Annotated in this window: 31 protein-coding genes; 17 read left to right on the forward strand and 14 right to left on the reverse strand. The window is 49.8% G+C overall.

What is annotated here, in order from left to right:
• A partial coding sequence (gene alaS, locus MA2_RS08090; RefSeq protein ID WP_067058702.1) for an alanine--tRNA ligase occupies positions 1-2460 on the reverse strand: 2460 nt, incomplete at its 3' end.
• A 543-nt stretch (positions 2461-3003) separates the two neighbouring features.
• Between alaS and MA2_RS08095 the strand changes: the two genes are divergently transcribed.
• The 9 genes from MA2_RS08095 (at position 3004) to gdhA (ending at position 13989) form a co-directional block, all read left to right on the forward strand.
• Positions 3004-3234 (forward strand): hypothetical protein, encoded by a 231-nt coding sequence (locus MA2_RS08095; RefSeq protein ID WP_067058704.1) that lies wholly within the window; start codon positions 3004-3006, stop codon positions 3232-3234.
• Between the two features lie 461 nt (positions 3235-3695).
• Positions 3696-4754 carry a 50S ribosomal protein L3 N(5)-glutamine methyltransferase gene (gene prmB / locus MA2_RS08100; RefSeq protein WP_245945373.1) on the forward strand — a complete coding sequence of 353 codons (1059 nt, stop codon included), beginning with the start codon at positions 3696-3698 and terminating at the stop codon, positions 4752-4754.
• Between the two features lie 188 nt (positions 4755-4942).
• Entirely contained in the window at positions 4943-6064 is a 1122-nt protein-coding gene (gene aroC / locus MA2_RS08105) for a chorismate synthase (protein WP_067058708.1), read from the forward strand.
• Positions 6065-6083: 19 nt separating this feature from the next.
• Entirely contained in the window at positions 6084-6929 is an 846-nt protein-coding gene (locus MA2_RS08110) for a hypothetical protein (protein ID WP_079352203.1), read from the forward strand.
• Between the two features lie 182 nt (positions 6930-7111).
• Positions 7112-8221 carry a 3-phosphoserine/phosphohydroxythreonine transaminase gene (gene serC, locus MA2_RS08115; protein ID WP_067058712.1) on the forward strand — a complete coding sequence of 370 codons (1110 nt, stop codon included), beginning with the start codon at positions 7112-7114 and terminating at the stop codon, positions 8219-8221.
• A 37-nt stretch (positions 8222-8258) separates the two neighbouring features.
• Positions 8259-10127: an extracellular solute-binding protein gene (locus tag MA2_RS08120; protein WP_067058714.1), complete on the forward strand. Its 1869-nt coding sequence runs from the start codon at positions 8259-8261 to the stop codon at positions 10125-10127.
• 151 nt (positions 10128-10278) lie between these two features.
• Positions 10279-10965: a lipoyl(octanoyl) transferase LipB gene (gene lipB / locus MA2_RS08125; protein ID WP_067058748.1), complete on the forward strand. Its 687-nt coding sequence runs from the start codon at positions 10279-10281 to the stop codon at positions 10963-10965.
• Positions 10966-11192: 227 nt separating this feature from the next.
• Positions 11193-12266, forward strand: a complete 1074-nt coding sequence (locus MA2_RS08130) for a DUF805 domain-containing protein (RefSeq protein WP_158080608.1) — start codon at positions 11193-11195, stop codon at positions 12264-12266.
• A 391-nt stretch (positions 12267-12657) separates the two neighbouring features.
• Entirely contained in the window at positions 12658-13989 is a 1332-nt protein-coding gene (gdhA, locus tag MA2_RS08135) for an NADP-specific glutamate dehydrogenase (protein WP_067058717.1), read from the forward strand.
• A 143-nt stretch (positions 13990-14132) separates the two neighbouring features.
• Here gdhA and purH read toward each other — a convergent pair whose 3' ends face one another.
• The 6 genes from purH to MA2_RS08165 form a co-directional block, all read right to left on the reverse strand.
• On the reverse strand, positions 14133-15704 hold the full coding sequence (gene purH, locus MA2_RS08140) for a bifunctional phosphoribosylaminoimidazolecarboxamide formyltransferase/IMP cyclohydrolase (RefSeq protein WP_067058719.1): 1572 nt from the start codon (positions 15702-15704) through the stop codon (positions 14133-14135).
• Between the two features lie 172 nt (positions 15705-15876).
• Positions 15877-16203, reverse strand: coding sequence for a helix-turn-helix domain-containing protein (locus MA2_RS10910; protein WP_079352207.1), 327 nt, complete (start codon positions 16201-16203; stop codon positions 15877-15879).
• Positions 16204-16309: 106 nt separating this feature from the next.
• Complete coding sequence (locus tag MA2_RS08150) at positions 16310-17281, reverse strand: MJ0042-type zinc finger domain-containing protein (protein ID WP_067058721.1); 972 nt, start codon at positions 17279-17281, stop codon at positions 16310-16312.
• Positions 17282-17482: 201 nt separating this feature from the next.
• Positions 17483-18406 carry a 50S ribosomal protein L11 methyltransferase gene (gene prmA, locus MA2_RS08155; RefSeq protein WP_067058724.1) on the reverse strand — a complete coding sequence of 308 codons (924 nt, stop codon included), beginning with the start codon at positions 18404-18406 and terminating at the stop codon, positions 17483-17485.
• A gap of 51 nt (positions 18407-18457) precedes the next feature.
• Positions 18458-21388 carry a penicillin-binding protein 1B gene (gene mrcB / locus MA2_RS08160; protein ID WP_245945316.1) on the reverse strand — a complete coding sequence of 977 codons (2931 nt, stop codon included), beginning with the start codon at positions 21386-21388 and terminating at the stop codon, positions 18458-18460.
• Positions 21389-21533: 145 nt separating this feature from the next.
• Positions 21534-22745, reverse strand: coding sequence for a lipase family protein (locus MA2_RS08165; RefSeq protein WP_067058726.1), 1212 nt, complete (start codon positions 22743-22745; stop codon positions 21534-21536).
• A 343-nt stretch (positions 22746-23088) separates the two neighbouring features.
• On the opposite strand from MA2_RS08165, the gene MA2_RS08170 reads away from it, so the two are divergent.
• Complete coding sequence (locus MA2_RS08170) at positions 23089-25644, forward strand: heavy metal translocating P-type ATPase (protein ID WP_245945375.1); 2556 nt, start codon at positions 23089-23091, stop codon at positions 25642-25644.
• Between the two features lie 111 nt (positions 25645-25755).
• Positions 25756-27195 (forward strand): alanine/glycine:cation symporter family protein, encoded by a 1440-nt coding sequence (locus MA2_RS08175; protein ID WP_067058752.1) that lies wholly within the window; start codon positions 25756-25758, stop codon positions 27193-27195.
• Between the two features lie 134 nt (positions 27196-27329).
• Here the strand turns inward: MA2_RS08175 and corA are convergent, their stop codons facing one another.
• Together corA and MA2_RS08185 are read right to left on the reverse strand one after the other, a co-directional pair.
• Entirely contained in the window at positions 27330-28385 is a 1056-nt protein-coding gene (gene corA, locus MA2_RS08180; protein WP_067058753.1) for a magnesium/cobalt transporter CorA, read from the reverse strand.
• A gap of 446 nt (positions 28386-28831) precedes the next feature.
• Positions 28832-29215: a DUF2237 family protein gene (locus MA2_RS08185; protein ID WP_067058730.1), complete on the reverse strand. Its 384-nt coding sequence runs from the start codon at positions 29213-29215 to the stop codon at positions 28832-28834.
• A 373-nt stretch (positions 29216-29588) separates the two neighbouring features.
• Between MA2_RS08185 and MA2_RS08190 the strand changes: the two genes are divergently transcribed.
• The 4 genes from MA2_RS08190 to MA2_RS08205 all read left to right on the forward strand — a co-directional run bounded on the left by MA2_RS08190 (position 29589) and on the right by MA2_RS08205 (position 34752).
• Complete coding sequence (locus MA2_RS08190; RefSeq protein WP_067058732.1) at positions 29589-30872, forward strand: ATP phosphoribosyltransferase regulatory subunit; 1284 nt, start codon at positions 29589-29591, stop codon at positions 30870-30872.
• Positions 30873-30943: 71 nt separating this feature from the next.
• Complete coding sequence (locus MA2_RS08195; RefSeq protein ID WP_067058755.1) at positions 30944-32248, forward strand: adenylosuccinate synthase; 1305 nt, start codon at positions 30944-30946, stop codon at positions 32246-32248.
• A 305-nt stretch (positions 32249-32553) separates the two neighbouring features.
• Positions 32554-33990 (forward strand): Na+/H+ antiporter family protein, encoded by a 1437-nt coding sequence (locus MA2_RS08200; protein WP_067058734.1) that lies wholly within the window; start codon positions 32554-32556, stop codon positions 33988-33990.
• A gap of 15 nt (positions 33991-34005) precedes the next feature.
• Positions 34006-34752 (forward strand): sulfite exporter TauE/SafE family protein, encoded by a 747-nt coding sequence (locus MA2_RS08205; protein WP_067058737.1) that lies wholly within the window; start codon positions 34006-34008, stop codon positions 34750-34752.
• Between the two features lie 45 nt (positions 34753-34797).
• Here MA2_RS08205 and MA2_RS08210 read toward each other — a convergent pair whose 3' ends face one another.
• The 3 genes from MA2_RS08210 to ccoS form a co-directional block, all read right to left on the reverse strand.
• The gene (locus MA2_RS08210) at positions 34798-35364 is read right to left on the reverse strand and encodes a cob(I)yrinic acid a,c-diamide adenosyltransferase (RefSeq protein ID WP_067058739.1); all 567 of its coding nucleotides are present in this window, start codon (positions 35362-35364) and stop codon (positions 34798-34800) included.
• Positions 35365-35894: 530 nt separating this feature from the next.
• Positions 35895-36746 carry a sulfite exporter TauE/SafE family protein gene (locus MA2_RS08215; RefSeq protein WP_067058741.1) on the reverse strand — a complete coding sequence of 284 codons (852 nt, stop codon included), beginning with the start codon at positions 36744-36746 and terminating at the stop codon, positions 35895-35897.
• A complete protein-coding gene (gene ccoS / locus MA2_RS08220) occupies positions 36739-36999 on the reverse strand; it encodes a cbb3-type cytochrome oxidase assembly protein CcoS (protein WP_067058743.1) in 261 nt (86 codons plus the stop codon). Before ccoS ends, MA2_RS08215 begins: the two co-directional genes overlap by 8 nt.
• A 243-nt stretch (positions 37000-37242) precedes the next feature.
• On the opposite strand from ccoS, the gene MA2_RS08225 reads away from it, so the two are divergent.
• Positions 37243-37578, forward strand: coding sequence for a rhodanese-like domain-containing protein (locus tag MA2_RS08225; protein WP_067058745.1), 336 nt, complete (start codon positions 37243-37245; stop codon positions 37576-37578).
• A 58-nt stretch (positions 37579-37636) separates the two neighbouring features.
• On the opposite strand, the gene murB is transcribed toward MA2_RS08225, so the two are convergent.
• The gene (murB, locus tag MA2_RS08230; protein WP_067058747.1) at positions 37637-38728 is read right to left on the reverse strand and encodes a UDP-N-acetylmuramate dehydrogenase; all 1092 of its coding nucleotides are present in this window, start codon (positions 38726-38728) and stop codon (positions 37637-37639) included.
• Positions 38729-38801: 73 nt separating this feature from the next.
• Positions 38802-39245, reverse strand: coding sequence for an RNA-binding S4 domain-containing protein (locus tag MA2_RS08235; RefSeq protein ID WP_067058758.1), 444 nt, complete (start codon positions 39243-39245; stop codon positions 38802-38804).
• Positions 39246-39896: 651 nt separating this feature from the next.
• Here MA2_RS08235 and MA2_RS08240 point away from each other — a divergent pair.
• Positions 39897-42090, forward strand: a 2194-nt coding sequence (locus tag MA2_RS08240) for an ESPR-type extended signal peptide-containing protein (protein ID WP_303621077.1), incomplete at its 3' end; no start/stop codon positions are given.

Raw genomic sequence — 42090 nt, forward strand, 5'->3', positions numbered from 1 at the left:
ATCATCGTGCACACTTGATAGCACGATAACGGCATGGGGAAGGCGTGATTTGACATCATCGGACAACGTACGCAATGCCCTACCGTCCATGTCACTGACTTGCGCCACCAACACGGTGTGACCGTTGAGCGTTTGTACATCATCTAGCAAGGTTTTGGCTTGCGCGCTTGCCAATTTTTGTTGTAAGCGTTCTAGCTGTTTTTCCAAATCACGTGTTTTATCGGCAAGTTGGCTGACACGCTCGGCGATTTCGGGGCGTTTGGCTTTTAGCTGGCTGGCAAGCTCGGACAGCTGCTGTTCACCTTGTTGGACGTACTTGACCGCGCCCATACCTGTCATCGCCTCGATACGGCGCACGCCTGCTGCAATGCCTTGCTCGCTGATGATTTTAAATAAGCCGATATCGCCCGTGCGCTGCACATGCAAACCACCGCACAGTTCAATCGAAAAAGGTCGCCCCTCGCTGTCGGTCGTACCCATGCTCAGCACACGCACGGTATCGCCGTATTTTTCACCAAACAATGCCATCGCGCCTTTGGCTTTGGCTTCATCCATCGTCAAAAGCTCAACCTTGGCTGGCTGATTGGCAAGGATTTGCTGATTGACCATGTTTTCAATCGTCATCAAGTCTTGCGCGCTCAACGGTTTGTCATACGAAAAATCAAAACGCAACAACTCGCTATTGACCAATGAGCCTTTTTGGGTCACATCATCGCCCAAATACTGGCGCAGTGCCGCGTGCAGCAGGTGGGTTGCTGAGTGGTTTTTGGCACTGGCAGCCCGAAGTTGGGTGGCTACAGCAGCGTGGCTGGGCTGGTTGACATCAATATGTCCCATCTTGACCACACCGTGATGGATGATGGCTTGCCCCGATTTTTTGGTATCCTGCACGGCAAACACGCCCGACGCGGTAGTAATGTCGCCCAATTCACCTGCTTGCCCACCACCTTCGGCATAAAATGGCGTTTTGGTCAGCACAATCACGCCTTCTTCGCCTTCGTTTAGGCGTTCGGTGGCTTTGCCATCGTGATACAACTGGCTGATTGTATCCTCGTCGCTGTTGGTGTCATAGCCCAAAAACTCAGTCGCGCTGTCCACTTGGATCAGCTGACTATAATCCATAGCAAATTTGCCAGCATCACGCGCGCGGTTGCGTTGCTCTTGCATGTGGGAGTCAAAACCTGCTTCATCAATCCCAATGCCTTTTTCACGCACAATATCAGCGGTCAAATCCGCAGGAAAGCCGTAGGTATCATACAGTTTAAACACCGTCTCGCCTGCAAGCGTCGCCCCCTCACCAAGCCCATCTAACGCCTGCTCAAGCAAACGCAAGCCTTGCGACAAGGTTTTGGCAAACTGCTGTTCTTCTTTTAAAATCGTTTGGCTGATATGCTCGCGGCGTTCGCGCAGCTCAGGATAAGCGTCGCCCATCACCTCGATCAGCGCAGGCAGCATCTGATAAAAAAACGCGTCCTGTGCACCCAGTTTATTACCATGGCGTACCGCACGGCGAATAATGCGCCGCAACACGTAGCCACGTCCCTCATTGCTTGGCATCACGCCATCAGCAATCAAAAACGCCACGGCACGAATATGGTCGGCAATCACCTTTAACGATGCTTGCTCCTCGTTGGCAATGCCTAAAATTTGTGCCGCTGCGTTCATCAAATGCACAAAAATGTCAATCTCATAATTGCTGTGCACGCCTTGCAAAATCGCGCTGATACGCTCAAGCCCCATGCCCGTATCGACACTTGGACGCGGTAGCGGCTGCATTGTGCCGTCTTTTTGGCGGTTGTACTGCATAAAGACGACGTTCCAAATCTCAATAAAACGATCGCCGTCCTCTTCAGGTGTACCTGGTAAGCCACCCCAAATGTGCTCGCCGTGGTCATAAAAAACCTCGGTACAAGGCCCACAAGGCCCTGTGTCGCCCATCATCCAAAAGTTATCGGATGCAAATGGTGCACCTTTGTTATCACCAATGCGGATAATGCGTTCAGGCGCAAGCCCAACCACGTTATGCCAAATATCAAACGCCTCATCATCGGTATGATAAATCGTGACATATAGCTTATCTTCGGGCAAATTCAGCCACTTAGGCGACGTCAAAAACTCCCACGCAAACGGAATAGCTTGCGCTTTAAAATAATCACCAAACGAAAAATTGCCCAACATCTCAAAAAACGTGTGGTGGCGTGCCGTGTAGCCAACGTTGTCCAAATCGTTGTGTTTACCACCTGCCCGCACGCATTTTTGCGCCGTCACCGCGCGTGTATAGTCGCGTTTTTCAAGCCCCAAAAACACATCTTTAAACTGGTTCATACCTGCATTGGTAAATAGCAGCGTTGGGTCATTGTGTGGCACCAAACTTGATGACGCGACATGCGTGTGCCCATGCTCAACAAAAAAATCAATATAGGCTTGACGAATTTGGGCGGAACTAAACGGCTGACTCATGGGTGCTCCCTGTTGCCTGTGTTGTGCCAAATTTTGCCCAAATCTGACCAACAATGCAGGTGATGTGTTACAACTTAATAAAAATTAAACAAAAACTGGCTAGTTCGAGGCTAAAAACTGGCTGATACAAGAGAATCAATAGGTCGATTTTGCTGGCTTACTGTCCTGTTAGGATCGTCTGTGGTATATGGCTTAGCTAAAGCGCGGCACGATTAATAATTTTAGCATAAAACTGTCGTCGGCTAGCAAGAATTTTGTGGACACTATCAATTAAAAATAATCCTTGCTATCGGTATGGAATTAGCGTATAACGTAGTTAAATAAATCAATAAAGCCAGTATGGTTTTAAGATTAATTTAACACATTATCTGTCATATAAATTGAGTAAAGTAAGCGCGATGCAGATAATGTGGTGGGCACTGACAGTAACTGATTTTCAATCAACCATCATTTTTCAATCAACCATCATTAAGCATGGTTAAAACAGCGTGGTTCAAAACGGATGGCTTAAACAGCCGTGGCAATAAACATAGGAGATAAGCTATGAACTGGCCGCTATTTGGTTTTGTATTTGGCATTGCAGCAACTGTGGTGATGGGTGTGTTGCTCACCGCTGCATTGGTACTTGGGTTTGATGCGGTTGCCCATGTGGTGGGGATGGTTTTAGTGGGCTTGGCGGCGTCATTGCCGATTAGCTATATCATCACCAAGCGTGTGGATGCCAAATGGCAACGGTTAGAAGCGTCTAAAACCGCGCCTTCTGGGCAAATCTAAAGCCGTTTTTGCTAGATTTACTAAAAAAGGCAAGCGCCATACTAGCTGGTGCTTGCTATCTGTTTCATTGGGCAAGTTTTTTGATGACGCCATGTAATCAACCATAACAACAAAAACTGCAACAACAACAAAAACCGCGACCAAAAACCATAACAAGGATGTTTTCAAAAGCGGTTTGTATTATAATCTGCCTAATTTATCTGATTTGACGCCCATTGATTTTAATAAACGTTTGTTTGCTAAATATGTGAGCCGCAGCCGAGTGCGCCACTTTTTTGCCTGATCCTTGCTCGCTCGATGAAAAGCTAAATATCATGAAAAGCCAAATATCAAAGGCTAACCATGACCTAGCAAAACCGCCGCTATCATAACCACAGGATATTTGTACGATGACCAGCCAACCAAATACGCAGATCAACTTACCCGCTGATTTTAGCGTCGAATACGCCGAAGATGAGCAAATGGCGGCGATGCAGCAGGCGTTTGCCGAGGCGCAAGTACAGCTACGCACGATTCGTGATTTTATCCGTTTTTGTGTCAGTCAGCTGCGCGCGCACGACGTGGTGGTGGCGCAAGGTACCAATGATGTGTTTGCTGAGGCTGCCGCGATTGTGCTACAAACGCTGTCGTTGGATTGGTCAGCCGATGAGCAGATTTTGGATTGTCGTTTGACCGATGGCGAAAAGGCAGAGATTTTAACCTTGCTCCAACGTCGTATCGTTGAGCGTAAGCCATTGAGTTACTTGATTAATTTGGCATACTTTTGTGATTTGCCGTTTTATGTCGATGAGCGTGTGTTGATTCCGCGCTCACCCATGGCAGAGCTGATTCGACAAGAGTTTTATCCGTACTTTGAAAGCAACGAATTGGTTGAGCGGCTGGCAGGCGAGCGTGTGCATACGGATTTGGCACACGATAGCGGCACAGAATTTTTTGAGCACGGGCTGTATGATAAGCATTTGGCGCAGCCTGAGCGTATGTTGGATTTGTGCACGGGGTCAGGCTGTATCGCTATTGCGCTGGCAAGCCGTTTTCCCGATGCTATGATTGACGCAAGCGACATTGATAAAGATGCGTTAGCGGTGGCGGCGGTAAACGTTGAGCATCATGACATTGCACACCAAGTGCAGCTGATTGAGTCAAATTTGTTTGCTAAAATCCCTGCTGAGCAGCAGTACGATTTGATCATCAGTAATCCGCCATATGTTGATGCCGCAACGATGGCAGACTTACCGCCCGAGTTTTTACATGAGCCAGACCACGCGCTGGCAGCAGGGCAAGATGGTTTGGATTTGGTGCACCAAATTTTGTACCACGCGCCCGACTACTTAAGCCGCGATGGTTTATTGGTCTGCGAGGTCGGCGATAGTGAATGGGCGTTGCGCCAAGCGTATCCTGATATTCAGTTTGATTGGCTGACTTTTGCTCACGGCGGGCATGGTGTGTTTGCGATTGACCGTGAAGAGCTTGTTGAATATCGTGAGTTGTTTGCTGAGTTTGTGCAGGATCTAAACGGCTAATTTTTAGTTTTTAGTGCTTGGGAATAATTTACAAACCTAGAAACCTAGAAACCTAGAAACCTAGAAACCTAGCCAAACAAAAAGCAAAATCTCATGCCGTTGTGTTTTGAACCTGACGGCATTTTTATCTATATTAAAGATGAGCTTTTGGGTTGTCCGTGGTTCAAAAATAAGTAGGAGAGGGGTACATGGCAGGTAACAGCATTGGACAATTATTTCGCGTGACAACCTGTGGCGAATCACATGGCGCAGCATTGCTGGCGATTGTCGATGGCGTGCCACCCGATTTAGCACTGACCGAAGCCGATTTACAACACGAACTTGACCGCCGCAAACCTGGTACGTCACGCTATACAACACAGCGCAAAGAAGCGGATGAGGTTGAGATTGTCTCAGGCGTGTTTGAGGGCAAAACCACAGGCACGCCGATTGGGCTGATCATCCGCAACACTGACCAAAAATCCAAAGATTACAGCGCGATTAAAGACACATTTCGCCCCAACCACGCCGATTATACGTATACGATGAAGTACGGCACGCGAGACTACCGCGGCGGTGGGCGATCATCGGCGCGAGAAACTGCCATGCGCGTGGCAGCAGGCGCGATTGCCAAAAAATATTTGCGCGAACGCTTGGGTATTGAGGTGCGCGGCTATGTCAGCCAAATTGGTGGCGTGGTAGCAGCATCAATGGATGAAAGCCAGATTGATTGGGCATTTGTCAATAGCAACGCGTTTTTTTGTGCCGATCCCAATGCTGTGCCCGAATTTGAGGCGTTGATTGATGAATGTCGCCGTCAAGGCACCAGTGTGGGCGCAAAAATCACCGTGCTTGCCACAGGCGTGCCCGTTGGCTTGGGCGAGCCTGTGTTTGATCGCTTGGATGCAGATATTGCCCATGCCATGATGGGTATTAACGCTGTCAAAGGTGTGGAAATTGGCGATGGCATGGCAGTTGCCGAGCAGTTTGGGCATTCATCGCGCGATGAGCTGACCCCACAAGGTTTTCGTGCCAATCATGCAGGCGGCATTTTGGGCGGTATATCATCGGGGCAAACCATTCGCGTGCAGATCGCGCTTAAACCAACCGCCAGTATCACCAATGCAGGGCGCAGCATTGATGTGCACGGACAAGCGGTTGATATGCTGACCAAAGGTCGCCATGACCCGTGCGTAGGCGTGCGCGCCACACCAATTGCTGAGTCAATGTTGGCGATCGTGCTGCTTGACCATTATTTGCGCCAACGTGGGCAAAACGCCGATATCACGCCGCCTCTTGCGCCGATTGCAGGCAGTATTGTTGCTGAGTAAACGGACGTAGGCAGACATCGTGGGAGTATTAAAAGCTTTGGTGGCAGAACCGCCCAATAATGACACTAACCAGATCTATCGCGTGTGGCAGCAAATGCTGTTGGCGCAGATGGGGGTTGGCGGCGGCATTGGCGGTTGGGTGGCGCAGCAGGCTGATGTGGTAGCGGTTGATTTGGCAGGACATTTTGCCGAGCCAAATCCACCGCTGATGGCTCAATCCAGCGCGGTCGGTGATGCGCCAGTCAGTAACGCGCTGAATAATACGCCGCCCGCTGCACCAGCCAATGACGCGCTAATTGCTTTGGCAACGCCCAACGCGCCTGATTTTGCGTTGCCGTCGGTTGTGCCAAACGGTGTGCCAAATTCTTTGCCGCACGCATCGTCTGTTCCTGCTGATAAGCCTGTTTTGGCAGCAGCGGCGTTATCCGCGCCTGCGTCAAGTTTAGCCCAACCTAAGCAAGCTGTTCTGCGTTTTAATCTACGAATCATCGCTTATCAGGGCTGGTGTATTGTTGCCGATGATGCCATTTTATGCCAAGACAGCCGCCAAGCCGAGCTGTGGGGCAAAATTGCCACAGGCTTGCATAGCCAGTCGCACTTATACACGTTTCCGTTGATAGATAACTTTGGTGATTTTCCGCCATCGTACGTGACGCGGATGTTATCGCAGCGCAACGCAATCGCATGTTTTAACGGATTTTGTCAATCTTTGCTGATGCGTACGCCGCGTTTGGGTGCACTGACTGCCTTGCCACCGTGTTTTGCGCATGAGCCGATCGAGCGTTTGCCGCAGCTGAGTCAGATGCTACAAAGCACCGATGCCAAGCGCGCGTTGTGGAACACATTAAACGAGACAGCCCAGTAAATGGTAAAAACGCATGTATGAAAATAAGCGTTTAAAATCAGCTAATTAATAGGCTGTTAAGCAATCGTCAAACCAATTTAGCCAATCTTTTGGCATGGCTTAGTCGGGCATAAGCATGGAATTTGCGCCACAAGTCTGCTATGCTTTAGCTTTATGTATCTTAGCCAATATGGGGAATTACCATGCCAACCTTTGACCAACGCGTTGCCAATTTTTGTGCAGGGCCTGCCAGTATGCCAAATGCCGTCATCGCGCGCGCGCAAGCCGAGCTGTCCAACTGGCACGGGTCGGGAATGTCGGTGATGGAGATGAGCCACCGTAGCGGCGCGTTCATTGAAATTGCGCGTCACGCCGAAGCAAGCCTGCGTCAGCTGATGGGGATTCCTGAAAATTATCGTGTGCTGTTCTTGCAAGGTGGCGGCAGCATGCAGTTTTCGGCCGTGCCATTGAATTTGTTGCATGGTCAAGCAGACTATCTGGATACGGGTATTTGGTCAGCAAAAGCCCTCAAAGAAGCCCAGCGTTATGCCGCAGCAGGGCTTGGTAACATCAACGTTGTCGCCTCAGGCAAGGCCAACGGCTACACGCGTGTGCCCGATCGTGCCGAGTGGCAGCTGTCGGACAATGCCAGTTATTTTCACTATTGCCCGAACGAAACCATCAACGGTGTCGCGCTGTATGGCGTGCCAGATGTACCAAGTGATGTGCCACTGGTCGCTGATATGTCATCATGTATTTTGTCTGAGCCGATCGATGTCAGCCGCTTTGGCGTGATTTATGCAGGTGCACAAAAAAACATCGGGCCATCGGGTTTGACGTTGGTCATCGTGCGTGAGGATTTGCTAGGACGTGCGCATGCGGTTTGTCCATCAGTGGTGAATTATAAGCAGCAAGCGGCAAATAATTCTATGCTCAACACACCACCAACGTTTGCATGGTATTTGGCAGGGCTGGTGTTTGATTGGTTGCTTGAGCAAGGTGGTGTTGAGGTGATTTATCAGCAGAACCTACAAAAAGCGCGGACGTTGTATGACTTCATCGACAGCAGTGACTTTTATCACAATGGCGTGGACAAAGACAATCGCTCGATCATGAATATTCCATTTACCCTTGCCGATTCTGAGCTTGATAAAGCATTTTTGCAAGCGGCAGATGCGGCAGGCTTTTTAAACCTCAAAGGTCATCGCACAGTCGGCGGTATGCGCGCCAGTATTTACAATGCCATCGACTTGCCAACCGTGCAGCGACTGGTTGAGTTTATGGCACAATTTGCCCAGCAGCACAGCAAATAGCGGTTGCTAACTTCGCTAACATTGGTCGTTTGTTGCCATGCCAAAGTTTGCTAGACAGGTCGTGGGTCTCAGCGTATTGGGATTGATAGGCGTGGCAGCGTTATACGCGCCATTGTCTGCCAAATCTGTGCAAGCCACCCCCATCACCGTCATGGCACTGGCACACAACAGCCAAGCTGATTTTAGCCATGCCGCGCATTTGCCATATGCCAACCCAAACGCGCCCAAAGGCGGTGTGCTGACCCAAGCGGCGATTGGTACGTTTGACAGCATGCAAAAATGGATTGATGTTGGCACGCCTGCGGCAGGTACGGATTATTTGTACGATACGTTGATGACAAGTTCGTTGTTTGAAGCGTTTGTCATGTACCCACAGCTTGCTGATAAAATCACCTATGACCCCGATGATGCCAGCTGGATTATTTACCACATCAATCCGCACGCCAAGTTTTGGGATGGCTCACCCGTCACCGCGCAGGATGTCAAAGCCAGTCTTGAGGCGGTCAGTCAGCGCGGTATCATGGCAATGCGTAGCTATTTGGCGGATATTGATCATATACAAGTGATTGATGACAAAACCGTTAAGTTTTATTTTAAAACCAAAGACAACCGTGAAATCGGGGTGTTGGTTGGGCAAATGCCGATTTGGCAAAAAGCGTCGATTGATGCCAGTTTTGACAAGGTGAGTTTAACGCCGCTGATGGGTAGCGGTGCGTATCGCTTGGGTAAAATCGAGCCTGGGCGCAGTGTGACCTATGTACGCGACCCAAACTATTGGGGCGCAAAACCTGAAGCAGGCGTGATGGCAAATGTCGGGCGTTACAACTTTGACACCATTAAGTTTGTGTATTACCAAAATCCTGAAGTTGCGTTTGAGGGTTTTAAGGCAGGGCAATACCAGTTTCGCACCGAAAACAAGGCGCGAACATGGGCAACGGGCTATGACTTTCCTGCTGTCAAGGCAGGCTTGGTGATCAAAGAAGCCGCTGAAAATTACAACCCTGTGCCGATGCAAGGCATCGTCATGAACTTGCGCCGTCCGCTGTTTGCTGATATCCGCGTGCGTGAGGCGCTGACCTTGGCGTATGATTTTGAATGGCTCAATAAAACCATGTTTTATGGGCAATACGAACGCCTACAAAGCTATTTTCATCACTCCGAGCTTGCAGCCACAGGCACCCCGAGCGCGGCAGAGCTTGCGGTGTTGCAGCCTTGGCTGGCAAGTTTTGACCCGATATATCGTCAAGCCGTGCTTGCCGATTGGCGCGCGCCTGTATCAGACGGTGGTGGCTTTAACCGCGCCAATCTACTCAAAGCGCGTCAGTTGCTGCTAGATGCAGGCTTTTTTTATCGCGATATGCACTTATACCAACCCAATGGGCAGCCTGCACAGGTTGAGTTTTTAAGCGCGGATGAAAAAAACGCACGAGTGATTTTGCCATTTTTGCGTAACCTTGAGCGGCTTGGCTTTACCACCACCTTGCGCCAAGTTGATATGCCGCAGTATCTTGAGCGTAAGCGCAAGTTTGATTATGATTTGATTGTGGATGTTTTTGGGCAAAGTTTATCACCTGGTGCCGAGCAGGTGTATATGTGGGGCAGCCAAGCGGCAGATGAAATCGGCAACCAAAACACAGCAGGCATCAAAAACCCTGCAATCGATGCGGTGATTGACAAGCTTATTCGCGCCGATAACCGTGATGATATTGTGCTATATACCCACGTGCTTGATCGTCTGCTACGCGCAGGTTACTACATTGTGCCCATGTATGGCAAACGCGCAGATAACTTGGCGTATTGGCAGCAATATCAACACGCAGCGTTGCCAAGCAATGGTGTTTCGCTGGATTATTGGTGGGTTGATCAAGCCAAACAAACCACCGTGCAGCAATATTTGGCGCGTTGATTGTTGTCGGTAAGTTGTGTGACAAGGACAAAAAACCGTATATTGTGCGCCTTATTGCTCAATCACCAAGCAAAGGTTTTAACAGACGGATAAATCGGTTAAAATTTTGTATCTAGCACAATGTTTATTCAAGATCATCAACGCTGATACCATGACAACCACACAATCTACCCAAAATACCGTTGCTTTAACCATCAAATATCTCACCGCTGCCGATTACCAAACTACCCATGACGCGATGCTTGCACGCACCCTAGCGCGTATCGCTGCCAAAGCCGACGGACAACTCACACCCGATGAATTGTGGATCGTTGAGCACAACGACGTGTACACGCTTGGGCAAGGGGGCAAAGAAGAGCACATTTTACAGCACAGTGACACGCCGATTATCCGTACCGATCGCGGCGGACAGGTGACATGGCATGGGCGTGGGCAGCTGGTCGGTTACTTTTTGTTTGACCTAAACCGCCTTGGCTGGAAGGTGCGAGATTTGGTTGATATTGCCGAACAGGTGTTGGTCGATACCGTCACGCCGTACCTTGCGCCCGACTATTACGCCAAACCGCGTGCCGATGCGCCAGGCGTGTACGTGTATCATACCGATGGGCACGAACTGGGCAAAATCGCCTCGCTGGGCTTTAAAATCAAGCACGGTTTTAGTTATCACGGTATTGGGCTGAATGTCAGTAATGATTTAACGCCGTTTAACCTTATCAACCCATGCGGCTATGCAGGCATGACTATGCTGCGTGTGGTGGATTTTGCCCCAACAAACCTTGAGCAAGTCGCACAGGATTTTATCACACAGGTGCAGCGTCGCCACATTTGCTATCAGTAATTAGCATTGAGTTTGTTTAAACTTCAAAATACGCTAAAATACCCAACGCAAACGAGAAATATTTTTTACAAAAATCTATCATCCAGTAAGATTGGCACAAAATTTGCAAAATAATTGAGTATTGATTAAGCCACCGCTGATTGTCTATTAGGTGGCGCTCATCGCAAAATTTTGCCAATCATCTGTGTGATGGCGCACAAAAAATGCTTGTTGACACTGGGTATGCTATGGCACTTCGACTACCTTCTAAAAAGATCACGGCGGCAACTGCACCACGAACCAAACCAGCGGCAGATCCAAGCCTGACCCAATCTAGCCAAACGCTGATTGATACCCAAGCAAGTTTGGCGGTACGTGGGTACGCGTCAAGCCGATTTTGGGCACTTGATGGGCGCATTGGGCGCGTGCATTATATTTTGGCAGCGTTTGCGATCAGCTTTGGTGTCGGGGTGGTGTGGTCTGTGCTGATTTGGGCGTTAGGTATCACTAGCCTGACGTGGATACTGTGCGCGGTGGCGGCTTTGTTGGCAGCGGCATTGACGATTGTCTATAACATGCGCCGTCTGCAGGATATCAACCAAAATAAATGGTTGGCGTTTTTGCTGTTTGTGCCCGTGTTAAATATGTTGTTGGTGTTGGTTTTGCTTGTCCTGCCAGGCACGCGAGGTGAAAACCGCTATGGCCTACCACCTGCACCGCCAAGTTTGGGTATGCAGATTGCAGCGGCGGCAATGGTTACTTTGGTGTTAGCGCAAGGCATATTGGGGGCGATTTTTCAGCAGCAAGTCATCAATGACATTGTAGCGCAAAATACAGTAGCGCAAAACACAGTGGCAGAAACCGCTGTCGCGCACACTGATTCAACACCCACGCCACCTGCTGACAATAAAAACGCGCCAACAGCAGAAGCGGCCTTAGCACCTGCTGATGAGCATTTAAACACCCAAACCATCGTCATCACAGGCGATCAACTGGCGAACAATGCCGCGCAAGCTGTAGCATCAGTACCTACACCTATCGAGGCAGACCTTGCACCGCCACCAACACAAAACCCTATGCAAGACAGCATTCAAAACAACTTACAAGATAACACGCAAACCGCGGCATCAGCGAGCATGTCGCAAGTGCGTGCCGCAAATGACCCTGCACCTGCGATTCAAGAGCCGCGCTTGATGCATCCGCCGACGCAAACACCGAGTACAGCGCCCAAGCCCAATGACGCGCAAAACAGCATGTCTTATGCCGATTTTGTACGCACCTCTGAAACGCCTGTATTTAGTGAGCCTGGGCAAAAGCGTTGAGTGGTATAACGATGATTTTTATTGGGGTATTTTGCTGGTTTATCATCGTTATTGTCAGATGAAATAAAATAATAATTACAAACACTATACCTTTTGTCAGCCAAAATTTCACAGCAAAAAAGCGATTTACCTACCAAAAAATTAGCTTTTGGCTGACAATTTTTGTACGTTTTAACTGACAAATTAAGTAGTTTTTGGCTGACAAAAAGCTTTGGTTATTGGCTTGCCAAAAAAAATATTTTGACTTTTGCCGACAAATCGCTATGATGAAAAGGCAGCCAGTTAGTTAAACCCTGTTAGCAAAACATTGTTAATACAACATCGTTAGCAAAACCCGAGTGCCAACCAACCCTGCAAGCGTGATGATTAACCAGTCAAAAGGAACAAACGGATGGATAGCCAATCTGTACTTGCAACGTTACAACAACGTTATGCCAATGAGCCTGAATTCGTACAGGCGGTCGAAGAGTTTTTGTTGGACGTCGCGCCTGTATATGACGAAAACGCCACTTACCAAGCGTTGTCATTGCTTGAGCGCATGACCGAGCCTGACCGTATTTTTCAATTCCGCATCAACTGGGAAGATGACCAAGGCAATGTGCAAGTCAATCGCGGTTGGCGCGTGCAATTTAACAATGCCATTGGCCCATACAAAGGCGGCTTGCGTTTTCACCCAAGCGTGAGCGTATCGGTATTAAAATTCTTGGGCTTTGAGCAAATCTTTAAAAACGCCTTGACAGGCCTGCCCATGGGCGGCGGTAAAGGTGGTTCAGACTTTGACCCTAAAGGCAAATCTGACGCAGAGATCCGCCGTTTTTGCTATGCTTTTATGCGTGAACTGGGGCATCATATCGGCGCAGACGTGGACGTGCCAGCTGGCGACATTGGTGTCGGCGGACGCGAAGTCAATTACATGTTTGCCATGTACAAAAACATGACGCGTGAATTTACAGGCGTATTGACAGGTAAAGGCGTGGGACACGGCGGTAGCTTGATCCGCACTGAGGCGACAGGCTTTGGTTTGGTATACTTTTTAGAACGTATGCTAGAAGCCAACAACGACAGTATGCAAGGCAAAAAAGTGCTGATTTCAGGCTCAGGCAACGTGGCGCAATACGCGGCAGAAAAAGTCATTGAATTGGGCGGTGTGGTCTTGACTTTATCGGATTCAAAAGGCACGCTACACATCAAAGACGGCCTAACTCAAGAGCAGCTTGAATGGGTCAAACTGCAAAAACTTGACCGCAAACCACTCAGTGACTTTACCGCAAAATTTGGCGGTGAATGGTTGGACGGACAACGCCCATGGCACATTGCTGCCGATATCGCCTTGCCTTGTGCAACGCAAAATGAAATCAACGGCGACGACGCGAAAAATCTAGTTAAAAATGGTGTCAAATACGTGGCTGAAGGCGCGAATATGCCAAGCGACATGGATGCCATCAACGTATTCCAAGACAATCAAGTGCGCTATGCCCCTGGTAAAGCAGCCAATGCAGGTGGGGTCGCGGTATCAGGGCTTGAGATGTCACAAAACTCGCTGCGCCAGTATCATACCTTTGAAACGCTAGACCAACAGCTTAAGCAAATCATGACCAATATTCATGACACGTGCGTGCAGTATGGCAAGCAAGACGATGGCTTCATCGATTACAAAAAAGGCGCTAACGTGGCAGGCTTCACCATCGTTGCCAATGCTATGGTAAATTACGGTACGTTGTAATGCGCTCGTAGACCATCTACAAACGTAAACAAACAAAAAAACGGCTACTTTTAGGGTAGCCGTTTTTTCATGGCAAAATAAATAATTGTACGAAAAAAGCCTTGAATTTCTACAAGGCTTTTGATTGATCAAAGGTATTAAAATTAATGACGGAAATGGCGCATACCTGTAAATACCATGGCGATACCGTGCTCATCAGCGGCGGCGATGGTTTCATCATCGCGCATAGAGCCACCTGGTTGGATAATCGCCTTGATACCCACGGCGGCGGCGTTGTCGATGCCATCGCGGAATGGGAAAAATGCATCCGATGCCATCACCGCACCGACTGGTGACAAGCCTGCGTGTTTCGCTTTAATGGCGGCAATGCGTGCCGAATTCACGCGGCTCATTTGTCCTGCGCCGATACCAATCGTGCGTCCATCTTTGGCATACACGATAGCATTGGATTTGACGTATTTTGCCACTTGCCATGTGAACAGCAAATCCGCCAGTTGTTCAGCGGTAGGCTGCACTTGGGTGACAACGTTTAGGTCAGCCAAATCCACGCGTCCCAAGTCTTGCACTTGCACCAATAAACCGCCTGTCACGCGTTTGTAGTCCAGCTGTTCATGGCGGGCATGAGGTGTAGGCAGCGCGCCGCAGACCAACACGCGCACGTTTTTCTTGCTTGCAGTGATGTCGAGCACGCCATCTGCCACGCTTGGCGCGATGATGACTTCAACAAACTGCTGGTCGATGATGGCTTTGGCGGTCGCGATGTCAAGTTCACGGTTAAATGCGATGATACCGCCAAACGCAGATTCGGGATCAGTAGCGAAGGCTTTTTGGTACGCGGCGGTCAAATTGCTATCCACCGCAACACCGCAAGGATTGGCGTGTTTGACAATCACGCAAGCAGGTGCATCAAAGCACTTGACGCATTCAAGCGCGGCATCTGTATCGGCGATGTTATTATAAGACAGTTCTTTGCCTTGTAGTTGGCGCGCGGTTGAGATGCTGGCTTCAGGCGCGGTATTGGCTTCGATATAGAACGCTGCGGTTTGGTGTGGATTTTCGCCGTAGCGCAGGTCTTGCTGTTTGTTGAATTGCAAATTGAGCGTGCGTGGGTAAGTGGTCGGCGCATCAAAACCTTGTAAACGGTTGCCCAAAAAGTTGGCAATCATACCGTCATATTGCGCGGTATGTTCAAAAGCTTTAACCGCCAAATCAAAACGTGTTGCATCGCTTAGTTGTCCGTGCTCGCGGATTTCTGCCAACACCGTGTCATAATCGGCAGGGTTGGTGACGATACCAACATGCGCGTGGTTTTTGGCGGCAGCGCGTACCATGCTTGGACCACCGATGTCGATGTTTTCAATCGCATCGGCTTTGCTGACATCGGGACGCGCCACAGTTTGGGCAAATGGGTACAGATTGACAACGACCAAATCAATACGTGCGATCCCATGCTGCGCCATTACGTCATCATCCACACCGCGCCGACCCAAAATGCCGCCGTGAATCTTCGGGTGTAAAGTCTTAACGCGCCCGTCCATCATCTCGGCAAAGCCTGTGTAATCGGCAACTTCGGTTACAGGCACGTGATGTTGTGCCAGTAGTTTGTAAGTACCGCCCGTTGAGAGCAGCGCGTAGCCTTGTGTGACCAGCCCTTGCGCCAGCTCAACAATGCCCGTTTTATCCGATACCGACAACAGCGCGTGCGGTTGGCTCATGATATCCCCCTTGGTTGTTTGGTGAATGATTTTTGGCTAAACCGTTTTTTAATGCGATGGTTTTTGGGTTCGGCGATATATTGGCAACATGAAAAACACTTACCCGATCAGCAAAACGCCAAAATTTGCGTTATTGTAGCATATTGCACACCAAAAACGCTTGACGACGCGTTTATTTTAGCAGCCCATACATTTTGAGTTTTTTGCGCAAAGTGCCGCGATTTATACCAAGCATGGCAGCAACTTGGCTTTGGTTGCCGCGCGTGTGGGCAAGCAGCACTTGCAACAGCGGCTGCTCAAGCTGGCTAAGCATCAGCGCGTAGAGGTCACTGGCTGGCTCATCGCCCAACGTGTCCAAATACTGCTGCACGACGATGGCGACGTGTTCGCTAAGACTGGGTAAATCAGCGTGAAAGGCATGATGGGCGGACGCTGGGTTTGGTGCAGCAGTGGTTTGGGTGACAGCGGTTGGGTCAGCGTTAGCAGGGGTGATCGACATAATAAACACAAGTTTCGCGTGAGCAAAATCGCTATTGTAAAGCAAAACTGGGCGCAATATAAGCCAAAATTTGTTGAGCCCAAAGCTTAAGCGTGGTCAAGGCGAACTAATAAAACGGCTCAATATTGACTTGGCGAACTTGGCTTTTGGCAAAATCAAGGCGCAGTTTGATGGGCTGAATTTGATTGGGCAATAAATACTGGCTGTTGGGTTCAGTGTACAGGCTGGCAGGCACGGCAGCTTGTGCTTTGACCGTGTTGCCTTGGCGTAGGGTAATGACAAGGTTTGGGTATAACAACGGCGCGTTACCCGTATTGGTAAGCCGAAAAATCACGTCGGTGTGTTTGGCATTGCCTGTGATGTCTAGTACCTGCGCGTCTGCCCATGTGGTATTGGCGTATGCCAAATTGCAGTTGATGGGTACCGTGTTACACACTTGTGTCAGTAGCGTGGCAGTCGATGGCGTTTGCATCAGGGTATTGACATTAAACACCGCGTATTGCCCAAGCAGTAATAACGCCAGCACCACGCTGCCCAATACCCAAGCCAATGTCATCGCGCCAGTGGATGAACGCGCAGACGAGGTGCCAAGACGTTGCTCAACCTTTTGCATATAGGTAGGCAGATCGCTGGAGGCAAGCGTAGACAGCGGCGGGGTAGGGCTAACCAAAGGTGTTTTTGCCACAGCCGAGGGTGTGGTGGGGGTGGTGGAGTTTGGTTGGTCATCGGCTAATAAATCATCCAGCCAGCTTTCATCCTGCAATTGTTGTGCTTGGTAGATTTCTTTGGCAAAGACGGGTGATGTATCATGCACCGATACAGCAAGATTGTCTAAAATTTCAAAATCATTTGTGGTATTTGATGTGGTTGCAGGTGTTTCGGGGCTTGCCGACGCTGTCGTATCATCATCAAGCCCGATGTTGTCATCAAATATCAGTGTTTCTTTTGTGGTTTGATTGGGCAAAAAATGGTGCTTGCAATGTGCACAGCGCACATAGCCTTTTTTACGCGCAATCAATGATTTTTTGATAGTAAAATGCTGATGGCAATACGGACAGTCAAATTCGGCAGTTGGCATGATACGCTCGTCATCGGGGTTTCAATGTATTGAAACGTATTTTTTTGCCAATGTCAATTCAAGCAGGGCGGTGCAATCCGCCGCCCATCGGTTCAAGTATTGCTCTTACTCAACTAACGATAGTTTGTTAAACATACGTTAATTTTAAGCATAAAAAAATCAGTATGGCTACAAAATCAAATAAATTTAATTTGACAAAATCTAATCTATCCGACGCACACCTGATAAACGGTGCCAATGCTCGTCTTCTTCGTTTTTAAACGTAAAGTCAGCGCTAATGTCAAAAAAAGGCGCGTAGGCTTCGCGCACCGCCTCGACTTGGTTTTCAATCAAACCTGCCAGCACAATGCTGCCATGTGGCTTGAGTAACGTGGCAAAATACGGCGCAAGCTGAATCAGCGGTTTTGCCAAAATGTTGGCGGTGATCATGTCCGCTTGCATATCAGCTTCTTGCCAAAATGTGGCAAACGCTTCGGGCAAAAAGGTCTGCAAACGGTCTTGCACACCGTTTAGGCGTGCGTTTTGTTGGCTTGCCAAGACCGCTTGTGGGTCGATATCGACGGCATAGACGACTTTTGCGCCCAATACCAACGCAGCAACGCCCAAAATCCCTGAGCCACAGCCATAGTCGATGACAATTTTATCCGTCAAATCTTGCCCCGCTAGCCAATCCAAACACAGCCGCGTGGTTGCATGGTAGCCTGTTCCAAACGCCAAACCAGGATCAAGATATAAGTTGGTCGCGCTGGGGTCGGGCGCGTCAAGCCATTGTGGCACAATCCACAAGCCATGCGCACATTCAATCGGTTGATAATGCTGCATCCATTCGCGTGTCCAGTCTTTGTCGGCAAGCTGGCTGACCCACACGCGGCTGGCGTGGCAGCTATCGGCGATGGTATGGCTAAGTGTCTCAAGCTCACTGACACTGGCAAAGGTGCTGCTATCAAACAATGCGGTGACGATGACTTCATCCCACAGTGGTGATTCGTTGGGCATGGGTTCAAACAGCGGTTGGTCACCTGCGTCGGTTAGACTAATGCTGATCGCGCCTGCTTCAAGCAGTAGAGTTTCGGCAAGTTCGGTGTGGTCTTTGGCGCATTGTAGGTGCAGTTGTTGCCAGCTCATGCGGATATCCTTGGTTTTTAAATGATAAGTAAAGTAAATGTTGGTGAACCATCACGGCATAACAGGTGCGACGGGTCGAGCCATGCGTTCGCTGGGGTCGGCGCTGTAATGCGTGTCGGGTCGTTCCGTGGTTGTGTTGGGGCTGTTACCACTTGGGCTAGGGGTTGGATTAAAACTCGGGCTAGGCGCAGGTGGTGGATTACTTTGGCTTTGATTAAAGTAGCTGTTGTTGGCTGCGTCTGGCGCGTCGGTGCGGTTATTGACCACGGCGGTTTGGTTGGTTGCCTCGGCATAGCCTTGGCTGCGCTGCAAACGCGCGTTGATACTGGCAAATGGATCGGCAGCATCTTGCGTGCGTTGGCGTTCGAAGCGGCGTTCTTGTTCTTGGCGATATAGCGCGACGGCGCATTGGCTGCTGTCTTCGGGCAAAAATTTGGTATCGACAGGCACCAGTACAGCATTGGCGCAGCGCTCATCGGAGAGTGTGCCTTCGCCGTTTTGCAGCCACAACGGCTCAATGCGGCTCGGCACTGGCAAGGCAACAGGCGTTAGATACAATCGCTGCATGAAGTCAATCCACATCGGCAACGCGCCTGTGGCACCGCTTAAACCCATCGGCGTGTTGTCATCACGCCCCACCCATACCACGCTGACGCGGTTGCCACTGTAGCCTGCAAACCATGCGTCGCGATAGTCGTTGGTGGTGCCTGTTTTGCCTGCCAGGTTCAGATCTTCGCCCAATTTCAACGCCGCTTTGGCAGTACCGTTTTGCACGACTTTTTGCATGGCAAAATTGGTCTGATACACGGCTGGGGGGCTGACGGGTTGGTGGGTTTTGGTCGTGCCCGTTGGCAATAGCACGCTGTCAAATTCGGCACGCGTCTCATCGCTGACGATTTCAGGCTTAACGGTTTGGATGACTTGCCCCTTGCCATCGACCACGCTGCGAATGGTGTGAATAGGCACACGATAGCCGCCATTTGCCAACACTTGATACACCCCAAGCATATCCAGTGGCGACAAATTCAGCGCACCGAGCAACATGGCAGGGTATTCGGGGATTTTTTTGCTAATGCCCATGTTGTGTAGCTGCGCGATGATGTTGGGCACGCCGACATCTAAGCCGACACGCACCGCCGCTTGGTTGTACGAATTGGCAAGCGCGGTCATCAGTGGCACTTGCCCGTGGCTGCCGCCGCCGTAGTTGGTCGGTGCCCATGTGCTGCCATCGGACAATTTAAGACGAATGGGCGCATCATCCACACTGCTGGCAAGGTTGTATTTGCCTTGTTCAAATGCGGTCAAATAAATAATCGGCTTAAGTAGCGAACCAACTTGACGCTTGGCGTCAATCGCACGGTTAAAACCTGTAAACGTTGTGCCGCTGCCGATAACGGCAAGCAGCTCGCCTGTCTGTGGATCGGCACTAACCAACGCCGCTTGCAGCTGATTGGCGGCCTTGCGGTTGGCTTTATTCAGCCGCTTTAAGCTTTCGCTGACCGCTTGGCTGGCTGCTTGTTGCACCAGTGGATCAAAACTGGTGAAAATCCGCATGCCTTCATTTTTGAGGTCATCGCTGTCATATGTCAAATTTAACTCACGTTTGACAATATCGAGGTAATCGGGAAAACGGCTTTGTCCAATACTGGGCGATTTGATGACATCCAGCGGTTGGGCAATGGCTTGCTCGTACTGCGCTTGGCTAATTGTGTTTTGGGTTAGCATGTTGTGCAGCACAACATTGCGCCGCGCCAATGCCGCATCGGGGTCACGAAACGGATTGTACTGGGTAGGACCTTTGGCAAGCCCAACCAACATAGCGTATTGGTCAAGGCGCAATTCACTGAGCGGACGGTTAAAATAAAACTGCGCCGCTAAGCCAAAACCATTGATAGAGTGATTGCCATTTTGACCAAGATTAATTTCATTGATATAAGTTTGTAGGATTTCTTGCTTACTGTAATGATATTCAAGCAACAACGCCATCAAAGCTTCGTTAGCTTTGCGCTTGACTGTGCGGTCAGAATTAAGGTAAAAATTCTTGATCAGCTGTTGGGTGATCGTCGAGCCGCCTTGCCGTGATCCGCCCGTCAAATTGCTAACCAACGCGCGCGCCGTGCCACGTAGCGAAATCCCGTGATGGGTATAAAATTCGCGGTCTTCGGTGGCAATCAGCGCGTCAATCAGCGGTTTGGGGATGCGCGATATATCAAGCACAATGCGGTCTTCGTTGTTGTCGGGATAAATGCCACCAATCAGCACAGGCTCAATCAGCACGGTGGCCGCGGCATTGGGTTGGGTGCTTTGTAGCTGCACGACGCGATCATCTTGCAAGACCACACGCACGACTTGCTCAGGCGTATGCTGGTTTTGAGAAAAGCCAAACTCACGCGTGTGAATATAATACTCGGTCACCTTGTCGCTGGTTAGGCGTTTGGGGCTGGCTTGATCGGGTTGGTTGTCCTGCGCGTCCTGTGTCTGGGGTGTGTTTGGGTCAGGCAGGTTTTGGCTGTTTGGATCGTCTGGGTTATTGGTGGTCTGTGTGGCTGCTGTCGTGCTGGCATATTGGGCATTGATCGCCGCCATCTCACTGGGTTTTAGCCGAATGGTCTGTTTTTGGTAGGTGCCTCGCGTGTGATAATCATCTGCCGCGCGGTAGTTAATTAGGCTCAGCCAATACTCTAAGTCTTTGCTACGTACAGGCGCGTCTTGGTACAGTTGTAGCGGTTGTGAGTATACTTTGGCAGGAATGTTCCAACGTTTACCCTCAAACTTGCGCGTAATCAAGCGGTCTTGGTGCACGACATACAACGCCAACCACACCAACGCGGCAATCACAACCACGCTAAATACAAAGCTGATGATATAGCCGCCGCGCTGTTGATACAGGCTAACGCGCACCACTTGGCCGCTATTTGGCAAGGGTGAGGATAAAGTGGCTGTGGTGTAAGAGTGCGCGCGCTTGCCCAATTTTTTGCCCAACTGTTGCTTAACGGAGTGGCGATGGCATGACCCATCGGGTACACCATCGATCAGTAAATGGCGCTATGATGACAAAACTTGTCACAAATTTCAATCAATCAACATTTCGCGCCGTTGCTCAATGTAAATACCAGCGTGGTAAATGCTAGTTTGCTTGTTTGGCAGTGGTGGGTGGGTTATCTTGCTTGGGATTTTGCCCATGTTTATCTTTTAAATATCGTTTATCTTTTAAATACCAATGTTTGACCAACCAATAATACACCGCGTTTTTGTGATTAAGCCAAATTTGGTCACGTTCGGATAAATTTGGCTGCTGGGTGAATGTGGCGGCAAATGCGGCATCAGGCATCAACACAATCGGCGCACCTGCAGGCGTGTAGTTGAGGTCTTGCACGTAGTTGGGCTCTTGTAAATTGGGCATGAGCTGCTGTACCTTGAGCTTAAACACGCCGTTACCAAAGTATTTGGTGTAGAGGGCTTGGGTCTTGACGGGGTATTTAATCAGCTTGCCAACCGCTTTTTTTAGCAGTGGATTGGCTTTGTCTAACTGTTCGGGGTGGGCAAGAGGGTTGGTATCGGCAAGGCTTTGCACAGACTGCACGGTAAATGGCGTTTCGGTGACCCAATCGGCACTATTGACGATGCGATAACCCCAACCGTTACGGGTCAAAAAATCATAATCATAAGCGTATTGCAAATTACCGGGTTTGGGCGCGGCACTTGAGTAGGTTTTAAACACGATATCATGCGGCAAAAATCCTGCCTGTTGGCGATATTTGAGGTATGATGTCATCAAATACGTCAGCGCCGCGCCTTGGCTGTGCCCAAAAATATTAAAATCCTTGATACCGCGCGCGTATTGCTGCTTGATCTGTGCCTCGACATCGTCTGCCATCGCCAAAGTGGCAATCGCCCAGCCTGCATGTACCGCCGATTGCGGATTGTCGGCAAATTTGTAAGGTAGGCTGCGCTCACCGACTTGTAGTGCGCCTTGGGCGGGTATCATGGCAAAAAAATAGTTTGCCGCCCAGCTGTCGGTATCTTGAATGGTGCCGCGAATGGCGATCACGGCTGTTTTTTGTGCATCATTGACAAACAACGCCCAGCGGTTTTTAAATGCCACCTCAGGCGCGATATACACCCTGCGGTAGTCCTGCAACGCATTTTGCACATCGCTGGCATCAAAGCGGGTGTTGTTGTCAAACGTATCATCAAACAGTGCCATCAGCGTCATATACTCTTTGGCATCAAAGCCTGGGGTGAGCGTTGCTTGCGCGGTTTGGCTATGTGCCAGTAAAATACAGGCTAATACAGCAAACGGCTTGATGGCTTGTTGGATGGTTTGTGTTATCATCATGGCAAATTTGTCCGTTCAATAAGTTTTTAGCAAATAAGTTTTTAGAAAATAGCTTTTTAGCAAATAGCTTTTTAGCAAATAAGTTTTTGGGTAAATGGTTGGCAAGCGATACTGGCATTGCACGCGTCGGCTGATCGGCGATTGGCTAAAATAAAACCTGTCATAATGACAAATTTATGCCAAAAATTCAATGCTTAGCATGTGTGCCAATCACTTTGCATTTGTCCAAAACACCCCATAATAAGCGCATCTTTTTGCGTTGTTTCGTGAGCATTAGCAATCTTAGCGTCAAATTATGTCCAATTCTGCCCCCCGTGCTTCAACCAATCTGCCCGATACCTACATGGCCGATACCACCGAGCTGGTGCTGCCGCCCGATGGCTGCTGTTTTCATTGCGGCGACCCGTTGCCCAGTGAGCCGTTTTATACACCTGTGCTTGGTGAGGCGCGCGCCATGTGCTGTCTGGGTTGTGAGCTTGCCGCGCAAAGTATCGTTGAGGCAGGGCTTGAGCAGTATTATCTTGATCGTAGCACCATCAACCGCACGGCAAGCCTGCCCGATGCCCTGTATCAGCTGCAAGCGTATGACCACCGCGAGATACAAGCGCAGTTTGTTTATCAGCAAGATCAGTTGAGCGTGGCAGAATTGTCCGTCACCAATCTGCGCTGTGCGGCGTGTAGTTGGCTGATTGAAAGCCGCTTACACGCGCTTGATGGTGTGGCACAATGCCAAGTCAATCTTACTCAACAGCGCATGCGTGTGCTGTGGGATGAGACGCGGCTGCCGATTAGTCAGATTTTGGCGGCGATTCAGGCGATTGGTTATGATGCCAAACCGTATCGGCAAGATACTCACGTGGCGATGTTGGCGCGGCACAATCGGCGCATGGTGTTTCAGCTGGGTGTGGCAGCGTTGGGCGCGATGCAGGCGATGATGTTTGCCGTGGGCATGTATTTTGGTGATTATGATGGCATGGCGGCGCAGGACAAGCAGTTTTTGCGATGGGTGTCGTTGTTTGTCAGTATTCCTGTTGTGCTGTTAGCAGGTGCGCCGTTTTTTGCCTCGGCGTGGTCGGCGTTGCGCGCGCGCCAAGTCAATATGGATGTGCCGATTGCGTTGGCGATTGTGCTGACCTTTGCTGCCAGTATTTATGCCACCACCAGCGGTACGGGTGAGACGTATTATGACTCGGTCAGTATGCTGATTTTTTTCTTATTGGCAGGTAAATACGTTGAGCACAACGCGCGTAGTAAGGCGGCAAATTTGGCGCAAGATTTGGTCGTTGTTGAGCCGATTTTGGTGGCAAAACTTGGTGAGTATGCGGTATTAAGTGCTGATGAATTGGCTGCGCTGCCCGTATCACAGCTTGATGCGCTACTCAAAAACGCCGATACCGTCACCCCTGATAATCTGGTGAGCGCACCCTCGCTTAAAGTCGGTGATATTGTGCGTATTGATGCAGGTAGTAGCGTGATTAGCGACGGGATTTTGCTGTCAGCACACGCGACGGTATCACAAAGCCTACTGACGGGTGAAAGTGATTTAATCACCAAACAGCGCGGCGATGCCATTGTTGGCGGTAGTCAAAATGACAGCCAACCGTTTGTCATGCAAGTCACCGCACTGCCTAATGACAGCCAAATTGGGATCATTGACCGCTTGGTTAATCGCGCACTTAGCGAAAAGCCACAAATCGCGCTACGTGCTGATCGCATGGCGCGGTGGTTTGTTGCGCGTGTGCTGCTGATCGCCAGTGTGGTGTTTGTCGCGTGGTATGTCATCGAGCCTGCGCAAGCGGTGTGGGCAACGGTGGCGGTGTTGGTTGCTACTTGCCCGTGTGCATTGTCCTTGGCAACGCCGATTGCCTTGACGGTAGCCACCAATCGGCTGGCAAGTTTGGGCTTTTTGGCGACACGTGGGCACACGTTGGGCGCGTTGGCAAACGTGACCCATGTGGCGTTTGACAAGACGGGCACATTGACGTATGGGCAGCCTAAGCTATTACACATTGAAACGCTGAACGATGATACCGCCCAAGATAAGACTGACGCGCTGCTTGCCATTGCTGCAGGTATGGAGGTCGGTAGCCGTCATCCAATTGCCCATGCCTTGCTGGGTGCGGCAAGCCAGCTGCATTTACCAACGTTAGACAACCTTCAACACATTGCAGGTGGCGGCATTGCGGCAGATATTGGCGAGCAGCATTATCGCTTGGGGCATAGCGCATTTGCCTTGGATTTAGCACAAGATGACACTAACCGCGCGTTGGTCGATTTGCCCAATCTGGCCGCGCATTCTGCCAGCACCAGCGTGACGCTAAGCCGCCAAACCGCGACAGGCTGGCACGCGTTGGCGCATTTTTATTTTCATGACAAAGTGCGTGAGACCGCACAGGCCACTGTGCACGGCTTGCAGTCGGCAGGCATTGAGGTGCTGATTTTGACAGGTGACCCAAGCGCGCAGGCGCAGCAAGTCGGGCAAGCACTGGGTATTGATACGGTGTGTCAAGGTTTAACGCCCGATGACAAACTGGGGCATATCAAAGCCTTACAAGCCCAAGGCGCGGTTGTGCAGATGGTTGGCGATGGCGTAAACGACGCGCCCGTGTTGGCAGGTGCAGATGTATCTACAGCGATGGCAGGCGCGGCGGATTTGGCACAGGTTGCCAGTGATTCGGTGTTAATCGGCGGTCATTTGACCGCGATTAGCCACGCGCATACCGTGGCACGTAAAACCGAGCACATCATTAGACAAAATATGCGCTGGGCGATTGGTTATAACATTGCTGTGCTAATCCCTGCCGCGCTGGGCTATGTGCCGCCATGGCTTGCTGCGATTGGCATGTCGCTAAGCTCGTTTGGGGTGGTGATGAACGCGCTACGCCTCAAACGCGCTTAACCACCCAATGATAAATTACTCGGATCGCCTTTTGTTATGGAGTGACTGTATAATTAAGTGTTTGAGCGATTTGCGCCTGATTAATTGGGTTTTACACGTTGAGGAATGAGCATGTTTGATTGGTTTCATGCGTTTGTCGATTGGGGTAATGGCATTATTTGGGGTTATTTACTCATTTATTTATTGCTTGGGGTAGGGGTGTATTTCACCGTTGCCACCCGATTTATACAAATTCGCCATTTTGGGCATATGTGGCAGCTACTGAAAATTTCCAACCAGGGCGGGCGTGCAGGTGGTATCAGCTCGTTTGAGGCCTTGATGACCTCACTGGCTGCTCGGGTCGGTACGGGTAATTTGGCAGGTGTTGCCATCGCTATTTATCTGGGCGGGCCTGGCGCGATTTTTTGGATGTGGGTCACCGCTTTGGTTGGCATGTCGACAAGTTTTGTCGAGTCGGCATTGGCTCAGGCCTACAAAGTGCCACACACCGACAACGTGTATCGTGGCGGCCCTGCTTATTATATCGAAAAAGGACTCGGCCAGCGTTGGTTGGCGATCTTGTTTGCGCTGTGTTTGTTGGCGGCGTTTGGGCTGGCGTTTAACGGTGTGCAAGCCAATACCATCGCCCAAGCAGTCAATGAAGCCTTTCATATCCCGACTTGGGTAACGGGTGTTGGGCTGGTGTTATTGACTGCGCCTGTGGTGTTTGGTGGCATGCGGTCAGTGGCAAGAGTGGCTGGCAAGGTTGTGCCTGTCATGGCGATTTTGTACTTGTTGTTGGCGATGTTTGTGGTGGTCACCAATTTACCCCAGCTGCCGTCTGCCATCGCGTTAATTTTCAAATCCGCTTTTGGTGTTGAACAGGCGGCAAGCGGTGCACTGGGCTATACCATTGCCCAAGCGATGATGAATGGCATCAAGCGTGGTCTGTTCTCTAATGAGGCAGGTATGGGCTCAGCACCCAACGCCGCGGCCACCGCGCAGACTTACCCCAATCACCCTGCCACCCAAGGCTTTATGCAAATGCTGGGTGTATTCATCGATACACTGGTCATTTGTACCGCCACCGCCTCTATCGTTATTTTGTCGGGTGTCATTGACCCAAGTGTAGAGCAAGAAGGCATTCAGCTCACTCAGCTGGCGTTGTCTCGCTATGTGGGCGATTTGGGCGTATATTTCATTGCTGTTGCTATTTTCTTTTTTTCATTCACATCCATCATTGCTAACTACAGCTATGGCGAAGCCAATATTGAATTTATTGCAGGGCCTAGGGTTGCTAAAGCGGCGGTGACGGCATTGCGCGTGGCGGTATTGGCGATGATATTTATTGGCGCAATCGCCAATCTAAAAACCGTGTGGGATTTTGCGGATTTATCCATGGGGTTGATGGCATTGATTAACTTGGTTGCCATCGTTTGGCTATCGCCCGTTGCTTTTAGAATCTTAAAAGATTATGAACGTCAGTTAAAAGCGGGCAAGCATCCCACCTTTGACCCCGATGATTTCAAAAAACTGCGTCATGAAGCCAATCGTGATGCTTGGGATCAATGATTTTGGTTGAGCCATAATTTGGGCTGAGCGTCACCCGATATCCCTGCTCAGTAAGCAGGGATATCTTGAGCCACAAAATACCTTTGATAAAAATAGGCAGCTGATCGGGTTTGGTGGGTTTGCAAAATCGGCAATCACAACCAGCTTGATTTTTTAAAGCGATAATACAACAACGAACAAATCGTCAATATGATCAGCAGCACGATAAAGTAACCGTATTGCCAGTGCAGCTCGGGCATATTATCAAAGTTCATCCCATACACGCCTGCAATTGCTGTTGGTACCGCCAAAATACCTGCCCACGCTGCCAGCTTACGCACGACCTCGTTTTGCCCCATTGTCACCACCGCCATGTAGGTATCCATCGCCACGCTTAGCATCTCATTGAGCCCGTTTACGGCATCTAGTGCGCGCAGCAAATGGTCATTAACATCACGAAAATACGGCTTGGCTTGGTTGGGGAAATTGGGCAAAAAATCTTCTTTTTTGTGATTGATAAAAAAATTACAAATATCTTGCACGGGCAAAATCACCGCGCGCATATGCACCAGTTGTGATTTAAGCTCATACATGTTGCGCAAGGTTTGTTTGTCAAAATCTTCTGAGAAAATCTCGCGCTCTTGCTCGCGCAAATAACGCCCAAGCTTATCGGTAATCGGCAAATAGTTATCGACCACAAAGTCCAAAATCGCGTGCAGCACAAAAATTGGCCCCATACGCATTTTTTCGGGACGGCGGTGGCAATAATCACGCACACTTTGGTAGCTGTGTGACGCACCTTGGCGAATCGTGATGATGTACTGCTTGCCCATAAAAATCGCTGTCGTGCCGTAGCGAATGGTGTAATCGGTCAATTTGGCAGTACGCACGACCACAAACACGCTGTCATTGCCATAGCTTTCGACCTTGGCGCGTTGGTGCTCAGCAAACGCATCCTCAATCGCCAGTTCGTGCAAGTCAAACGCCTCTTGCACCTCACGAATGGTCTCAGCTGTCGGATCATGCAGCCCAATCCATACAAACACATTGTTGTTTGCCAGCTCACGGCGCACGTCATCAAGCTCAATCACGCCCAAGTTTTCGCCCGTTTTGCGTGAATAAGCAAAGCAGTTAGCAACCTCGTTTTTGCCCGTAAAGCGTGATTCAATCAGCTGGGTGTCAGCGTCGGGGTCATAATCGCGCACGGGCATTTCAATCGGTGCATAGACCTCAAGGGTGCCTTGGTCGTTTGGATAATCGTTGTAATCATTAAAGCCGAAATCACCCGTTGGGAATTGCTCTTTGTCAATTTGGCGAAAATGCGCTTCTGCCAAATCATGCGGCATGATTTCGTGGCTCAAAAAGCCCTCAGGCAAAATCAGCGTGTCGTCATCATCGTCCTCAGGGCGGGTTTGGTGGCGTGACGGGTCATGCGGTGGCGTCATGGGTAAGTCTCCTGCGTGAGGTGGATGAAACAACGCTTAAGCGTTGCGTGTCATTACAAACATATGATGAATGCGATAGGCAATCCGTCAGCGAGTATCGGCTCAAATAAAGGTCAAATCACACGCCACAATCAAGCAACTAGGTAGAAGTTGGTGCAATGATTAAACAGCGTGATCTGGGGTTGGTGAAACAAAATGAATCAAACAACAAACTAAATTGCGTACTGCTTAAGCGTGTCTAAATCAACCAGATTCAACACACTGTCATGGCAAGCCTCAAGCTTAATGGGCGGTGCAACGCCTGCATCTAGTGCCTCAAGCCAACGTAGCGCGCATACGCACCAAAAATCGTTGGGCTGTAAACCCAAAAAACCCATCTCAGGCAATGGCGTGATCAAATCATTGCCGCGCGAAAATGAAAACTCTAAAAATTCGCGGGTCATTTTGGCGCAAACTGTATGCATGCCAATATCGCGCGCGCCCGTGTGGCAAAAACCATCACGATAAAAGCCCGTCAAAGGTGCAAAACAGCAGCTTGCCAGCGTCGTGCCTAGCACGTTGGTTTGATTGGCATGGGGGTCAAAACCGTGTGACATCGCGCAGCCCGTCAAATCTTTTCAAGTAAATGTGATAAGCGCTTAAAATTAAAATCAAACGCCGCCGCCAAGATAGTAAACAGTAAGACAGAAAAAAATTTAGGCGCATATTTTGACATGCTTGTGCCAGTGCGTCAAAATCTTTTTGAATCAAACCGTCAGCCAGTAGCATTGCAGATCATCTGCCGCACACGCGCCGATAAGCTTGGCGACAAACGCATGAAACCAACAGGCAAACCAGAAAAAACTGCCCACCCCTGCGCTAGCTATGCTACAATAAATCCCCGTACGACAAGATTGGCGGTTTGGCACACACCGTGTCATACCAATAGCATACACAATTTGATGATAAAAACTAGGAAAGATCGGGCGTATGGGCGAGGCGTTTGTCAATCACAATCAGCAGCATTTTGGCACAATTGCCGCGCTTGAGGGCGATAACACGCGCGAGCAAGCATGGCTATTGCCCGATGGGGTCAGCGATTTGCTGCACACCGAGGCACTCAAACAAGAGACCTTGCGCTACCAACTCACCCAAATTCTGCTATCACATGGCTATCAATTGGTCAGTCCGCCGTTTATCGAATACACCGAAAGCCTGCTGCACAATGCCAGCGAAGACCTCAAACGCCAGACCTTTCGGCTGATTGACCAGCTCACAGGGCGTTTGATGGGTTTGCGTGCCGATATCACCCCACAAATTGCACGCATTGACGCGTATTTACACAACAACCACGCCAAAACCGATGGCAAAACTGCCAACGCTGTGGCACGCTACTGCTATGCAGGGCACGTGGTTTATACCTTGCCAAAAGGCTTATTTGGTTCACGCACGCCATTACAACTGGGTGCAGAAATTTTTGGTGCGGCAGATTTGACTGCCGATCAAGCCTTGTTTGACGTGCTGCATGCTTTGCTGGCAAGTACCCAGCTGGTCAGCCAATGCCATATTGACATCGGGCATGTGGCGATTTTTCGCGCGTTGGTCAAGCAAGCCGATTTATCCGCCAGTCAGCAAGATGAATTGAGCAAATTGTATGCCAACAAGGCGTTGCCTGAGCTTGCCAAGTTTTGCCAAAATCTTGGCGCGCAAGGTGGGCAAGCGGCACAACTGGCGCAAGATTTTTATACCTTGGTGCAAGATGGCAACGATTTAGCCCGATTGCAAGCCAATCTATCGCCTATTGCTCAGCAAAACGCCGATATCGCGCAAGCATTGGCGGACTTACAAGCGTTGGTGGCATACTTGCGCCAAACATGGCAAACCGCGACCGTAAGCGTCGATGTCAGCGAATTGCAAGGCTATCATTACCACACAGGTGTGGTGTTTCAGGTGTATGTTGGCAATGATGCGTTGCCGTTGGTGCGCGGGGGGCGGTTTGTCAATCCACACAGCCTGCACACGCGCCCTGCGACAGGCTTTAGCGCGGATTTGACACGTTGGCAAAACCATGTCACTGCCATACCTGTAGCCTTGATCGTGGTGCCGTTTGCCACATGGCAAGCACACAGACAAGATGACAGCCTACAAGCAGCAATTGCCAAATTGCGTGCCAACGGGCAAGCGGTGGTGGTGGCGGTTAATGAGTACGACATGCCTACCGCCAGTCATGAGTTGCGCTGGCAAAACGGCGATTGGCAAGCGGTGGCGCGTTGATTTTTATTGGCAGTTTTTTGGCAGTTTTTTAACAGTTTTTTCATAAAATAGTAGCAAGCGAGGTGACAGACGTGGCAACGGCTGAATTTGGCAAAAGTGTGGTTGTCTTGGGCAGCCAGTGGGGCGACGAGGGTAAAGGTAAAATCGTCGATTTACTGACCGAAAAAGCAGGCGCGGTGGCGCGTTATCAAGGCGGACACAATGCAGGGCATACGCTGGTGGTCGGCGGTAAAAAAACCGTATTGCATTTGATTCCATCGGGTATCTTGCGTGATGACGTAAAATGCTACATTGGTAACGGTGTGGTGCTTGCCCCCGACGCGCTACTAAAAGAAATGCAAGAACTTGAAGATGCAGGCGTGCCTGTGCGCGAGCGTTTGCGTATTTCGCCCAATTGTCCGTTGATTTTGCCACAGCACGTTGCCCTTGACCAAGCCCGCGAGCAAAAACGCGGTAACAATAAAATCGGCACAACAGGACGCGGTATTGGGCCTGCCTATGAAGACAAGGTTGCCCGCCGTGCAATTCGCTTTGCCGACTTGTTCCGCGCCGATTTTGCCGATAAGCTCAAAGCCAATTTAGAATTTCATAACTTTGCCTTGACCCAGTATTATGGGGTAGAGGCGGTGGATTTTGATGACACCTTGGCGTTGGCAAAATCATGGCAAAACGCGCTCAAAGACTTGGTTGCTGATGTCACAGGCGAGCTTGACACATTGCGTAAAGACGGCAAGCATTTGATGTTTGAGGGCGCGCAAGGCACGCTACTGGATGTGGATCATGGCACCTATCCGTTTGTCACCAGCTCAAACACCACCGCAGGCGGTGCGTGTACAGGTACGGGGCTTGGGCCTTTGTACATCGACTATGTGCTTGGTATCACCAAAGCTTATACCACGCGCGTGGGTTTTGGGCCGTTCCCGACTGAGTTGTTTGATGAAACAGGCGAGCACTTGGCAAAAGTTGGGCAAGAGTTTGGCGCAACGACAGGGCGTGCGCGTCGCTGTGGTTGGTTTGATGCGTCGATTTTGCGCCGTGCAGTGGTGCTCAACTCCTTGTCGGGTATCTGCTTGACCAAGCTTGATGTGCTAGACGATTTAGAAGAAATCAACATCTGCACAGGCTATGAGCTGCCACAAACCGAATTTGCAGGCGCAAGCGATGCCGAGTTTTATGCCAATGTCAAACCTATCTATGAAACCGTACCAGGTTGGCAAACCAGCACTGTTGGCATCACCGAGTATGACAAACTGCCCGAAAATGCCAAAAATTATATCAAACGCATTGAGCAGTTGATTGAATGCCCTGTCGATATTATCTCAACAGGTCCTGACCGTGAGCAAACCATCGTGCTGCGTGACCCCTATAATGCCTAATGACTGACTAATTTAAATCATTCAGCCAAATTTGGTTGAGTCTTACAATAAAGAACGGTGTTATATCGTTCTTTATTTTTTTGCCAAAATTTCTTGATCGGGGCAGGCTGGGTAAAGTTTTTTATCAGATAAAAGGCAAAATTTTTGTTATGATTGGCGCACACTGGCAAACTTGCCGCGTTTGTGCTGATGATTAAACCGTTTGCGGTGACTTTGCGTCAGTTTTGTGTTGTATTTGAGGGTGAGCAGTCGCAATAGGATTTGGCGGCGGCTGATGGACGATTTGATTGAGGGAGGATGGGGTGATGTGGACAAATCCCGTGTTGTGGGCGGTCATCGTGATGTTGGGGCTGTCACTGGTGCGTGTGCACGTGGTGTTGTGTTTGATTGTCGCAAGTCTTGTCGGTGGGCTGTTGGCAGGTTTGCCGTTGGCAGATGTCACTGATACGGCAGGTACGGTGGTGCGTGAGGGGGTGCTGACGCATTTTCAGCAAGGGCTTGCCAATGGTGCGCAGATTGCGCTGTCGTATGCGCTGTTGGGCGCGTTTGCGGTGGCGATTTCGCATTCGGGCTTGCCGCGGCAGGTGACAGGTTGGGCGGTGCGCGCGCTTGATCGCAGCGATGCAAATACAGATGGTCAGTCAAATCGCGGCATGACGCGTATCAAATGGACGATTTTATTGGGCCTGGTTGCCATGAGCTGCGCCAGCCAAAACTTGATTCCAATTCATATTGCGTTCATCCCACTGATTGTACCGCCGCTATTGGCGATCTTCAACCGCCTACAGCTTGATCGCCGTGTGGTGGCGTGTGTGATGACGTTTGGTCTGGTCAATACCTATATGTTTTTGCCGTATGGCTTTGGCGATATTTTTATTAACCAAATTATTTTAAAAAACATCAATGATGCAGGGCTGAGCACACAAGGCGTGTCGATTTATCACGCGATGGCGATTCCTGCGTTGGGTATGCTGACAGGTCTATTAACGGCGATTTTTATCACCTACCGCAAGCCGCGCGTGTATCAGCAAACCGCGCTTGATGGGCAGTTGCACCAGATGGCGCAGCAATATAGCACTGATGATGTCCAGTCAGCCAATCCACATCCAGCCAGTCAAAAGTTGGCAAAACACCAAAGTCTGATCGCGCTGCTGGCGATTGCGGTGGCGTTTGGTGTGCAGTTATACACCGATTCGCTGATTTTGGGGGCGTTGTTTGGCTTTGGTGTGTTTATGGCAACAGGGGTGGTCAAGTGGCACGATGCGGATAATGTGTTTAACCAAGGTATCAAGCTGATGGCGATGATCGGGTTTATTATGATTACCGCGCAGGGCTTTGCTGCGGTAATGACGGCAACCGAGCAAATTAAGCCGCTGGTGGATGCCAGTACCCAGTTGTTTGCAGGCTCAAAGGGCATGGCAGCGGCGATGATGTTGCTGATTGGCTTGGTGGTGACGATGGGCATTGGTTCGTCGTTTTCAACTGTGCCGATTATCGCGGTAATTTATGTGCCATTGTGTGTGGCGATGGGTTTTTCACCCACGGCAACGGTGGCGTTGATTGCCACAGCAGGCGCATTGGGCGATGCAGGTTCGCCTGCGTCGGATTCTACCTTAGGGCCAACCTCAGGGCTTAACGCCGATGGGCAACACGACCATATTTGGGACAGCGTGGTGCCGACGTTTTTGCATTACAACATACCGCTGCTGGTGTTTGGTTGGATTGCCGCGATGGTGTTGTGATATACAAGCCCGCTGATGCTATCGCCTTGGTTCAATGACCTTGCATTGGCACTTGCCAATTTATTGACCTCCGCCCTTACTGCCATCACGGGGGTGGGTGGTGGCATGATTTTAATCGGTTTGATGCCGCTGTTTGTGCCTGCCGCTGCGGTCGTACCCGTGCATGGGGTGACCCAATTGGTTAGCAACGCCACACGCGCGTGGTTTGGGCGTGAGGCGTTGGATTGGCGTTATGTCGGGCAGTTTTTGGTGGGGTCATTGGTTGGTTTGGCGGTGTTTGGTGCGCTGATTCGCTATGTTGAATTGACGCTGATTCCGCTATTTATCGGGGTATATATTTTACTGATTACTTGGTCATCTGCGTTTAATCGATTGATTCGACGATTTGAGAGCTTTTTTTGGGTCGGGTTTTTGCAAACGGGGCTTGGTGTGTTTGTTGGTACACCAGGACCGCTCAATATCGCCGTACTCAATAAACATTATGACAATAATCACGTGGTTGTTACCACAGGTGCGTTGATGATGACCGTGGTGCACAGTGCCAAACTGTTGGTGTATCTGAGCATGGGCTTTGCGTTTACCGAGTATTGGCAGCTGCTTGTCATGATGGTGATAATGGCAACGGTAGGTTCTTGGCTGGGCACACGCTTGCGTCAGCGGATCAGCATGCCATGGTTAAAAAAGGTGCTGCCTTGGTTATTGACAGTGCTTGCTCTACGGCTCATCGGCGGTATTGTATATCAGCAGTTTTTGGCTCACTAAGGCTTAGCACCACAGTGATTGGTTATTGTTGGTTATTATTGGTTATTAAAGTGATTGCGTTAACACTTGCGCATTCCACAATACCTCTTGTCCGCCGTCTAAACGGCTAACCACGCGCGCCAAGACAAACAAATAATCCGACAAGCGATTGATAAACTGTAAGCCTGCGGCAGATACATCGCCATCACGCGTTTGCAAGCGCACCAATACACGCTCAGCATCACGTGCCGTTGCGCGCGCGATATGCACTTGACAACACGCCACCGAACCTGCAGGCAAAATAAAGTCTTTGAGTGGCGGCAAGTCAGCATTCCATGTATCAATTTGGGTTTCTAATGCCGTCACATGGTCTGCCGTCACGCCAATATATTCGGGCATGGCAAGCTCACCACCAAGATTAAACAACACATGTTGAATCATGCTCAAGCTGTCATCAAACTTAGGCTTATCAGCCAAGAGGCTACGCACCATACCCAACTGCGCGTTAAGCAAGTCCAACGCGCCCATGGCATCAAAACGCCCATCAGATTTTGCCACGCGGCTACCATCGGCAAGCCCTGTTGTGCCATTGTCACCCGTGCGCGTGTAGATTTTGCTCAGACGATTACCCATATTAATTCCTCAATGGTGGTTATAGACTTGAATTTGGTTTTTTTTGCCACTATTTATGCTAAATGGATATAGATATGACAGCAACGCAAACCAAAAATTATGTAAAAATAGCGTTTGTCATCTTGTTGTCATGTCAGTTTCATGCTAGTGTCACATTGTTGGCGTTAAATAGTCAATACGCAAGGCAAACAATCAGCATTAATTTTAAAAGATTGACCTGACAACCAAGGCATAAATAAATGCGCCAACCTTGCGCCGTTTGCGTGATGCAAATGTAGGATAAAGCACGATTGAGTCAATCGTAAAAACGAAACAAAAAGGAGTATAACCATGTCATTGTCATTACACAGCGCGTTTGAGTACGAAACCGACGTGATTTTCTTTGATGAAGGTGATGACGCAGTCGAAATGTAATCGCTACTCGTCTGCGCTTGCTTGTAACAAGCGCATTATAAAACTGCCAACCTCTTGACATCGTGTTAAGAGGTTTGTTTTTTTGAGCTAAAAATTTGACGATGTCACATGAACGCTTAGTGGTGCATGTGATGGCTGTGAGCAGCATGCTCGGTTTGCCCACCTGTTTGTTGGTCTGTGGTCATGGGCGCGTTCATCGGCAACGTCATGGGATCGTCGGGCATAGTAGCCATGTGAGGTTCATGCATGGTTGATGTGTCGTGCACCATCGTGTGGTCATGCCCGTGCCCACCTTGGTGCATCGTTGCCATCCACATCGGCACCACCATCACCGCCACACCTGCTACAGTCAGCAACGCGCCGTTAATCTGACGCAAATGCCACTGCCGAATCGTACGCTGTAATAGCCCAACTGTGGCTTGCGTCGCCACCAACATCGGTAATGTACCCAGTCCAAACGCCACCATCAGCGCAGCACCCGTGACGGTATCGTGGTTTGCCACCGCCAACATCAACGCGCCATACACCATGCCACAGGGCAACAAGCCCCACAACAACCCTGCAAACAACGCCTTGGGCACGCTGTCCATCGGCAATACGCGCCGACGTACGGGTGCCATCGCTTGCCACAGGCGCGCACCCACACGCTCAAGCCGCGCCAACAGCGGCACCCCCAGCAGCGTTAGCCCAATGATAACCAGCACCGCACCCAACAGCACACGCGGTGCTGACTGGTGCATCAACGGCGCGAACAACGCCACGCCAACACCGCTTGCCACTACGCCAAGTAAGGCATAGCTGATCAGCCGCCCCACATGGTAGCCTGCCACCAACACAGATTTACGCGCAGGCGTCATGCCTTGCATAGACAGTCCAAACGCGGTCACAATGCCACCGCACATACCCAAGCAGTGTGGAGAGCCAAACAACCCAAGGCTAAACGCCGCCAATAAAATCGCGCTATTCATCGTGTGGTGCACCTTGTTGTGTGGATGAAGGTGTCGGTAAATCGGACTTTGCCGTCGATGCTTGCTTGCTTGCTGGCTTGGCTGCACGCTCAGCAAGCTGCTGACGGCGTAGTTGGCGATCATCAAGAATCACACGCTGCGCTTCATTATCGAGGTCATCAAACTGGCGCGTGCGCACCGCATAGTACACCGCAAAAATCCCCACCACAAAGAAAAACAGACTAATGGGAATCAAAAAATACATACTCTGCATGGCAGCCCCCTAAATACCCACACCCGTCACAGGCAAGTATTTAAAAAAAGTATTATAACGGGTTTTAGCCAAACATAAAGCCAGTCAGCAGGTTTAATCCTACCAAATGACACAAATAAACCATTGAATACATGGTCAAAATCCCCATAATCAAATCAGCAGGTGCTTGATTTAACTTAACATTGAGGTTACTAAGCACCACATTGAGGTTACTAAGCACCAAATCATCCAAAGGAGCAGACCATGCCCAGTTTATTTGACCGCTTGCCCAAACTTTATATGCCGCGCAGAAAACACCTACTGACGCTATCTGCCGCGCTGTTGGTTGGTGCGCTGCTTGTACCAAGTGCGAATGCCGCCAACGTGACCATTGACGTGCGTACGCCCGAGGAATTTCAAATCGGGCATCCTGATGGCGCAATCAATATTCCGCATAACCAAATTGCCAGCAAAATCGCCAGTCAAGGTGTGAGCAAATCCGACACCATCAAGCTATACAGCCGCGGTGGTGCGCGCGCCGACCAAGCCAAAGCCGCACTAGAAGCGGCAGGCTACAGCAATGTCAGCGTACAAAACTAATACCAATCGCCTCTAAAGTAAAACATTTGTTGATACTTGACGATAAGATAACTAATAGCTAGCTAGAACGACCATGTGCGTCAATCCACACAGGCTCTGGCTCTAGCCATACCCCAAACTTTGTGTGCACTTGGGTTTGGATCAGATGCATAGAAGCGGCAATATCCGCTTGGATGGCGCGATACGGCGCATGGTTGGTCAAAATCAGCGCGTGGTGTTGGTGGGTCAAAATCGGCGCAATGCCACCGTCTTTTAGACCTGCGTTTTCAATCAGCCAACCTGCCGCCAATTTGGTCAAGGTCGGGTCAGGTGTGCCATCGGCGCCTTTGACTGCAAAATTCACCAAATTAGGATAATCATGCAACAGTGCTTGCGCTGTCTGCATTTTGACAATCGGATTTTGAAAAAAGCTACCACAATTTGGCAAGGTGGCAGGATTAGGAATTTTACGCTGACGAATGGCGATGACCGCGTGCATGACATCAGTAGGCGTGATGGTCGTACGCCCATTTTGCTCGGCAATGCTTTGGGCAACTTGCGCTACGTCGCCATAATTGAGGTTCACGTCAGGAATTTTTGATAGTTTAAACGTCACGCTGGCAATCAGCCAATCACCTGCTTGTTGTTTAAACCGGCTATCACGGTAGCTAAAGTGGCATTCGGCATTGCTAAGGACATGCCAAGTCAAGCTTGGTAAATGTAGTGCGCGCACTGCCACCAATACATCCGACACCTGCACACCATATGCGCCGATGTTCTGCACGGGCGCAGCACCCACCCAGCTTGGAATCAGCGCCAAGTTTTGCAGCCCATACCAACCTTGTGCCACTGTGTGCATGACCAAATCGTGCCAGTTTTCCCCTGCCATGACCTCAAGCGTCACGCTGTTTTCATCTTCTGCCAACACTGTCATGCCCATCAGCGCAGGCGACACCAATGTTGCCTCAAGCATGGGCGGCAAAATCACGTTACTGGCACTTGAGACGATCACATACGCTTGCTTTGTTGCGTGTAAATCGGCAATGATTGGTATGATCTCATCCAAAGCGGTCAAACGGATGACGTTGTCGGCTTGACAGCACAATGCCATGGTGTTGGCGATATAACCAGAAGGTGGTATGATGGCAGTCGGGGCAGTGTGTTCGGTCATTTGGCAATTCTCGCTCTACTGTTTGCTACAGCCTTGTGTTTGGCAGCCTGTATGTGATTTACCCTTTTATGATTCAATAGCCTTCATCGTCGCTGCCATAGTGGTTGCGTTCGCGCAGCTGCTCAAGTTGACGGCGTTGTTTTTTGTTGGGTCGGCGGTCGGGGCGGGCAAGGTTTGCCAGTTTCTTTTGTTGTAAGAAAAATTCGCGTTGGCTGACGCTTTCATCGGTTTCTTGATACAGGCGGCTGGCGGCGGTAGCATTGCCGCGTACGTCAGACAATGCCAATACCTTGACGGTTTTTTGGGTATAGTTGGTCGCCGAGCCTTGGCGGATGGTGAGGGTGTCACCGACGGTGATTTCTTTACTCACCTTGACGCGGCTGCCGCCAAAATGTACGCGTCCTGCCTCGATGGCTTCTTTTGCCAGCGTGCGCGTGCGATAAAACCGAGCTGCCCATAGCCATTTATCAAGGCGGATTTTTTGCCCATTAAATTCATTGGGGGCTAAGTCGGTTATCGGCGCGTCATCATGTTCGGCGATATTACCAGTGTGGATCGCGTCAGTATCTGGATCAGTATCTTGGGTAACTGGGGATTGCCAGTCCTCATAGATGGGGTGGCGGTCGGTGTAGGGGTTGTGGATGGGATCGGCTGGATATCTTGGTGCTGACAAAGTAGTTTCCTAGTGGTGTGATGGTAATTGGATAAATTAACTAAACTGTATATAGTAGCACAATATATGGTAGCACAATTGGCAAGTTAGACCAATGTGGGCACGCTGTGCAAATATTGGGCTGGTATGATGATTTTGGCAAAACTTGCTGATGATTGACAAATTTTGGCACATTTTACCCAAGTGACAAATTTTGTCAGTCATACTGACAAAATTTGTCAATTAAAAAAACTTGACTATTGTGGTAAAAATAAGCAATAAATTTTATTAAATGCGATGATTTTGGCTATTTATCTGCAATTTGGAGTATTTTATCGCTTGATGCGTACGTAAATTACAAAGTGGTATGTTTATTGCACGATAATCATCAGTAATTCTTGATATATGATGACAGTATTTCATAATGAATTTATATGATTTGTTTGACATATCAGTTTTTTATTTTTCTAAATAAGCTGTGTATATAGTTTGATAAATTGATTGCGTGGAGCAGTTATGAACCATATTTATAAAGTGATTTTTTGTAAAGCTACAGGCGTGTTTGTCGCGGTGGCGGAGTTTGCACGGGCGCATGGCAAAAAAGGCAGCGGTGCGGTTGGGCAGGCAGGTGAGGTAAAAGCGTCTGCTACCAGCGTCAAGTATTTTGCTTTGACAGCGTTGTCAGGTGCGATGATGGTGGTCAGTGGGCAAGCGATGGCGGCCGTGGTTAGTGCGACAGGTACAGGTGGTGGTAGCCCAACGTCATCAAATGCCAATTCACTTGCAGTCGGTAGTGGCTCAACGACTACAGGCGCTGGTACCAACTCTACTGCTGTTGGCATAAGAGCCTCAACCTTAAGACAAGATGGTGGATCCACAGCAGGCTCAACAGCGGTAGGTACGAATGCTCGTGTTCAGGGCGCTGAGGGTTTAGCGATAGGTTACAATGCCATTGCAAAAAAAGATACGAAAGGTGATGGTGCACAAAGTGTAGCAGTCGGTGCTTTGTCTGAAGCTGCTTTTGGGGGAGTGGCTGTTGGTCATACAGCACAAGCAAATGATGAGCAATCTGTCGCGATCGGTCAATTGACTCGAGCAGTTGGTGCTCAATCCATCGCAATAGGTGGTGACACAGTATCACAAGGTGCGTCATCCATCGCTATTGGTGGGGATGACTTGGATGAAGCATCAAAAATGAATGCCGATGGCACCGTGGCAGGCACCCAATTAAACTCGGGTAATATTGCTGCCACATATACGCGATATACTGGTAAGCAAATGGTTGATGCCAGTTCAACTGCTGCTCGGTATCCAACAACAACTTCAGGCGTGGCTGCTGTCGCAATTGGTGTGCAGTCTCGAGCATCAGGTGGTTTGTCAGCAGCAGTTGGTACATCATCAATCGCTTCTGGTATTGCCGCAACGGCATTTGGCGTGGGGTCAGAAGCAGCACGCGATAACTCGGTTGCATTGGGTGCAGGTTCAACCACAGCCAATGCAGCGCAATCAGTGAAGTCTGCTGAAGTTAATGGTATAACCTACGGTGGCATCACCGTTGGTAATGTGACTTACGGTAACTTTGCTGGTAGCGCAAGTGTAGATCCAGGTGACCAAGTTTCAGTCGGTAGTACAGGCTATGAGCGCCAAATCAAAAACGTTGCGCCCGGTGCTATCACCGCTAGCTCAACCGATGCCATTAATGGCTCACAGTTATATTTGACTCAACAAGCATTGGGTAATGTTGCCAAATCAACTGCCACAAATTTAGGTGGTGGGTCGAAAGTTGGTGCTGATGGCAATCTAACTGCACCAACCTATAACGTTGTCACCCCTACAGGCAGCAACTATAAAACAGCCAATAATGTAGGTGATGGCTTATCAAACCTAAATGCTTATGTCAATGAAGGCTTTAAAGTACAAGGCAATGGCACTGCACAGGGCACGGTAACCCCAACCGAAGCAATTAATTTTGTTAATGGTACCAACACCACAGCCACTGTATCACCTGAAGCCAATGGCGTTACCAACGTTACCTTTAACGTCAATACAACCACGCTTACACCAAACGCTAGTACAGGTACAGTAGCAGCAGGCAATACCACAGGGCTAGCCAATGCCAATGATATCGCCAACGCCATCAACAACGCAGGCTTTACCCTACAAGCCCAAGGTAGCAACGGCAGCTTAGTCAAACCAGGCGCAACGGTGAATCTAAACAGCTCTTCACCAAGCCTACTAACCGTAAGCAAGAACGCAGCCGACAATACCGTAAATTTTGACCTCAGTCAAACCGCCAAAGATGGTATTGCAAAAGGTAATACCTCGGTTCAAGCCATCACCACACGCATTAGCAACGACAACGGCACAAGCAAAACCGAAGCTCAAACCATTAATCAAGATCAACAATATGCCGACTTTGTCGCAGGTGATAACATCAGGCTAGAGCAGGCGACAGGCGGTGGTATCAAAATCAGCAGTACTGCAAGTGCCACTAACAATGCAGGCTTCAACCTACAAACCAATGGCGACACCGCAAGCTTGGTCAAAAACGGTGACACCGTTCAACTGCTAGACGGACAAAACATTGCCATCACCCGTGACGGCAACAACATCACCGTAGCCACCACAAAAGACCTGGTAGCAGACAGCCTAACCACAGGCAACACCGTCGTAAACAACGATGGCGTCACCCTAACAGGCGGTAACAACC

The sequence above is a fragment of the Moraxella atlantae NBRC 14588 genome, assembly GCF_001591265.1.
Lineage (GTDB): Bacteria > Pseudomonadota > Gammaproteobacteria > Pseudomonadales > Moraxellaceae > Faucicola > Faucicola atlantae.

Bases quoted from the DNA above. Each gene is read 5' to 3' on its own strand.
- MA2_RS08120 (WP_067058714.1), top strand. From the start codon at position 8,259: ATGCCAAAGTTTGCTAGACAGGTCGTGGGTCTCAGCGTATTGGGATTG.
- MA2_RS08185 (WP_067058730.1), bottom strand. From the start codon at position 29,215: ATGTCACACGGTTTTGACCCCCATGCCAATCAAACCAACGTGCTAGGC.
- MA2_RS08175 (WP_067058752.1), top strand. From the start codon at position 25,756: ATGTTTGATTGGTTTCATGCGTTTGTCGATTGGGGTAATGGCATTATT.
- MA2_RS10910 (WP_079352207.1), bottom strand. From the start codon at position 16,203: ATGTCGATCACCCCTGCTAACGCTGACCCAACCGCTGTCACCCAAACC.
- MA2_RS08215 (WP_067058741.1), bottom strand. From the start codon at position 36,746: ATGAATAGCGCGATTTTATTGGCGGCGTTTAGCCTTGGGTTGTTTGGC.
- ccoS (WP_067058743.1), bottom strand. From the start codon at position 36,999: ATGCAGAGTATGTATTTTTTGATTCCCATTAGTCTGTTTTTCTTTGTG.
- prmB (WP_245945373.1), top strand. From the start codon at position 3,696: ATGGCGGCGATGCAGCAGGCGTTTGCCGAGGCGCAAGTACAGCTACGC.
- MA2_RS08190 (WP_067058732.1), top strand. From the start codon at position 29,589: ATGGGCGAGGCGTTTGTCAATCACAATCAGCAGCATTTTGGCACAATT.
- MA2_RS08200 (WP_067058734.1), top strand. From the start codon at position 32,554: ATGTGGACAAATCCCGTGTTGTGGGCGGTCATCGTGATGTTGGGGCTG.
- MA2_RS08095 (WP_067058704.1), top strand. From the start codon at position 3,004: ATGAACTGGCCGCTATTTGGTTTTGTATTTGGCATTGCAGCAACTGTG.
- aroC (WP_067058708.1), top strand. From the start codon at position 4,943: ATGGCAGGTAACAGCATTGGACAATTATTTCGCGTGACAACCTGTGGC.
- MA2_RS08165 (WP_067058726.1), bottom strand. From the start codon at position 22,745: ATGATGATAACACAAACCATCCAACAAGCCATCAAGCCGTTTGCTGTA.
- MA2_RS08205 (WP_067058737.1), top strand. From the start codon at position 34,006: ATGCTATCGCCTTGGTTCAATGACCTTGCATTGGCACTTGCCAATTTA.
- prmA (WP_067058724.1), bottom strand. From the start codon at position 18,406: ATGAGCTGGCAACAACTGCACCTACAATGCGCCAAAGACCACACCGAA.
- MA2_RS08225 (WP_067058745.1), top strand. From the start codon at position 37,243: ATGCCCAGTTTATTTGACCGCTTGCCCAAACTTTATATGCCGCGCAGA.
- corA (WP_067058753.1), bottom strand. From the start codon at position 28,385: ATGCCCGTGCGCGATTATGACCCCGACGCTGACACCCAGCTGATTGAA.
- murB (WP_067058747.1), bottom strand. From the start codon at position 38,728: ATGACCGAACACACTGCCCCGACTGCCATCATACCACCTTCTGGTTAT.
- purH (WP_067058719.1), bottom strand. From the start codon at position 15,704: ATGAGCCAACCGCACGCGCTGTTGTCGGTATCGGATAAAACGGGCATT.
- serC (WP_067058712.1), top strand. From the start codon at position 7,112: ATGCCAACCTTTGACCAACGCGTTGCCAATTTTTGTGCAGGGCCTGCC.
- MA2_RS08130 (WP_158080608.1), top strand. From the start codon at position 11,193: ATGGCACTTCGACTACCTTCTAAAAAGATCACGGCGGCAACTGCACCA.
- MA2_RS08150 (WP_067058721.1), bottom strand. From the start codon at position 17,281: ATGCCAACTGCCGAATTTGACTGTCCGTATTGCCATCAGCATTTTACT.
- MA2_RS08170 (WP_245945375.1), top strand. From the start codon at position 23,089: ATGGCCGATACCACCGAGCTGGTGCTGCCGCCCGATGGCTGCTGTTTT.
- MA2_RS08210 (WP_067058739.1), bottom strand. From the start codon at position 35,364: ATGGGTAATCGTCTGAGCAAAATCTACACGCGCACGGGTGACAATGGC.
- gdhA (WP_067058717.1), top strand. From the start codon at position 12,658: ATGGATAGCCAATCTGTACTTGCAACGTTACAACAACGTTATGCCAAT.
- lipB (WP_067058748.1), top strand. From the start codon at position 10,279: ATGACAACCACACAATCTACCCAAAATACCGTTGCTTTAACCATCAAA.